Source organism: Streptomyces sp. NPDC001443 (assembly GCF_053597355.1).
In genome coordinates, this window is the sequence record NZ_JBSFIA010000010.1 from 57,672 (window position 1) to 114,559 (window position 56,888).

The window sequence follows — 56,888 nt, forward strand, 5'->3', positions numbered from 1 at the left end:
CCGGCGGGGATCCGTACCGTGTCGAAGGCACCCGAGGCGACCGTGGCGGTCCCCCGGCAGCCGCCCCCGTCGCGGTCGATCTGGAGGGTGAGCTGCCCGCCCGCCGCGATGCTGCGGGGCAGCACGCTGAAACCGAACGGTGTGACGTCGTGGCCGCTGTCGTCGTCGCTCGCGACGACGGCCGGCGCGGAGAGGGCCAGTGCGGCGGTGACGCCCAGCAGGGCGGCCGACGCGACGCGTATCGCGCGCATGGTGGATCCTCCGGTCTCCGAGGAGCAGCCGCGGACCTGTTCCGCCTGAGCCGAAAATGCGCCTCGATGACCGAAACGCTAGGAACGGGCGGGTACCCCCGCGATCGCAGTAGTGCGAACGGGTCAACCGTGTGGGCCGCGCGGGTGAATCCCCGCGCGCGACCGGGAGGGACACCGGCGCCCGTGGGACACCGGCGGCGCGCCGCGGGCGCCGGTGTCCCTCCCCGGAACGGCCCGTCAGCCGCCCGCGTGCGGGAACAGCTGCAGGAACGGCTCCGCGGTCGCGGCGACGCCGCGGCTGTAGGGCGAGTCGAAGTCCCAGATCAGGAAGAGCAGGAAGGCGATGAGCGCCGAGAACATCCCGGCCAGGGCGAGTTCCCGCGCGGTACGCCGGATCTGGAGCGCGAAGACCATGCCGATGGTGATGACGGCCCCGATGAGCAGTCCGAACCACACCACGCCGGGCATGGTGGACCCGGTGGAGTCGGCGCGGGCGTTGCGCGCCTGGTCCGCCGCGGCGACCTGGTCGAGCAGCGGCTGGTAGGACTGGGCCTCGAAGTCGTTCTTCGGCTGGTAGTCCGTGACGTCGGCGCGGACGCGTCCCAGCAGTTCGGTACCCCGGTCCGTGATGTCCCCGTGGTCGGCCATCGCCTTCCACTCGGTGGTCACGACGTGTCCGACATAGGCGTTGACGTCCGCCCGGATCCGGTCCCGTACATCGGGGGGATACGCCCGGACCCGCTCCGAGATCTCGTGCAGCGCCTGGGCCTCCGCCTGTACGTGGTCCTGGGCGACGCTGCGCGCCTCCCAGACACCGGCGATGGCCAGGCCCAGGACGATCGCGTAGACCACGCCGATCCACATCGTCATGTACTCGATGACGTCCGGTGTCTCGTCGGGGTCCTCGTCCTCAGGGGCTCTGCGGGCCCGTACCAGGGTGATCACGACCACCACGGCGCAGGCGGCCACCATCGCGAGCGTGAGAACAAGCCATTCCGGCAAGAGGTGCCTCCAGAGGGTCAGCGGGGGCGCAGCGCGGCGACGGCGACGAGCGCGGGCACGGTGATGAGCAGGACGTAGACGACGGGTGGCGTGGTGTCGCGGGCGGGCCGCGGCGGCGGGGCGGAGTGGTGGCGCGGATAGCTCACGGGCGTCACGGAGGGACGCGGGGTGGGCTTCGGCGGCGGCTCGGGGGTCCTCGCCGGGGCGGGGGCCGGTGGTGGCGGCGGGGGCGGCGGGACGGGCCGTGGCCGGGGCGCGGGCGGTGCCGGTGGCGGAGGGGGCGGTGGCTTCGGCCGGGGCTTCGGCGGCGCCGGGGTCGGGGCGGGCGTGGGCTTCGGTGGTGGAGGAGGGGGCGGCGGAGGCGGTGGTGGCGGAGGCGGTGGTGGTGGCGGAGGCGGCGGGGGTGGCGGGGTCGGCGACGGCACCGGGCACGACGGGGGAGTGGGCCAGGTGCCACCTCCCGCGACCGCCGCCGCGTGGGCGCCGCCTCCCGCGACCGCCACCGCGGCCATGCCGTCCGGGCCGGTCGAGGCCCACGCGCAGGCGTCGGCCGCCGCGATGCCGACCGGTGCGCCCACCAGCGTCCAGACCAGCGTGACAACGGCCAACGCCCTTGTGACGCAGGCGGATCGGGTCGGTTCGGGTCCATGCACGACGGAGATCATTCGCTCTGCCGGGGCCGCACACGCCGGACCGGTCGAGGATTGCCCCGAAGGAGGGACAGGTGCCGCACGGCGGTTTGAGCGGTTCGCCGGGCCGGGGCGGTCGGCACGTACTCGCGTACGAGGTGGGCGGGGTGGGACACAGGTTCCGGAAAGAATTTCGTGCCGTGGCTGAACACAACCCCCATGCCCGTGCGTACCCAGTGTCGTGCGGCGGCTCACAGGGAGTCGCAGCACCCAATGTGGATGATCGGGGAGTTGACGATGAAGACCTCCTGGCGGAGCGCCTCTCTCGTGGCGAGCGCTGTGTCCGTGCTGGCGCTGACGACGGCGTGCGGCCAGGAAAACGGCACGCCGGCCGCCAGCCAGAACGTCGGGGCCACGGCCGCGGCGGGCAGCTACGGCAGCGCGGGCACCGGCCTCGGCGCCGACGCCTCCAACAACGACCCGGTGGCGCAGACCGCCACCGCCGGCGAGCTCACCGTGTCCGACAACGCGCAGCTCGGCAAGGTGCTCACCGACAGCACCGGTCTGACCCTGTACCGCTTCGACCAGGACACCGCCGAGCCGCCCAAGTCGAACTGCGACGGCGACTGTGCCACGACCTGGCCGCCCGTCCCCGCGGACGACGCCACGGCTGGCGAGGGCATCGACAAGTCGCTGCTCGGCGAGGTGACCCGCACCGACGGCACGAAGCAGCTGACCGTCAACGGCTGGCCCGCGTACCGCTACGCCAAGGACACCAAGGCCGGGGACACCGCCGGTCAGGGCGTGGGCAACAAGTGGTTCGCGCTGGCCCCCGACGGCAAGAAGGCGAAGTCGGCCAGCCTGGCCGGGCTGTCCGTCCGCAAGGACCCCACCCTGGGTGACATCGTCGTCGACAAGAACGGCATGACGGTCTACCGCTTCCTGAAGGACAAGGCGTGGCCCAAGTCGGTGTCGAACTGCACCGGGGCCTGCCTGGAGAAGTGGCCGGCGGTCGCGCCCGTCGCCGCGAACGACACCGAGGGTGTCGTGAAGAAGGGCCTGATGAGCTTCACCCGGCCCGACGGGGTCAAGCAGCAGACGGTCAACTGCTGGCCGATCTACACCTTCTCCGGTGACAAGGCGGCCGGGGACATCAACGGTCAGGGCGTCGGCGGTACGTGGTACGCGGTGTCCCCCGACGGAAAGCCGGTCGGCGCGCCGAAGCAGTAGGGATCACCTCCCCAGGGCTGATCGCTGCTGCCCGATGACGCGCGCGACCCAGATCCGCCCCCTCCGGCCGCACGGAGGGGGCGGATCGTCGTGCGTGGTGAATGTGCTTAACCCCGATTTTCCTTGACGGTGGATCAATCTTCATTATTCTCGGGGATCTTCGGAGCTGTCCGAGTCCTTCGGCAGTGTCTCGGGCACCCTTCGTGCGGTGCGGGTCGGACCTCCCTCCGGCACGTGCCGCAGGCAGTGACCGGGAACGGACGGTCAATTTCCGTTTCCGCTCGCTCCTTTGGCGGGCGATCAGTAGCCTCAGCTCGAACACCGGATCGTCCACGCCTTGGAGGGTTGGATGGAGCGTCCCGCTTGGGCCCCACGGAGCATCGACATCTCGGTGCCGAGCGTTTCGCGCATCTACGACTACTACCTGGGCGGTTCGCACAACTTCGAGGTCGACCGGGAAGCGGCCCGCAGGGCCATGGAGTTCATGCCGGGACTTCCCAGGATCATGCAGGCGAACCGGGCGTTCATGCGGCGTGCGGTGCGCTTCGCGGTCGCCGAGGGCGTCACCCAGTTCCTGGACATCGGCTCCGGCATCCCCACCCACGGCAGCGTCCACGAGGTGGCGCAGGCCGCGGCCCCCGGCGCGCGGGTGATGTACGTGGACCACGACCCGGTGGCCGTCGCGCACAGCGAGGCGGTGCTCGCGGGCAACGAGGACGCGGACGTGGTCGCCGCCGACCTGCGCAAGCCCCGGGAGATCCTGTCGAGTCCTCAGGTCGGGCGGCTGATCGACCCGAATCGTCCAGTGGCGCTGCTTCTCGTTGCCATACTGCACTTCGTGGAAGACGCGGACGACCCGTACGGTGCGGTGGCGGAGCTGCGCGAGGCCCTCGCGCCCGGCAGCCTGCTGATCCTCACGCATGCCTCGTACGAGGGAATCCCGCTGCCGCCGGAGCGGGCCGAGGGCGCGGTGGACGTGTACAAGGACATTCGCAACCCGCTGGTCATGCGCTCGCGGAACGAGATCGAGCGGTTCTTCGAAGGGTACGACATGGTGGAACCGGGACTGGTGCCGATGCCGCGGTGGCGTCCGGACACGGCGCCGGACGACGACGACCCCTACGCCTACTCCGGGTTCGCGGGCGTGGGGCGTACGGCGTGACCGCGGAACCGGACGGCCCGGAGGACAGACTGCGGCGGTTCGCCACGATCTGGAGCCGGGCGGTGTACCCGGTCACCTCGACGTCCCTGACCCGGCCGGAGTTCGAGGCACTGCTGCTGCCGCTGGCCAGGCGGCTGAGCAAGGCGCTGCGGGCCCGCAGCTTCGACGCCGCCGAGGGCAAGGCGGTCGGCGCCGCCCTCGTCGCGGCGCACTGCACGGACCCCGACGCGCTGAGCTGCGCGCTCGACTGCGTCGACGCCTACCTCGTGCTCTACTGCGGCGGCGACGGCTCCCGGGAGGACCTGCGCACCCGTTCCTCCCGGCTCCAGCACGCCATGGCCGCCGGGTACGCGCAGGCGCTGCGCGACCGCACGCTCGCCGAACAGGAGGCGATCGCCCGGGCCGCGCTCCAGGCGCAGGGCGTGGTCGCACAGGCGCTGCACGCGAGCGAGGCGCGCTTCCGGGCCGTGTTCGAAGGCGCGGCCATAGGCATCAGCATCGCCGACCTGGACGGCAACGTCCTCGAGGTCAACGGGGCGATGCTGCGCATGTTCGGCGGCTCCGAACAGACGCTGCGCGGCCGCAACGTCCGGGACTGGACGCATGCCGAGGACGCGCCCCAGGTGTGGCGGCTGTACGAGGAACTGGTGCGCGGCGACCGCGAGCACTACCACGTGGAGAAGGCCTACTACCGCCCCGACGGGACGGTGCTGTGGACCAACCTCACGGTCTCCCTGCTGCGCGACGCCGACGGCGCACCGCAGTACCAGCTGGCGCTGATGGAGGACACCACCGAGCGCCGCCTGCTCAACCTCCGGCTGCGTTACGAGGCCACGCACGACGCGCTCACCGGGCTGCCCAACCGCACCCTGTTCTTCGAGCGCCTGGAGAAGGTGCTCGCCGCCGGACCGGGACAGCGCTTCGGCCTGTGCTACCTCGACCTCGACGGCTTCAAGACCATCAACGACAGCCTCGGCCACGCGGCCGGCGACCGGCTGCTCGTCGAGGTCGCCGACCGCCTCCAGTCCTGCGCGACCGCGCCCGGCGAGATGGTCGCGCGGCTGGGCGGCGACGAGTTCGTGGCGCTGACCACCGGGCCCGACACCCAGCGGGAGGTCGACGAGCTCGCCGCCCGCATCATGAACGCGCTCGTCGCCCCGATCAGCGTCGACGGCCGGGAACTGACCGTGCGCGGCAGCATCGGCGTGGTCGAGGGCGCGGCCCAGGAGCGCAGCGCGGCGGAGGTGCTGCGCAGCGCCGACATCACGATGTACCGGGCCAAGTCCGCGGGCGGCAACCGCTTCGAGCTCGCCGACCCGGAGGCCGACGCCCGCGCCATCACCCGGCACGGGCTCACCACGGCACTGCCGGCCGCCCTGGAGCGGGGCGAGTTCTTCATCGAGTACCAGCCGCTGGTCCACCTCGGCGACGGCAGCGTGCACGGCGCCGAGGCGCTGGTGCGCTGGCTGCACCCGCAGCACGGCGTGCTCGGCCCCGACCGGTTCATCCCGCTCGCCGAACACACCGGCCTGATCGTCCCGTTGGGCCGCTGGGTGCTGGAGCAGTCGGTCCGGCAGGCCGGACAGTGGCACGAACGCCACGCCGACAGCGGTCCGTTGCGCATCAACGTCAACCTCTCGCCCTGCCAGCTCACCCACCCCGGCCTGGTGCAGGACACCGTCGAGATCCTGGAGCGCACCGGTGTCGCCCCCGAGGCGCTCTGCCTGGAGGTGACCGAGTCGGCGCTGATCGGCGCGGACGACGACCTGCTCAAACCGCTGCGCCGACTGGCCGAGATGGGCGTCGACATCGCGCTGGACGACTTCGGCACCGGCTACTCCAACCTCGCCAACCTGCGACGGCTGCCGGTGAGCATCCTCAAGCTGGACCGCTCCTTCACCCAGAGCATGCAGCAGTTCCCGGCCGACCCCGTCGATCTGAAGATCGTCGAGGGGATCGTCTCGCTCGCCCACAGCCTGGACCTCGCGGTGACCGTGGAGGGCGTCGAAACCGGCGCCCAGGCCGAGCAGTTGCGGATCCTGGGCTGCGACACGGCCCAGGGCTGGTACTACGCCCGCCCCGGCCCGCCGGAGCGGCTGCACGAGCTGACGCTGGTGGACGCGACGGGGTGAGCGTCGCGGGGCCGGTCCGGCGGAACACGCGACAGACGCGGGGTCCGGCACTCCTCACCGCTCCAGCGGCATCCCGCTGGAGCGGTGAGGAGTGCCTGGGCGAGGCCGGGCCGTTGGTTCAGCCGGCCAGTTGCTCGGTCGCGGGGGCCGGTGACTGGCGCACCGTCAGGTGGGCGGTCTGCGTGGCGGGGGGAGTCGAAGGGGTCGTTCGGCCCAGCCGGGCGAGGAGGAGACCGAGCGTGCAGGCGAGCGCAGGCCAGTAGATGTAGCGGAAGTCCGCCGTCGGGAGGGTGGGCAGGTAACCGAGCACATAGGTCAGCGAGCTGATCCCCAGCGCCCGGACGGGCATCGAGAAGGTGCCCTTGCCCGGCCGGATCGACAGGGCGAGCGCGACGGCCAGCCAGAACCAGCCGGCGAAGAGGAACGGCAGGTCCCTGGCGGCGCCGAGGACGTAGTTCCCCAAGGTCGCTTCGAGCCGGTCGTTCGTCACCTCGAGTCCGAGGTCGTTGGTCTGGATCCCCGGCTGGAACGGGTAGACGCCCTTGAACAGCAACTGCGAGAAGACTTGCAGGCGGTATGCGGCGTATTCGGGCAGACGGCCGGGGATCTCATCGAGCCACATGGACGTCAGCTCGTCCGCGTGCGGGGTCAGGTCGGGCCCGCCGTCGTCCGTCAGGTCCATGGGGTAGCAGCGGATGAAGCCGTCGGACAGCGTCTGACTCCGCGCGCACTGCTCGGCCGCGACGGTCATGCGCAGCTCGAAGTCCGGTGTCGTCGACACCCTCTTCGCCGCCGCCCGCACTTCGTCCACGCTCAGGACGTGCAGCAGGTCGTCCACCATGACCTGTGAGCCCTGGCTCGTCTGCACCGGCCGCGCGAGGAAGGCGATGGCCGTGTTGGGCACCACGACGGCGACGAGGAGGGCCAGCGAGGAGAACAGCCACACGCGGCGTCCCGGCTTGGGCCACAGCATGGGCACGAGCATCAGGAAGACGGGCAGCGCGGCGAGGAGCCCGTTCTTGCGCACCAGTACGGCATAGGCGAGGAAGAGCACGCCGAGGCCCAGCAGGGCCCAGCGCGAGGCGGAGCGACCGGCCGGCAGGCGTTTGCCGACGAGCGCGAGAGCACAGGCGGCGAGGAGCGCGAACGCCATGTGGACGTCTTTCCACACCACTCCGGTGAACGTCACGACATGCGGGGCCAGTCCGATTCCGAGAACCGCGAGCGATCCCGGACGGCTGCCGGTCAGCGCCCAGACGCACCAGGCGATGACCCACAGCGTCACCCACAGCACGACGCACTGGACGACCGCCATCGCCGAGGGGGTGCCGGCCACGGCGATGAGCCCTCTCCACACCAGGGCCAGGACCGGCGGATGCCAGTCCGACAACAGTTCCCGACCCATGGCCTGATCGAGCTGGGTGAGGCTGTCCGGACTCATGTAACCGGGGGAGAACGTGAGGACGGTGATCAGACAGCAGACCGCGGCGACGGCGGCCAGGCCCCAGACCCAGCGCGGCTGTTCACCCCGCAAGAAGCGGAACAGCCTGAAGGACCCGACCAATTGGGTAGATTCCATGCGCCCGGAGCGTAACACCATGTAGCGATTTGAGCACACAGAGTAACATTCGGGTCGGGTGTGCCGCGTGGCTCGCACGCCGGGTGCGCGGACCCGCCGCTCAGCCCGCCGCGAAGACCACGCGCCGGTAGGCGAAGAAGCGGAACAGCGTGGCGGCGACCCAGCCGGCCAGGCGGGCGGCATTGTCGCCGACCGCGCAGTCGCATCCCGCCGACTGTCGCGACAGGGCGACCGCGCCGGCGGTGATCACGAGACCGACGATGTTCACGAAGGCGAACAGGGTCAGTTCGCGGGCCACCTTCTCGCGCCGCCGGTGCCGGTACGTCCAGTGATGATTGCCCGCCCAGCCGACGATCATCGAGACGCCCGTCGCGACGGCGGAGGCCTGGACGGGTGCCGATCGCATCGACCCGCCGGCCGTGCCGGGGAGGCCGAAGACCAGCAGGTTGTAGACACCGGCGTCCACGACGAAGGCGAGGGCGCCGACCACGCCGAACGCGGCGGCCTCACGCCAGATTCCACCGATGGCATCACGCATGCGCAGCGTCAAAGACGCGAGGTCCGACACGGACACGAGCGTATCGACACGGTGCGCCCCCACCGGTCAGGCGCTCCGGCAGACCATTATGTCCAGATATGTACCTGATTAATTCAGCCGAGGAGAGACCGTGAGCCCGACGATCGCCTGCGTCGTGCCGTGTCACAACGAGGAAGCCGCCATCGACAAGGTGGTGCGCGATCTGCGCGCGGCGCTCCCCGAGTCCGACATCTATGTCTACGACAACGCCTCGACCGATCGCACCGTGGAGGTCGCCCTCGCGGCGGGCGCGATCGTCCGGTGCGAACACCGCAAGGGCAAAGGCAACGTCATCCGGCGCGCTTTCGCCGATGTCGAAGCCGACGCCCTGCTCATCATCGACGGCGACGACACCTACGACGCCTCACGGGCCCGGGACATGGTGAACCTGCTGTTCGACGGCCCCTACGACCAGGTCATCGGCACCCGGCGCGAGACGGTCGAGGGCGCGTACCGGACGGGGCACGCGGTGGGCAACAGACTGCTCACGGGTGCGGTGCGCTCGCTCTTCGGCAATGACGTCACCGACATGCTGAGCGGTTACCGGGTCTTCTCCCGGCGCTTCGTCAAGTCCTTCCCGGCGCTGTCGCGGGAGTTCGAGACCGAGACCGAGATGACGGTCCACGCGCTCAAGCTCCGGCTGCCCACGGCGGAGCTCCCGGTCGGCTTCAAGGACCGGCCCGCCGGCGGCGTGAGCAAACTGCGCACCTACCGGGACGGTTGGCGCATCCTGCGGCTGATCCTCAATCTGGCGCGGCGGGAGCGGCCTTCACTCGTCCACACCGTCGTCGCGGGTCTGCTCGCCCTCGTGGCGGTCGTGCTCGGTACGCCGGTCGTCGTCGACTTCCTCAGTACGGGCACCGTGCCGCGCTTCCCCACGGCGATCCTCGCGGCCACGGTCATGACCATCGCGGCACTCGTCCTCCTCGTCGGTTACATCCTCGAGTCGTTCATGTACATGCGCCAGGAGCAGTCCCGGCTCATGCATCTCGCCTATCCGGCGCCGGAGCAGGCGAGAGGCCCCGAGACGGGCTATCTCGCCGTGCCGGCACAGGAAGTGCTCAGCGGCTCCTGACCCTCGCGCTCACGGGCCCGCACCGGACGCCGGGGTCCGGGTCCGCGTCCGCCCCGTTCCGTCACGCCGTCGGCCCGTCGCGTCCACCGGCGCCGGCTCGTGCGGCCGGTCCGGCGGACCGGGTCGCGGGGGAGGCCGTAACCCGGTTGCGCCGGGCCGGGGTCCACGTGTGAGCATCGGCGCGTGACCGATGACTCAGACGCCGTGAACGAGGCGATCGCCGGCGAACTGCGCCTCATGGACCCGACCGTCCGCTCCTCCCGCGCCGAGGCCCTCCGGCTGTTCGACCCGGAGTTCGTCGAGGTGGGCGCCTCCGGGCGGCGCTACACGTACGAGGAGACCGTGGCCGGACTGCCCGACAAGCCGGGCAGCTCGGCCGACGGTCCGCGCTACCGGGCGTCGGCGTTCACCGGAGTGGTCCTGGCGCCCGGCCTGGTGCACCTCACCTTCGAGACCGAGTTCGACGGGGTACGGGCCCGGCGCACCTCCCTGTGGCGCCGACGCGACGCGGAGACGGGCTGGCGCATGTACTACCACCAGGGCACCCCGGTGCCGCCGGAGATCGACTAGGACCTGCCCGGCCTCTCCGGTCCGTGGGCGGGCGGCAACGGCCGCCCCGGCCGGCCGGGGGCGCTCCCGCTCATCGCTCCAGCAGCATCCGCTGGAGCTCCCGGGCCGCCCGCGGCGGGGCCACGTCGCTGCGGTGGGCCAGGGCGATCGTGCGCTGCAGGCCCGGCTGGGCCAGCGGGGTCACCCGCAGCCCGTGCCCGGCGCGCGCGGCCACCATGCGCGGTACGACGGCGACGCCCAGCCCGGCCCGTACGAAGCCCAGCACCGCGTCCATCTCGCCGCCCTCCACCGCGAAGTCCGGCTCGAACCCCTCGACACGGCACGCGGCCACGGTCAGCTCCCTGAGGTCGTAGCCGTGCCGGAACATCACCAGCCGCTCGCCCTCCAGATCGGCCACGCGCACCGTCTGCCGTCCGCCGCCGGGCGGGTCCGCCTCCGGTGACGACACCACCACCAGGTCCTCGCGCAGCAGCTCCACCGTGGTCAGCGCGGGCGACGGGGTCGGCAGCGGCAGCACGACCAGCGCCAGGTCCAGGGCGCCGCGGGCCAGCTCCCGTACGAGGTCGTGCGAGCCGCTCTCCTCGATGATCAGACGGACGCCGGGATAGCGGTCGTGGAAGGCGCGCAGCACGTCCGGCAGCAGACCGGTGCACAGGCTCGGGGTCGCGCCCAGCCGCACCCGGCCGCTGCGCAGCTGCAGCAGCTCCAGCACCTCGTGCCGCGCGGTGTCCGCGTCGGCCAGGATGCGCCGGGCCAGCGGCAGCAGAGCCTCGCCCGCGTCGGTGAGCGTGATGTTGCCCCGGGCACGCAGGAACAGATCCGCCCCCAGCTCCCGCTCCAGCGCCTTGATCTGCTGCGACAACGAGGGCTGCGCCACATGGACGGCCTCCGCGGCCCGGGTGAAGTGCCGGGTCTCGGCGACCGCGACGAAGTACTGAAGCTGCTGGAACTGCATACCTCCACGATAGCCCACCGATAGACACACGCTATGGATTCAAGGTGGACCATGTCTTGGACCGATCGGGACCTTCGGCCCTAACGTCAGGACCCATGGCTCTGGCAACGCGGACGGACCGACGGGCGTCACTGGCACGCACCGTGTGGGACTCCACCATCGGCAAGAAGGCAGTGATGGCCGTCAGCGGCCTGATCATGCTCCTGTACCTGGTCGCCCATGTGATCGGCAACCTGAAGATCTTCTTCGGGGCGGGCGAGTTCAACCACTACGCCCACTGGCTGCGCACCGTCGGCGAGCCCTTCATGCACTACGAGTGGACCCTGTGGCTCGTCCGCGTCGTGCTGGTGCTCGCGGTGGTCGCCCACGCCACCTCCGCCTACCAGCTCAGCCGCCGCGACATCAAGGCGCGCCCCGGCAAGTACGTGCACAAGAAGCCCCGGGCGAGCTACGCGACGCGCACCATGCGCTGGGGCGGCGTCATCCTGGGCCTGTTCATCGTGTGGCACATCCTCGACCTGACCACCGGCACCGTGCACCCCGGCGGCTTCCAGGAGGGCCACCCGTACCAGAACGTCGTCGACACCTTCTCCACCTGGTACGGCGACGTCGTCTACATCGTCGCGATGCTCGCGCTGGGCCTGCACGTCCGGCACGGCTTCTGGAGCGCCGCCCAGACCCTCGGCGCCGGCAGCCGCACCCGCGACCGCGCCCTCAAGACCGTCGCGAACGTCCTCGCACTGCTGCTCACGGCCGGCTTCGTAGCCGTCCCCGTGGGCGTCATGACCGGAGTGGTGAGCTGACCATGACCTACACCGACTACACCACCGGCGAACCCGTCGCCGACACCAAGGCCCCCGCGGGACCCGTCGCCGAACGCTGGGACAAGCGCCGCTTCGAGGCCAAGCTGGTCAACCCGGCCAACCGCCGCAAGCACACGGTCATCGTCGTCGGCACCGGACTCGCGGGCGGCTCGGCCGGTGCCACCCTCGCCGAACAGGGCTACCACGTCGTCCAGTTCTGCTACCAGGACTCCCCGCGCCGGGCCCACTCCATCGCCGCGCAGGGCGGCATCAACGCCGCGAAGAACTACCGCAACGACGGCGACTCGGTCCACCGGCTGTTCTACGACACCGTCAAGGGCGGCGACTTCCGCGCCCGCGAGTCCAACGTCCACCGCCTGGCCCAGATCTCCGTCGAGATCATCGACCAGTGCGTCGCGCAGGGCGTGCCCTTCGCCCGCGAGTACGGCGGCCTGCTCGACACCCGCTCCTTCGGTGGCGTCCAGGTCTCCCGCACCTTCTACGCCCGCGGCCAGACGGGCCAGCAGCTCCTGCTCGGCGCCTACCAGGCGCTGTCCCGGCAGATCGCCGCCGGGAACGTGGAGATGCACCCGCGCACCGAGATGCTCGACCTGATCGTCGTCGACGGACGGGCCCGCGGCATCGTCGCCCGCGATCTGATCACGGGCCGCATCGACACGTACTTCGCGGACGCCGTCGTCCTCGCCTCCGGCGGCTACGGCAACGTCTTCTACCTGTCGACCAACGCCATGAACTCCAACGCCACCGCCGTCTGGCGGGCGCACCGGCGCGGCGCCCTGTTCGCCAACCCCTGCTTCACCCAGATCCACCCCACCTGCATCCCGCGCACCGGCGACCACCAGTCCAAGCTGACCCTGATGAGCGAGTCGCTGCGCAACGACGGCCGCATCTGGGTGCCGAAGGCCAAGGGCGACGACCGGCCGCCGAACCGCATCCCCGAGGACGAGCGCGACTACTACCTGGAGCGCATCTACCCCTCCTTCGGCAACCTGGTCCCGCGCGACATCGCCTCCCGCGCCGCCAAGAACGTCTGCGACGAGGGTCGGGGCGTGGGCCCCGGCGGCCAGGGCGTCTACCTCGACTTCGCCGACGCCGTCGCGCGGATGGGCCGGGAGAAGGTCGAGGAGAAGTACGGCAACCTCTTCGACATGTACGCCCGGATCACCGCCGAGGACCCGTACACCGTGCCCATGCGGATCTACCCCGCCGTGCACTACACGATGGGCGGCCTGTGGGTCGACTACGACCTCCAGACCACCGTCCCCGGCCTGTTCGCGATCGGCGAGGCAAACTTCTCCGACCACGGTGCCAACCGCCTCGGCGCGTCCGCGCTGATGCAGGGACTGGCGGACGGCTACTTCGTCCTGCCGTCCACCATCAACGACTACCTGGCCCGCGTCCCGCACCAGGAACCGGTGACCGCGGAACACCCCGTCGTCCAGGAGGCGCTGGCGGAGACCGAGGACCGGCTGAACCTGCTGCTGTCCGTCGACGGCGACCGCACCCCGGACTCGTTCCACCGTGAACTCGGCGAACTGATGTGGGAGTTCTGCGGCATGGCCCGTACGGACGCCGGTCTGCGCAAGGCCCTGGAGCGCATTCCGCAGATCCGCGAGGAGTTCTGGCGGCGCATCAAGGTTCCCGGCACCGGCGAGGAGTTCAACCAGTCCCTGGAGAAGGCCAACCGGATCGTCGACTACCTGGAACTCGCCGAACTCATGTGCCTCGACGCACTGCACCGCGCCGAGTCCTGCGGCGGCCACTTCCGCGAGGAGTCCCAGACCCCCGACGGCGAAGCGGCCCGCAGGGACGAGGAGTTCGGCTACGCGGCCGCCTGGGAGTTCACCGCGACCGGCGAGCCTCCGACCCTGCACAAGGAAGACCTGGTCTTCGAGTACGTCCACCCCACCCAGCGGAGCTACGCATGAAGCTCACCCTGCGCGTCTGGCGGCAGAAGAACGCCGACGCCGAAGGCGCCATGTCCACCTACGAAGTGGACGGGATCTCCTCCGACATGTCCTTCCTGGAGATGCTCGACACCCTCAACGAGGAGCTCATCCTCAAGGGCGAGGACCCCGTCGCCTTCGACCACGACTGCCGCGAGGGCATCTGCGGCGCGTGCAGCCTGGTGATCAACGGCGACGCGCACGGCCCCGAGCGCACCACCACCTGCCAGCTGCACATGCGGTCCTTCCGGGACGGCGACACCATCGACGTCGAGCCCTGGCGGGCCTCGGCCTTCCCGGTCGTCAAGGACCTGGTCGTGGACCGCTCGGCCTTCGACCGGATCATCCAGGCCGGCGGCTACATCACCGCCCCGACCGGCGCCGCGCCCGAGGCGCACGCCACCCCCGTGCCCAAGCCGGACGCCGACCTCGCCTTCGAGCACGCCGAGTGCATCGGCTGCGGCGCGTGCGTCGCCGCGTGCCCGAACGGCGCGGCGATGCTGTTCACCTCGGCCAAGGTCAACCACCTCAACGTCCTGCCGCAGGGCGCGCCCGAGCGCGAGACCCGGGTCCTGGACATGGTGGCCCAGATGGACGCCGAGGGCTTCGGCGGCTGCACCCTCACCGGGGAGTGCGCCACCGCCTGCCCCAAGGGCATCCCGCTGGTGTCCATCACCGGCATGAACCGGGAGTGGCTGCGGGCGACCCGCAGGGCCGCGGGCCGCTGAGGGCCCGGAGACGTTCGCCGACAAGGTGCGGACGGGCGGGACCGGGAGTGGTGCTCATCCCCGGTCCCGCCAGGCACCCGCCGCTCCGGGCCGCGGCCCTGCGCGCCCACCGCACCGCGTACGGAGCGGACCGCCCCGGTGGACCGACGGTGGCCCTGCCGCTGCGGAAGAAGTGACGCGCCCGCGTTCAGGACGCAAAGAACCGGTCATTCAGCAGCCGCACATCCACGGGCCCCGCACAGGACACGTCGAGGCCAGCCGGGAGCGGAAGAAGTGAGGTGCAGATGTCCTCACGCTTCAGCCCGGCACAGGAGACCGTCATGACCGCCATGCCCGCCTCGCCCCCCGCAGTGGCCGCCCCGGCCGGAGGATCCGGCTATCTGGTCTCGCTCGCCCGCGACCAGGACGACGTCCGTGCCGCTCAGCGGCTGCGGCACCAGGTGTTCGCCGGCGAGCTGGGCGCCCGCCTGGACGGCCCCGAGCCGGGCCTGGACGTGGACGCCTTCGACGCCTACTGCGATCACCTTCTCATACGGGACGGCGCCACCGGCGAGGTGGTCGGCACCTACCGGCTGCTGCCGCCCGAGCGGGCCGCGGTCGCCGGACGCCTCTACTCCGAGGGCGAGTTCGACCTCGGGCCGCTCGCCCCGATCCGGCCCGGGCTGGTCGAGGTCGGCCGCTCCTGTGTGCACCCCGACCACCGGGACGGCGCGGTCATCGGCCTGATCTGGGCCGGGATCGCCCGCTACATGGTCGAGCGCGGCCACGAGTGGCTGGCGGGCTGCTGCTCCGTCCCGCTCGCCGACGGCGGCGCGCTGGCCGCGGCGACCTGGGACCGGGTGCGCGAGAAGTACCTGGCGCCCGAGGAGTTCCGGGTACGGCCGCTGCGGCCCTGGACCGCGCCCGCGGGCCCGACCCCGCCCGCGCGCACCGAACTGCCCGCGCTGCTGCGCGGCTACCTGCGGCTGGGCGCCTGGGTGTGCGCCGAGCCCGCCCACGACCCCGACTTCGGGGTCGCCGACCTGTACGTGCTGCTGTCGATGCGCCGGGTCAACGAGCGCTACCTGCGGCACTTCCTCTCGCTCGTCCCGGCCTGATGAGCGTCTGGCTGCCCAGCGCGCCCTGCACCCCCGGGGCGTGCGTGGAGCCGACGGGCTCCGCCGCCGCCGTACCGCGGGCCGTGCTGCGGATGACGGCGTTGATCGTGCTGCTGCTCGCGGGGATCACGCTGGTGCCGCTCGGCCGGTGGATCCCCGCGGCGGCGATACGCCGGTGGAGCCGGTGGATCGTACGGGCCGCCGGGGTGCGGATCCGGGCCACCGGCCCCGCCGCGCCCGCCGGCGGGCTGCTCCTGGTCGCCAACCACATCTCGTGGCTCGACATCCCGCTGCTCGCCGCCGTGCGGCCCGCCAGGATGCTGGCCAAGGCCGAGATCCGGCAGTGGCCGGTGGCGGGCCCGCTGGCCGCGGGCGGCGGTGTGCTGTTCATCGACCGCGACCGGCTGCGCGCCCTGCCCGACACCGTGGCCCGCATGGCGGACGTGCTGCGCGGCGGCGGGGCGGTCGCGGTCTTCCCCGAGGGCAGCACCTGGTGCGGCCGGGCCCAGGGCGACTTCCGCCGGGCGGCCTTCCAGGCCGCGCTCGACGCGGGGGCGGCGGTCCAGCCCGTACGCATCCGCTACCGGTTCGCCGGGGGAGCGGCCAGCACCGCGCCCGCGTACGTCGGCGACGACTCGCTGCTCGCCTCGGTGTGGCGGGTGGTGTCGGCGCGCGGGCTGATCGCCGAGGTGGAGGTCCGGCCCGCCCTGCCCGCGGGCGCCGTCGCCGACCGCCGCGCCCTCGCCCGCGCGGCACAGCACAGCCTGGGCGCACGGGCCGGCGGGCATCCCTGACGGCGTCGGGAACAGGCGTGGTCCTGTCCCGCCGCCCCGTTCCGGGCCCGGTGCCGTGGCGTTGCCGCCCCGCCCCGCCCCGCCCGGGCCGGGGCGCGCCGCGACCCGCGATGCCGTGCGAGGGCGAGGGACGGGGTTCCCTGACCGGCGCATATGCAAGGATGCCCGAATTGTGGCAATTTGGGGGTCTCGGATGGCTGTCGGCTGCGCAGGGAAGGCCCGCAAGGATGACTACTCCAGGTTTCGGTTTCGGACGCAGTCCCTTCGAGGGGTTCGACGAGCTGATGTCCCGGTTCTTCGGCGGCCAGGGACAGCCCCCGCAGGCGCGCCGGGTCCAGGCGCTCGACATCGGCAGCCTGCTGTCGGAGCGGGCCCGCGAGCTGGTCGCCGAGGCCAGGGACCTGGCCGCCGCCGAGGGCAGCGACGAGCTCGACGCCCGGCATCTGCTGGCCGCGACCACCACGCACCACTCGACCCGCCGGCTGATCGCGGAGGCGGGCGCGGACCCCGACCGGATCAGGGAGCGGCTCGGCCTCGGCGAGGACGCCGCCGAGAGGACCGCGCCCACCACCCTCACCCCGGCGGCCAAGCGGGCCCTGCTGGACGCCTACCAGATCTCCCGGGCCGAGGACTCCTCCTACATCGGCCCCGAACACCTGCTGCGCGCCCTCGCCGCCAACCCCGAGTCGACGGCGGGACGGGCCCTCGCCGACACCGGCTGGGAGCCGACCCGGATGCCCACCGAGACCGTGGGCGAGCGGGCCAAAGGGCCCAGCAGCACGCCGACGATCGACGAGTTCGGCCGCGACCTCACCGAGGACGCGCGGGCCGGGCGCCTCGACCCGGTGATCGGACGCGACGACGAGGTCGAACAGACCATCGAGGTCCTTTCCCGGCGCAGCAAGAACAACCCCGTCCTCATCGGCGACCCCGGCGTCGGCAAGACCGCGATCGTCGAGGGCATCGCCCAGCGCATCGTGGCCGACGACGTGCCGAAGACCCTCGCGGGCAAGCGGCTCGTCTCCCTCGACCTCGCCGGCATGGTCGCCGGCACCAAGTACCGCGGCGAGTTCGAGGAGCGGCTGAAGAAGCTGCTCGACGAGGTGAGCGAGCACGGCGACGACCTGGTGCTGTTCCTCGACGAGATGCACACCGTCGTCGGCGCGGGCGGCGGCGGTGAGGGCGCCATGGACGCGGGCAACATGCTCAAGCCCGCCCTGGCCCGTGGCGAGCTGCACCTGATCGGCGCCACCACGGTCGACGAGTACCGCAAGCACATCGAGAAGGACGCCGCCCTGGAGCGGCGCTTCGCCCCGATCCTGGTGGGCGAGCCGTCCGTCGACGACACCATCGAGATCCTGCGCGGACTGCGCGACCGCTACGAGGCCCACCACCAGGTCCGCATCACCGACGAGGCGGTGGTCGCCGCGGCCGAGCTGTCCGACCGCTACATCACCTCCCGGTTCCTGCCCGACAAGGCCATCGACCTGATGGACCAGGCCGCCGCCCGGGTACGGCTGCGCGCCAAGACCCCGCTCGCCGACACCCGCGAGATCGAGGACGACATCGCCGCGCTGAACCGGGAGAAGGACCAGGCCGTCGCCGACGAGGAGTACGAGCGGGCCAAGGAGCTCCGCGACCGGATCAAGGAGGCGGAGGGCCGGCTCGCCGAGGTGGGCCGGGCCGAGGAGCAGACCCCCAAGGTCACGGCCGAGGACATCGCCGAGGTGGTGTCCCGCACCACCGGCATCCCGGTCGCCCAGCTCACCGAGGAGGAGCGCGAACGGCTGATGAAGCTGGAGGAGCACCTCCACGAGCGGGTCGTCGGCCAGGACGAGGCCATCACGGCCATCGCCCGTGCCGTGCGGCGCGCGCGGGCCGGGATGAGCGACCCCAACCGTCCCGTCGGCAGCTTCCTCTTCCTCGGCCCCACCGGCGTCGGCAAGACCGAGCTCGCCCGCGCCCTGGCCGCCGCGCTCTTCGGCGACGAGCACCGCATGATCCGCCTGGACATGAGCGAGTTCCAGGAGCGGCACACCGTCTCCCGGCTGGTCGGCGCCCCGCCCGGATACGTCGGCCACGACGAGGCCGGGCAGCTCACCGAGGCGGTGCGCAGGCAGCCGTACACCGTGCTGCTGCTGGACGAGGTGGAGAAGGCGCACCCCGACGTCTTCAACACGCTGCTGCAACTGCTCGACGACGGGCGGCTGACCGACTCCCAGGGCCGCACGGTCGACTTCAAGAACACCGTCGTCATCATGACGTCCAACATCGGCGCCGACCGCATCCTGGCCGCCGGCGTGGAGGACTACGCCAAGGTGCGCGAGACGGTCATGCCGGTGCTCCACCAGTACTTCCGGCCGGAGTTCCTCAACCGCATCGACGAGATCATCGTCTTCCGCGGTCTGGTGCGCGGCCAGTTGCGCGAGATCGTCGACCTCCTGCTGGAGCACACCCGGCGCCGGCTGGCCGCCCAGGACGTCGGCCTGGAGGTCACCGACGCGGCCGCCGACCTGCTGGCGACCCTCGGCTACCAGCCCGACTTCGGCGCCCGCCCGCTGCGCCGCACCATCCAGCGCGAGGTCGACGACCGGCTGGCCGACATGCTGCTGTCGGGCGAGCTGAACGCGGGCGACCGGGCCCGGGTGGACGCGCACGACGGCGGGATCGTCATCCGGGCGGACAAGCCGGCCGAGGTCTGACGCGGGCGCTCGCGCTCAGCAGGGCGGCACGACTCAGGACGCCGTCACGACGGCGGCGAGCCGCCGGTAGGAGTCGAGCAGGGCCGCGCGGTCGTAGGTGCTCGTGGTGACGAGCACCTCCTGCGCGCCCGTCTCCTTCAGCAGCGTCTCCAACTCGTGCGCGACCTGCTCCTCGGTGCCGGCGATGTGTCCGACGAGCCCGGCCTCGTACAGGCCGCGCTCCTTCGCGGTCATCGTGCGGGCCTCGACGGCCTCGGCCGGGGGCAGCGGCGGGAAGCTGCCGTGCGTACGGGCGTACGCCATGGACCACGCCTCCGGCACCAGCAGCCGTCGCGCCTCCGGCTCCGTCGCCGCCACCGCGACCGAGCCGGACACGACGACGTACGGCTCCGGCGACCAGCGGGAGGGCCGGAAGCGCGCACGGTAGTGCTCGACGCCGCGCCGCATCCGCTCCCGGTCGCGCAGGTCGCCGATCACCATCGGCAGGCCCGCGCGCGCCGCGATGTCCGCGCCCTCGCCCATGGCCAGCACGAACGGCGGTACGTCGAGGCCCTCCGCGGGGCGCGCGTGCACCCCCGTCGGGGACGTGCCGGAGAACCAGCCGAGGAGTTCGTCCATCAGGCCCGCGAAGTCCTCGGCGTCGCTCCTGTCGTGCCCGAGCGCCCTGCGCACCCCGTCGGTGAACCCCACCGACCGGCCCAGCCCCATGTCGATGCGTCCGGGGAACAGCGACTCCAGCACGCCGAACTGCTCGGCCACGACCAGCGGCCGGTGGTTGGGCAGCATCACGCCGCCGGTGCCGACCCTGATGGTGCTCGTCGCGGCGGCCACCGCCGCGGCCAGCACGGTCGGCGCGGAACCGGCCACCCCGGGCACCCCGTGGTGCTCGGACACCCAGAAGCGGTGGTAGCCGAGCCGCTCGGCCTCCCGGGCCAGCTCCACGGTGTCGCGCAGCGCCTCCGCGGCCGGCCGGCCCCGGCGGATGCGGGAGCGGTCGAGGACGGAGAAGCGGGCCGAGGCGATCACGGAGCTCATGTTCGGTTCAACAACGAGCGGGCACCGGGATTCCCCGCAGCGCGCGACCGGCCGGGGCGGGGGAGCGGGCAGCGTCTAGGGTGGCGGCGTGGCAGACAGCAGCGGACGGCCGCTCGCCGTGTTCGACCTGGACAACACCCTTGCCGACACCGGGCACCGGCAGCGGTTCCTGGAGCGTACGCCGCGCGACTGGGACGCCTTCTTCGGGGCCGCGGCGCAGGACCCGCCGATCGCCGAGGGAGTGGCGCTGGCCGTGGCGAGCGCCGAGGAGTGCGAGGTGGTCTACCTGACCGGACGGCCCGAACGCTGCCGCCGCGACACCCTCGGCTGGCTCGCGGCGCACGGGCTCCCCGACGGGCGCGTCCACATGCGGCGCGACGACGACCGACGGCCCGCCCGGCGCACCAAACTGGAGATCCTGCGGCGCCTGGCCCGCACCCGGGAGGTGAGCGTCCTGGTCGATGACGACGAACTCGTGTGCGACGACGCCGAACGGGCGGGGTTCACCGTCGTCCGGGCGCGCTGGGCGGCCGGGTCGGAAGCGCTCCAGGCCGTCCAGGAGCGGGAGGGGCGGACCTGAGGGGAGCCGGGCGCACCGGTCCGCGGCGGAGGGTTCAGTCCGCGTCGTCGATGCGGAAACCGACCTTCAGACAGGCCTGCCAGTGCTCGATCGCGCCGTTCTCGATCTGGCCGCGGACCTGGGTCACCTCGAACCAGTCCAGGTTGCGCAGGGTCTGCGAGGCGCGGGAGATGCCGTTGCGGACGGCCTGGTCGATGCCCTCCTGCGAGGTACCGACGATCTCCGTGACCCGGTAGGTGTGGTTCGACATGCGGGTGCTCCTCTCCGCCGTGACCGGTATGTCACGTATGTCTCCACGGTGCCCCAGGCGCCGCCGGAGCGCGAGGCGTCGGACTCCTCGTGGGCACGGGCGGTCCGCACCGGCGTCGGGGGTCCGTGCCCGTGCCGGGCGCCCGCACCCGTGCCGGGGGTCCGCCGGGCCCAGGGGCGCCGGCGGACCCGGTCACGTGGCGTCCGCGCTCAGCGCGCGGTGCTGAGCGACAGCGCGAAGCGGCCCTCCGTGTCCGTCCACCAGTGCGCCAACTCCATTCCGGCGGCGTCCAGTTCGGAGCGGACCCCGTCCTTGCGGAACTTCGCCGACACTTCCGTGCGCAGTTCCTCGCCGGCCTCGAAGTCGACGGCGAGATCGAGCACGGGGATCTTCACGGTCTGGTCGGCGCGCGCCCGCAGCCGCATCTCGATCCACTCGTGCTCCGCGTCCCACAGGGCGACGTGGTCGAAGGCGTCGAGGTCGAAGTCGGCGCCCAGTTCACGGTTGACGACGGCCAGCACGTTCTTGTTGAACGCGGCCGTCACCCCGGCCGCGTCGTCGTAGGCCCGGACCAGCACCTTCTCGTCCTTGACCAGGTCCGTGCCGAGCAGCAGGAAGTCCCCGGGCGAGAGCAGGGCCCGTACGGACGCCAGGAAGCCGGCGCGTTCGGCGGGCAGCAGATTGCCGATCGTGCCGCCGAGGAACGCCACCAGCCGGGGCCCCGGGGTGTCCGGCAGCTTCATCGTGTCGGTGAAGTCGGCGATCAGCGCGTGCACGTCGAGCCCCGGCCGCTCGGCGGTCAGTGCCCGACCGGCCTGGGTGAGCGCGCTCTCGCTGACGTCCACCGGCACATAGGCGCGCAGACCGGTGAGGGCGTCGATCAGATAGCGGGTCTTCTCGGAGGAACCGGAGCCGAGTTCGACCAGGGTACGGGCCCCGGTCGCCGTCGCGATCGCGTCGGCCCGGCCGGCCAGGATCTCGCGCTCGGCGCGGGTGGGGTAGTACTCGTCGAGTTCGGTGATCTGCTCGAACAGGTCGCTGCCGTGCGCGTCGTAGAACCACTTCGGCGGCAGGGTCTTGGGGTCCGCGGTGAGGCCGAGCAGGACGTCCGCGCGCAGGGCGGCGTCCGTGGCGTCCTCGGGAAGGGTGCGGGTGATCTGGAACGGGCTCACGAACAGGGCTCCTTCAGGGGTGCGGGTGCCGCCTCGGTGCCGGGTTCCCCGATCGGGGTGAGCAGCACCTCGGCGCGGCTCGCCACGAGCAGCGTGCGGTCGGGGACCTGAAGCCAGTGCGGATCGTCGTCGTAGGGCTCGGAGGCCACGACGGCGCGGCCGGGCTCGGCCAGGTACCAGAGGGTGTCCCCCCAGGCGGTCGCGGCGATGGTCTCGCCGTCGGTCAGCAGCAGGTTGAGGCGCGACTCCGGGGCCGCGCCGGCCACGTCGACGACCGTGTCGGCCAGGGCGCGGCCAGGCTCGCCGCCGCGGCGCAACCGGTGCAGGGTCAGGGCCCAGACGAGCGCCGAGTCGTTGCGCGCCTCCAGCGACAGCAGTTCCTCGGGCGGCAGCGTCCGGGCGGCCGCGGCCATGGTGCGCGGCCAGCCGGCCACGGCGCCGTTGTGGCTGAACAGCCAGGGGCCCGCCGCGAACGGAGCGGCGGCGGCCTCCGCGTCGGCGCCCGCGAGGGTCGCGTCCCGGACCGCGGCGAGCAGGGCGGTGGTGCGCACCACCCGGGCCAGGTCGGCGAAGGACAGGTCGGCCCAGATCGGCCCGGCCCGCCGGTAGCGGGCCGGTGCCGGGTCCCCGGGCGCGTACCAGCCCACGCCGAAACCGTCGGCGTTGACCGTCCCGTAACGCTGCCGCCGGGGTGCCCAGGACTGGCGGTACAGGGCGTGCGCGGGCTCCGTCAGCAGTCGTCCCAGCGGCAGCGCGGGCCCCAGATAGGCCAGATGGCGGCACATCAGACGGACTCCGAGCGGGCGGTGCGGAACCCGGCGAAGATCTGCCGCCGGATCGGGTAGTCCCAGTTGCGGAACGTGCCCCGGCAGGCGACCGGGTCCACGGCGAACGAACCGCCGCGCAGCACCTTGTACTCCGGGCCGAAGAACACCTCCGAGTACTCCTTGTACGGGAACGCCCTGAATCCCGGGTACGGCTGGAAGTCGCTCGCCGTCCACTCCCATACGTCACCGATCAACTGCCTTACGCCGAGCGGCGACTCGCCCGCCGGATAGCTGCCGACGGGGGCCGGCCGCAGATGCCGCTGGCCGAGGTTGGCGTGTTCCGGCGTCGGGTCGGCGTCGCCCCAGGGGTAGCGCGTCGAGCGGTCGCCCGCGGGGTCGTGGCGGGCGGCCTTCTCCCACTCGGCCTCGGTGGGCAGCCGCCGCCCGGCCCAGCGGGCGTAGGCGTCGGCCTCGTACCAGCTCACGTGCAGCACCGGCTCGTCGGGTGGTACCACCTCGGTGACGCCGAACCGGCGCCGCAGCCACTGCCGGCCGTCGCCGTGCCAGAACAGCGGGGCGGTGACGGAGTGCCTGCGGATGTGCGCCCAGCCCTCCGGCGCCCACCAGCGCTCGGTGTCGTAGCCGCCGTCCTCGATGAACGCCTGGTACGCGGCGTTGGACACCGGTGTGGTGTCGATGTGGAACGGGGCCACCTCCCGCCGGTGCGCGGGCCGTTCGTTGTCCAGCGCCCAGGGCTCGGACGAGGTGCCCATGGTGAACGGGCCGCCGGGGACCAGGACTTCGGCCGGGCCCGCGAACAGCGGGGCGGGCTCGGGGTCCGGCGCGGTCAGGACCTGCGGTCCGGTACGCAGCTGATGGGTGATCAACATGGTCTCGTCGTGCTGCTGTTCGTGCTGCGCGATCATTCCGAAGGCGAAGCCCGCCTCCGTCAGCCGCGTCCCGTGGAAGGCGGCGCCCTCCAGCACGTCCAGGGCGCGGCCGCGCACCTCGGCCGCGTAGGCGCGGGCCTCGGCGGGCGGCAGCAGCGGCAGCGAGGGCCGTTCGGAGCGCGGATGCTCGAAGGCGTCGTAGAGGCTGTCGATCTCGGGCCGCATGGCCTCCCGGCCGGCCACCGTGCGCAGCAGCCAGAGCTCCTCCTGGTTGCCGATGTGCGCGAGGTCCCAGACCAGGGGCGACATCAACGGGGAGTGCTGGGCGGTGAGATCCGGCCCGTCGACGCAGTCGGTCAGCAGGGCCGTGCGCTCGCGGGCGGTGATCAGCGACGTCAGCGCGCGCTCGCGGAGGGACTCGGCGTCGAACACGGGCTCGCGCAGGGATCCGGCGTCGGACGCGGGCTCGCGGAGGGTCTCGGTGTCGACAGCGGGCTCGGTCATGTGCGGATGTCCTTCCCGTGCGCGCGACGGTCCGTGCTGCCGCGCAGTCGTTCGAGCAGGTCGTCGGCGGGACAGCGGCCCGGGATGACGTAGCGCTTCAGGAACGCCGCCACGGCGTTCGTGACCTCGGTCGTGGCACCGAGCCGGGGCAGGGCGTCCAGGGCCGCAGCGAAGCAGGCGATGGCCGCCTCGTGCAGTTCGGGATCGCCGAGCCCGTACCGGGCGGCGTCCATCCACAGCGGGTTGTGCGGCGCGGGCATGCCGGCGGCGCGTTCGGCCAGCGGCTTCACACAGCGGTAGGCGGTCTCGGTGGCCTCCGGGTCGTCGAAGAGGGCCGTGGTCACGGCGAGCGGCACGATCCACCCGTCGTCGCCCGGCTGCGCGTCGATCATCCGCAGCTCCAGATGGCCGCGCGGCCTGACCGGCGGGAACAGGGTCGTGACGTGGTAGTCGAGGTCCTCCCGGGTGGGCGGCCTCGGCGTCCCGGACCTGATCCACTGCCGGAAGGTCAGCCCGTCCGGGACATGCCAGGGGCCGCTGTCCTCGCGTACGCACATCACCGGCGCGTCCAGGACGTGCCGGGCCCAGGCGCCGCGCGGCTCGGCCGCCAGCGGCGGAGCGCCCGCCCGGCCCGCGCCGATGTCCGTCCAGATGAGCTGGCGGGTGGACACCCAGCCGGTGGGCCTGCCCGCGATCACCGGGGAGTTCGCGAACGCGGCCACCAGGACCGGGCCCAGGGTGTGCGCCAGCCACCAGCGCCGGCCGAGCCCGAGGGTGCCCGGCTCCTCGTACCCCGCGTCCAGACACACCTGGACGGAGGCGGAGGTGCACATCATGGCGCGGCCGGCCGGACCCGAGCGGTCCAGGCAGGTCTCCATGGCGTCGTAGCGCGGCTCGCGCAGGAAACGGCGGGGTGTGTGCCAGGGATCGGTGCCGATGCCGCGGAGGCCGAGTCCGGCTTCGCGGAGCACCGCGCGGACGGTGTCGAGATCGGCGGAGACGATGCCGATGCACTCCGTCAGGGAGGCGGCGGGCGGCGAGCTCAGTTCCAGCTGGCCGCCGGGCTCGGTGGTGAGCGCCGACCTCAGGGGCACGGTCCGCAGTGCGGCGTAGGCGGCGTGCAGTCGTTCGGGTGCGACCGGGAGCTGCGGCATACGCAGCTCGTGGACGAGCCATTCCACTTCCACCCCGACGGTGCGGGGCGGTCCCGTCTTGAAGCAGATTCCCCGTACCAGGGCCTCCACCTCGGCTTCGGTGAGGGCGGTGCGGGTGTACGTACAGTCGCCCTCCGTACGGGCGCTTATTGAATCGGACATGTCAGGATCCTCCTGAGATTCCACCGTTCAGCCGGTCCCGGGTACCCAGGCCCGGCGCACGCGCTCGTCCTACCCAAGACCGTCGAGTCGAATCGCACAAGGGTGCATAGCGGAACTTATAGGGCACACCCTACGTGTGTCCCGGGATGTTTCTGGGGCCGGGAAACTCTGTTGCACCGCAGGACCAGCATCGCTCACGATGCGTTCATGAGCACGACGGGGGAGTCACCACGGGGGATCGCGCAGGCCGCGAGCACGGCGCGCACGGGGGTCGCGCCATGAGCGCGCGCCTGCGCGGCATCGCCCGGGAGACGGAGCGGATCGTCTCGGAGGGGGAGTACCGCGCGTCCGACGGCCGCCAGGTGTCCATCGCCGCGGCGGTGGCGGCCGCGCGCGCCGGTACGCGCATGTTCGGACCGGAACCGGTGGCGGTGCCGGCCGTCCCGCCGGTGGACACCCTCTTCGAGGTCACCGGCGAGGACAGTCTGACGGCCGCCCGGCGGACGGCCGGCCCGGTCGCGGTGCTGGACTTCGCCTCCGCCCGCAACCCGGGCGGCGGCTACCTCAACGGCGCCAAGGCCCAGGAGGAGGACCTGTGCCGGTCCTCCGCGCTGTACACCTGTCTGCTCCGGGCGCCGGAGTTCTACGCGTACCACCGCAGCCGGGTGGATCCCTTCTACACGAACCGGGTCATCCACGCGCCGGCCGTCCCCGTCTTCCGCGACCACCGCGGACGGCTGCTGGACGAGCCGTTCACGGCCGGATTCCTGGCCGCGGCCGCGCCCAACGCCGGTGTGGTGATGCGCGTGTCGCCGTACCACTCGCCCGAAGTGGTGTACGCCCTGTACATGCGGGCCGAACGGGTCCTGGAGACCGCCGCGGCGCACGGTTACCGCGGGCTGGTGCTGGGCGCCTGGGGGTGCGGAGTGTTCCGCAACGACCCGGCCCGGGTGGCGGCCGCCTTCCGGGCCGCGCTCGGTCCCGGCGGGAGATTCGCCGAGACCTTCGAGCACGTGGTGTTCGCCGTGCTGGACCGCACACCGGGAACGGTGGTCAGGGCCGCCTTCGAACAGGCATTCCCTGCGCCGCGGTTCCCGGCCTAGCGCTCCGGGGCCGGCTCGGCTCCAGCCGAAACGCTCGGGACCGGATCAGCTCCAGCCTCAGTGCTCCGGGCCGGATCAGCTCCAGCCGTAACGTTCCCCCAGCCGGTGCCGGACGAGGTTGAAGCGCATCCGGTCCAGCGCGCACGCCTCCCGGCGCATCCCCTCCTCGTGCAGCCGCAGGACCCGGTCGACGTCCACCCACGAGTCGCGCCCCGTGCGGTCCCACGGTCCGCTGCCGATCGGCACCCACTCGCGGTCGCCGTCGTGCCGCTTGCTGGAGAGCTGCACGGCGAGCACCGTGCCCGCGGCCTCGCGGGCGACGACCAGCACCGGACGGTCCTTGCCCCGGCCGTCGTTCTCCTCGAAGGGCACCCAGGTCCACACGATCTCACCGGGGTCCGGATCGCCGTCGTGCGCGGGCGCGTACTCGGTCCGTACCCGGCCGACCTCGCGGGGGTCGGCCTCGGTGGTCGCGGTGGGGCCGTAGCGGCCCGGGACGTTCTCATCGGTAGACGCAGTCACGATCCGTACCGTACGGGACGGGGGCGCACGGCGGACGACCGCCGTGCGCCCCGACGGTCAGCCCTCCTCCACCGGCACCTTCTGCGACGGCGCACCCGCGATCCCGTTGACCGGCGAAGTCCCGTTCGCGGAAGGCCCGTTCTGGTTCATCGAGGCCAGCAACTGACGCGCGAGGCCCAGCCCGGTGCCGCCCATCGTGAGCGCCTTGGCGAACAACTCGGCCATGCCGTCGGCGCCGTTGAGCAGCACCATGTTGTCGACACTGCCGAAGGCGGACGCCCCGGCCCTGACGATCTCCGGCCAGTTCTCGGCCAGTTGCTGGGCGACGACCGCCTCCTGGTTCTCGGCGAGCGCGGCGGCCCGCGCCTTGATGGCCTCCGCCTCGGCCAGACCCTTGGCCTTGACCGCCTCGGCCTCCGCCAGACCCCTGGCCCGCGCCGAGGCGGCCTCGGCCTCGCCGGTGACCCGGGTGGCGGTGGCGGCCGCGGCACCGCGCGCCTCGGTCGCCTGGGCCTCGGCGCCCGCGGCCGTCTTCACCCGGGTCGCCTCGGCCGCGGCCGCGAGTTCCGTCTCCTTCGCCTTGGCCTGGGCCGCCGAGATCCGCGCGTCGCGTTCGGCCTCGGCCAGCGTGCGCTTCTCGTACGCCCTGGCGTCCGCGGGCTTGCGGATGTCGGCCTGGAGCTGCTGCTCGCGGCGGTCGGCCTCCAGTTCCGCGACCCGGGTCTCCTGGACGACGACCTCCTGCCGGGCGGCGGCGTCGGCGAGCGGACCGGCCTGCCGCGCCTTCGCCCCCGCGTGGTCGCGCTCGGCCTGGTAGCCCGCCTGGAGGATCTCGCTGTCCCGGGTGGCCTCCGCCATCCGCGCGTACGACTGCTGCTCGGCCTCGGTGGCGAGCCGGTTCGCCTCCGCCTGCGCGATGCGCGCGTCCCGCTGCACGGCCGCGGCGTGCGGCATCGCCAGGTTCTGGATGTACCCGGTCGGGTCCTCGATCTCGTGGATCTGCAACGAGTCGACGATGAGTCCGAGCTTCTCCATCTCCGTGCCGCAGGCGGCCCGGGTCTGACCGGTGAGCTTCTCCCGGTCCCGGATCATGTCCTCGACCGTCAACCCGCCCACGATGGAACGGAGATGACCGGCGAAGACGTTGTGCACCCGCTCCGACATCAGCTTCTGCTGGTCGAGGAAGCGGCGCGCCGCGTTGGCGATCGACACGAAGTCGTCGCCCACCTTGAAGATGACCACGCCCCGCACCTTGAGCGGAATGCCCTGGTGGGTCACGCAGTCCACGTGCAACTCGGTCTCGTTCAGGTCGAGCGAGAGCTTGCGCACCGCCTGCACGCCGGGCAGCACCAGCGTGCCGCGCCCCGTGACGATGCGGAACCCCATCCCCGCCTCGAGCCCCTCGGTCCGGTGGGTGGAACCGGAGATGATGAGCGCCTCGTTGGGCTCGGCCACCCGCCACATCAACTTGAAGACACCGACCAGCACGAGGACGGCGGCCACCGCCGCCCCCGCCACGACGCCGACGAACATCGGCATTCGCCCCCTTTGAATGGTGCCCTTTCGGCACCGAACGAAGGGAGTGTGCTCCCGCGTGAGCACGGGGAGAAGACGCTGACGGAACCTTGTCGCAACCTTGACACACAGCGCTCTCACCTGCGCCGGTGCGGGCTCAACTGTCGTACGCGGCAGTGACGTAGACCGTGCGCGGCGGCAGGTGCTCCACCACCATGACCACCGTGCCGCGCTCCAGCCGCTCCGTGCCCGAGACGGAGTAGGCCAGGAAGTGCTCGGCCCCGCCGCGCACCCGGACGATCACCTCGCCGACCAGTCCGGGTCCGACCGTCCCGGTGACCCGCCCCATAAGCCCCACCAACGACGCGTCGTCCATGCTCAAAGCCTAAGAGCTCCGGACGAAATCGGTGCCCGGCGGGCGGCACCCGGCACGCAGGCTCTCCGGCCGTAACACCCTTACGCAGCCGGGGAGTCCAGGGCCGCGAGCTCCGGCCATCGCTCGTGCCAGCGCAGGTCGGCCTCCAACTGCGCGGCCAGCGACACCAGCAGCGGCTCGCTGTGGGCCGGACCGAGCAACTGCGCCCCCACCGGCAGGCCGTCGTCGACGAACCCGGCCGGGACGTTGACCCCGGGCCAGCCCAGCACGTTCCAGGGCCAGGCGTAGGGGCAGGCGGCGATGACGGCGCGGTCGGTGGCCAGTCCGCCCAGATCGCGCAGGGCGCCGACCCGCAGCGGCGGAGTGGCGGTCGTCGGCGCCAGCACCACGTCGTACGTCTCGAAGAACGCGCCGATACGACGGTGCAGGACCGTTTCCGCACGTCGGGCCGCCCGCAGCGGTGCCCCGCCGAGCAGCCGGCCGAGCCGTGCGGAGCCGTGGGTGCGAGGGTCGAGCAGTTCGGGGAAGGGCACGGTGGCGACCCGTTCGGCGATCCCGGCGGTCGCGCGCGGCAGGAAGGCCAGTCCGATCCGGCCGTACGGCGGGTCGGCCTCCTCGACCGTGTGCCCGAACGCGGCCAGCCGCTCGGCGAGTTCGACCACCCGGGCGCGTACCTGGGGCTGGAGACGGGCGGACACCGCGGTGAACGGCGGCTCCAGGGACAGGGCGATGCGCAGCCGCCCGGGATCGCGGCCCACCGCCGCCGAGATGTCCAGGCCGGGCGGCCGGTGCGGGTCGAGCGGGTGGTTGCCGGCGGCCGCGTCCAGCAGCAGGGCGGCGTCCCCGACGGTACGGGCCAGGGTGCCGTTGACCGTGATGCCCTGGAAGGACTCGCCGAGCGGCCAGGTCGAGATGCGTCCGCGCTGCGGCTTGATGCCGACCAGGTGGGTCCAGGAGGCCGGGATCCGCACCGAACCGGCGCCGTCCGAGCCGAGCGCCGCGGGCACCAGGCCGGCGGCGACCGCGGCGGCGGAGCCCCCGGACGAACCGCCCGGTGTGTGCCGCGGGTTCCACGGGTTGCGGGTCGCGCCGAAGGCGGGGCCCTCGGTGAAGGGCCACTGTCCCAGTTCGCAGGTGTTGGTCTTGCCGACGATGACGGCTCCGGCCGCGCGCAGCCGTCGTACCGCCTCTCCGTCCTCGGCGACCGGCGGGAACTCGCCCGGGCAGCCGAACGCGGTCGGCTCGCCCGCAACGTCCATGTCGTCCTTGACGGCCACCGGCACCCCGAGCAGCGGGCGGCGCGCGCCCGCGGCCAGTTCCTCGTCCGCCGCCGCGGCCTCGGCGAGCGCGGCTCGGGTACGCACGATCCGGAAGGCGTTGAGGGTGGTCCGGGTGGCCTCGATGCGGGCGAGCGCGTCCTCTACGAGAGCCCGGGAGGTCACCTCCCCGTCGGCCAGCGCACGTGCGGTCGCCGCCAGGCCGGCGGAACGGTCGAGCGTCATTCGGGACTCCTCCGGGACGGCGTGGGGAGTGTGCGCAGGCATCCGGATGGCTGTCGGCGACGGCTGCGTGACTCCTCGGGTCTTCCTTCGGGACTGCGATGTCTACCGCACGGTAACGTCTGGCGGCCCGCCGGTGGAACGTCCCACGCGGGAGCGGACGGGGACCGGTCGGCGACCGCGCGGGCCCGGCCCCCGTACGGCTCGACGGCGGGCGGCCGGCGCCGTCGGGGGTCCGCCGACTCGGGGTCGAGGGGCGATCGGTGCCCCCGAGGACACGAAGAGGGCGCCTTCCCGGTGCGTGACGCGCCGGGAAGGCGCCCTCTTCGTCATGGGCCGGGGCCGTCAGTCGGGCGGCCCGCACGGGCCCTTGTCCGGCAGATGCGCCTCGGCCCACCGGCGCAGTTCCTCCAGGGCGGGCTCCAGCGCCGCCCCGGCCGGGGTGAGCCGATAGGAGACCCGCAGCGGCGGGCCCTCGTCGACCTCGCGCACGACGAGCCCGGCGATGCCGAGCTCCGTCAGCCGGTCCGACAGCATGCGCTCGCTGATGCCCGGGACGGCCCGGCGCAGGTCGGCGAAGTACGTCGGGCCGTTCAGCAGGACGGACACGATCGGCCCCGTCCACCTCTTGCCCAGCAGGTCGAAGACGCGCGTGATGCCGTCGTCCACGCGCGAGCAGGCCGCCGGACTGTGGACCTGGCCGTGGGCCGCCGCGTGCCGTACCCCGTCGATCGCCATGGCCTCAGGATACCCGCCCCCTCGTGCGGGGATGAAAAATAGTAAGCGACTATGTTATTCATAGGTGAGTACGAAAATTCAGCCCGCCTTCCGGGGTGGGCACCACTCCTTTGGAGACGCTCATGGCCACGTTGCTGCACATCGACTCGTCCGTGTTCCCGGGCGGGGCGTCCGCCTCCCGGTCCGTCACGGCCGCCTTCCGCAGGACCTGGGAGGAGCAGCACCCGGAGGGCGAGGTGATCTACCGCGACCTCGCCGCGCACCCCGTCCCGCACATCACCGCCGACGCCCACACGGCCGCCTTCGCCGACCCCGCCACGCACACGCCCGCCCAGGCCGCCGCCTTCGCCGAACGCGTCCGGCTGGTGGAGGAGCTGGAGCAGGCCGACGCGGTGGTGATCGGCGCCCCGATGTACAACCTCGCGATCCCCTCGACCCTCAAGGCGTGGCTGGACAGCGTGATCATGGTCGGCCGCACCGCGATGAACGGGGAGTCGAAGATCAAGGGCACCCCCGTGACCGTGGTCGCCAGCCGCGGCGGCGCCTACGGCCCCGGCACCCCGCGCGAGGGCTTCGACCACGTGCAGAACTATCTGGAGGCCCTGCTGCGCGACATGCTCGCCGTGGACGTCGACTTCATCGTCCCCGAGCTCACCATGGCCCCGCACAACCCGGCGATGGCCGAGCTGGTCCCGCTGTTCGAGGCCTCCCGCGAGCGCGCCCACCAGGACGCGGCCGTGAAGGCCAAGGGGGTGGTGGAGCGCCTCGCGGCCTGACCCGGCCGGGGTGTTACGTTCAGCCGCATGGCTCTGCGCAACGCGGTGATGGCCGCGCTCCTGGAGGGCGAGGCGTCCGGGTACGACCTCGCGAAGGGCTTCGAGGCCTCGGTCGCCAACTTCTGGATGGCCACCCCGCAGCAGATCTACCGGGAGCTGGAACGCATGGCGGGCGACGGGCTCGTCGCCGCGCGGGTCGTGGAGCAGGAGCGCCGGCCCAACAAGCGGCTCTTCTCGCTCACCGACGCCGGGCACGGCGCCGTGCGCGCCTTCCTCGCGGAGGGTTCCGCCAAGCCGCTGGCGATCCGGGACGAACTGCTGGTCAAGGTGCAGTGCGTCGATCTCGGCGACCCGGGCGACGTCGACGCCGTCCGCGCCGAGATCGTACGGCGCACCGAGCGGTCCGCCGCCAAACTCGCCCGTTACGAGCGGGCCCGGGAACGGCTGCTGGCCGGACGGACCGAGGAGGAGTACTGCGGCACGGGTGAGCGCATCGGCCCCTACCTCACCCTTCAGGCGGGCCTGGCGCTGGAGCGCGCCAACCTCCAGTGGGGCGAGCTGGCCCTGCGGCTGCTCGCCCGGCGCACCGCGCGGACCGGCGCGCCGGTGGGCGGCTGACCCCGGCGGGCCCGCCTGCCGGACCGCCCGCCCGGGGCACGCGCCGGACCGTCCGCCGGGGCGCGTGCCCCGGCGGACGGTCGTGCCGCTCGGTCAGCTCTTGCGGGGGGCGGCGTCCGCGCGCATCATCACGCAGTCGAACTCGATCACCCGGCCGGTGTCGGCCTCGCGGGTCACCGGGTACATTCCGGTGATCCCGAAGCCGGCGGCCTCGTAGACGCCGATCGCCTCGGTCATCGGCGGGCTGCCCTCGTACAGCCGCAGCAGCGCGACCTCCGACTGCAGGCCCGCGAACTCCGCCACGCGGTCGCCGCCGCCGGCGAACACCTCCAGGTCGTATCCCTGGGTGTCCATCTTCAGGAACGGGCGGGGCGTGTCGATGCCGTCGAGCGCCTTCGCCATCATCGAGTCCAGGCGCCGGATCTGGATCTCCTCGGTGTCGCTCCTGGCGAACCGGCCGTAGCGGCCCTTGCCGTAGTCGCTGGGCGGGAGCAGCGAGTTCATGGTGTTCCAGCCCGTGTGGATGGTGCTCGTCGTGTCCTCACGGCCGAGGCCGTACGGGTACACCCACCAGTCCGGGTCGTCCGCGGCGGCCTTCTCCAGCGTGGCGAAGTGCTCGGCGGTGGGCTCGAAGGAGACGATGCGGCCGGTGTAGCCGAAGCGGCGCAGCCGCCGGGCGTACTGGCCCCGGTTGGCCCCCACGTCGAACACGCAGTTCACCCCGTACAGCTCCAGCATCCCGGCCACGTGCTGGTGGCAGAGGTACTCGGCCGCCGCGAGCTGCAGCTTGCGTTCGTCGTTCCCGGCCGCCGGGTCCAGCAGCAGGCTCGCTCCGCTGTCGCCGAGGCGGACGGTGGTCGACTGCCCGACGCTCTCCTCCTGCCGGTCGCCCGACCTGCGGCGCCGGACGACCCAGGTGTCCGCGCCCGCACCGGCCACCGTATAGCGGCCGTTGTCTCTGGCCAGCACGTCCGCACCCGGTCCCAGGGGGAGCCGGATCCGCCCTCCGTGCCGGGAGACCACAGCGGTGCCCGGGCCGAGATCGGTCACCTGAAGGCCCAGTCGGGGCATCAGTTTCAGCAGTCTTCGGTAAGCGGTCTGCATCGCCTCACCCTTGCAGACGAGGCGGTCGGCCATCACCCCTATGAATAAGATTTGTCTCTCCGATGAACGGCACCTGGCCGGCTCCGCCCGGTGCCGCCGCCGCACCCGGTGTCGCTTGCCTTCGAGCGTGCTCCAGCGCCTAGCGTCGTCAGGGTCGGCGGAGAACAGGGTGAGCGGAGACGGACATGCATGCGGGTGTGCACATCAACCGGTTCGACCACTCCGGGGGCGGACCCGCGCTGGGTGCCGAGCTCGCCGCGACGGGTGCCGCGGCCGAGGCGGCGGGGGTCGGCTGGCTGTCGGTGATGGACCACTACTTCCAGATGGAGTTCAACGGCGGCGCCGAGGACCCGATGCTGGAGGCCTACACGACGCTCGGCTACCTCGCCGGGCACACCTCCACCGTGCGGCTGAGCGCGCTGGTGACCGGCGTGACCTACCGGCACCCCGGACTGCTCGCCAAGATCGTCACCACGCTCGACGTGCTCTCCGGCGGCCGGGCCACCCTGGGTATCGGCGCGGCCTGGTACGACCGGGAGCACGAGGGGCTCGGGGTGCCGTTCCCGCCGGTCGCGGAGCGGTTCGAGCGGCTGGAGGAGACCCTGCGGATCTGCCTGCGGATGTGGGATCCGCGGGACGACGGCCCGTTCGAGGGCAGGCACTACCGGCTCGCCGAGACCCTGTGCGTGCCGGCGCCGGTCAGTGCGCCGCACCCGGAGATCATGGTCGGCGGCGGTGGCGAGCGGAAGACGTTGCGGCTGGTCGCCCGGTACGCGGACGCCTGCAACCTGATCGCGGAGTCGCCCGAGCAGGTCCGGCACAAGCTCGACGTGCTGCGCGAGCACTGCGAGGCCGAGGGGCGCGACCCGGCGACGATCCGCAGGACGATCGCGTACACCGGGGAACCGGCCACCACGGGCGACCTCGACGCCTTCCTGCGCGACATTCGCGGCTACGCGGGGCTCGGCATCGACACCGTGATCCTCGCGCCGCGGCTGGGCGAGCCCGCCGCCTGGATCGAGAGCTTCGTGGCCCCGGCCGTACGCCGGCTGGCCGAACTCGACTGACGCACGAGAGGGGCCGGGCCCGAAGGCTCCGGCCCCCTCGCGGGAGTGCCGACCGAGGTCAGGCGGCGACGGTCTCGCCGGCGTGGCCGTGCAGACGGGCGATGACGTCGGTCAGCTGGGCGGCGACCTCGGCGTCGTCGGCCGGGTGGGTCTCGGCGAAGCGGACGACGGAGCCCGGGATGGACAGCTTGACGTCCTCGAGCACCTTGGCGCCCGCGATGCTCGCGGCCTTGCGGGTCTCGTCCTGCGCCCACACGCCGCCGAACTGGCCGAAGGCGGTGCCGACCACGGCGACGGGCTTGCCGGTGAGGGCGCCGGTGCCGTACGGACGGGACAGCCAGTCGATGGCGTTCTTCAGGACGGCCGGGATGGTGCCGTTGTACTCGGGCGAGAACAGCAGGAGCGCGTCGGCCTCCTGGGCGGCGGCACGCAGCTTGGCGGCGGCGGCCGGGACGTTGCCCTCGACGTCGATGTCCTCGTTGTAGAACGGGATCTCGGCCAGGCCTTCGTACAGCTCGACCGCGGCGCCCTCGGGAGCCAGCTTGACGGCCGCCTCGGCGAGCTGACGGTTGTGCGAACCGGCGCGGAGGCTACCGACGAGCGCGAGAATACGGACAGACATGCGAACTCCCAGGATGTTGAAACACTGACGAAAAAATCCGGACCGAGGTCCGCTTATGGGTACCACTGTAACCGGACCGGGGTCCACTTCATTCCGGATGCTTTACGCTGAGTTCATGTCCGGATCTCTGCCTCCCCTTCCGAAACCGGAATTTCCGGTCGGAGAGCCTGAGTTGCTCCAGCTCGGCACCGAGCGGGACGAGCCGTGCCTGCGTGCCGACGCCGCGCGCAACCGGGCCCGGCTGCTGGACGCGGCCGCGCGCCTGATCGCGGAGCACGGGGCCGCGGGCGTCACGATGGAGGCGGTGGCCGCGGAGGCCTCCGTCGGCAAGGGGACCGTCTTCCGCCGCTTCGGCGACCGCACCGGTCTGCTCACGGCGCTGCTCGACCACTCCGAGAAGAAGCTTCAGGCCGCGTTCCTCTGTGGACCGCCGCCGCTGGGCCCCGGAGCGCCGCCGGCGGAGCGGCTGCGGGCGTTCGGCTGCGCGCTGCTGCGCCGCTCGGCGGACGAACTGGATCTGCAGCTGGCGGCCGAGCCGACCCCCGAGCGCCGGTTCTCCGTACCGGCCCGCCAGGTGCAGCACGCCCATGTCGCCATGCTGCTGCGGCTGGCCGTGCCGGACGCGGACGCGGAGATGCTCGCCCACGCCCTGATGGCCCAGCTCAGTCCGGCGCTGATCCATCATCTGACCCGGCAGTGCGGGATGTCCCTGGAACGTATCGAGGCGAACTGGGCGGATCTGGTGACACGCGTCACGGAGTGAAACCGTCCGGACACCCGCACGTTGTTGCACAGTGAACGGCCGTCCCCCGCTCGGGCCCCGCGCCCACGCCTCTGCCAAGATGCGGTACGTCATGGTGCAGATACCGAAATCGACCACGCCCGCGCTGCCCGCACCGCGTTCGGTGCCCACGAGTGCCGACGTGGCCAGACTGGCCGGCGTCTCGCGCGCGACCGTCTCCTACGTCCTGAACAACACCAGTGCCGTGCGGATCAGCGAGCCCACCCGCCGCCGCGTCCACCAGGCCGCGAAGGAACTGGGGTACGTCCCGCACGCGGCCGCCCGCAGTCTGCGCGCCGGGCACAGCCGGATGGTGCTCATGCCCGCACCGGCCGTCCAGGCCGGCCCGCTCTACAGCCAGTTCCTCAACGATCTCCAGTGGGCGCTCGGCCGGCTCGACTACACGGTCGTGCAGTACGGCAGTGTCGGGTTGCACGGCGACGAGGCCGCCCGCGCCTGGGCCGAGCTCCGGCCGGTCGCGGTCCTGGTGCCCGGCGTCGAACTCGGCCCGGCCGGCGTGGCGGTGCTCAAGCGCTCCGGCGCCCGGGCCGTGGTCACCCTCGGTTCCGAACCCGTCGAGGGCGCCCACGCCCTGCTCATGGACCACGAGGGGGTCGGCCGGGCCGCCGGTGCGCACCTCTACGCCCGCGGCCGCCGTCGGGTCGGCGTCGTCGTCCCCGAGGAGCCCGGCCTGGAACCGCTCTCCCGGCTCCGCCTCGCCGGGGTGCGCGACGCGCTGGCGGGCACCGGCGCCGTCGTCACCGAACTGCCCCTCGCCTACGAGGAGGAGGCCGCCGCCCGGCTCGCCGCCCGCTGGCGGGAGCTGGGCCTCGACGCCGTGTTCACGTACAACGACGAGTACGGGATGCTGCTGATGCGCGCCCTCCAGGACGACGGTGTGCGCATCCCGGCGGAGACGGCCGTCATCGGCGCCGACGACCTGATGCTCGGCCGGCTGCTGCGGCCCCGGCTGAGCACGGTCCACATCGAGCTGCCGTCCGGCCGTGACCTCGCCGAACTGGTCGACCGCGCCGTGCGCGACCCCGGCGCGGACCCCGGGACGCACCAGGTCCTGGGATCCTCGGTGGTGCACCGCGAGTCGAGCTGAGACGAAGGCGCTCCCCGCGTGGCGGTGCGCGGGGTCGGGCCAACTGGTTGACGCTTGTTCGGGGTTGTGCCCGGCCCGGGCGGCGGGCCGTTCGTCTTCCGCGGCGTTTTCCCCACGGCGTTCTCCCCGCGGCGCGACTAAGATGTTGCGTGCTCAACAAGATGGGTATGCGTTCGACCACCGGACGCGGCTCGCCGGGCTGCGCCGGATCACCGCGCCCCGCCGCACGGCCGCCGCACCGGCCGTGTCCCGCCACGCGGCCGCCGGTACCGGCCGCGTACCGCACGGGACTCCCGCCCCGAGTCCCGCCGGTCATGAACGGAGAGCCGCCATGCCGTTGCTCGACCCCAGCACCTGGCAGACCCGGACCCTGACGGGACCCGAGTACGCCGTCACCGAGCCCTCCACCGGCGACCCGCTCGGCACGGTCGCCCTGGCCACCGCCGAGGACGTCCGCACCGCCGCGGCCGACGCCCGCGCCGCCCAACGGGAGTGGGCGCGCGTGCCGCACTTCGTGCGCGCCGGGGTGCTGCGCAAGGCGGGCGACCTGTTCACGGCGCACGCGGACGAGCTGCGGGAGTGGCTCGTCCGTGAGTCGGGGTCGATCCCCGGCAAGGCCGACTTCGAGCTGCACGTCGCGGCGCAGGAGTGCTACGAGGCCGCCGCGCTGGCCTCCCGTCCGGCCGGACAGGTGCTGCCCAGCGAGGCGCCCCGGCTGTCGTACACGCGGCGCGTCCCGGTCGGCGTGGTGGGCGTGATCGCCCCGTTCAACGCCCCGCTGATCCTCTCCATCCGCTCGGTCGCCCCGGCCCTGGCGCTCGGCAACGCGGTCGTCCTGAAGCCCGACCCGCGCACCGCGGTCTGCGGCGGCCTCGCCCTTGCCGCGGTCCTCGCGGCGGCGGGCCTGCCCGAGGACCTGCTGGCGGTGCTGCCCGGCGGGCCCGAGGCCGGGCAGGCGCTGGTCGCCGATCCGCAGGTGCCGGTCATCTCCTTCACCGGCTCCACCGCGGCCGGCCGCGCCGTCGGCGAGGCGGCCGGCCGGCATCTGAAGCGGGCCCACCTGGAACTCGGCGGCAACTCCGCCCTGGTCGTGCTGGAGGACGCCGACCTGGACGCGGTGATCTCCACCGCGGCCTGGGGCTCGTTCTTCCACCAGGGCCAGATCTGCATGACGACCGGCCGCCACCTCGTCCACCACTCCCTGTACGCGCAGTACGTCGAGCGGCTCGCCGCCAAGGCCGACGCCCTCGCGGTCGGCGACCCGCACCGCGCCCAGGTCCACCTCGGCCCGCTCATCGACGGCACCCAACTCGCCAAGGTGCACGCACTGGTGGAGTCGAGCACCGCCGGGGGCGCCAAGCTCGCCGCGGGCGGAACGTACGAGGACCTCTTCTACCGGCCGACCGTCCTCGCGGACGTCGACGACCACACCCCCGCCTACGCGCAGGAGGTCTTCGGCCCGGTCGCGCCCGTACGGTCCTTCGCCACCGCGGACGAGGCGGCCGCGCTGGCCGCCGCGAGCCCGTACGGCCTCTCCCTTGGCATCGTCACCCGCGACGCCGCCCGCGGCCTCGACCTCGCCGAGCGCGTCCCGACCGGCATCGTCCACATCAACGACCAGACGGTGAACGACGAGGCCGTGGCGCCCTTCGGCGGCATCGCCGCGTCCGGCACCGGCGCCCGCTTCGGCGGCGAGGCCAACCTGGAGGCCTTCACCGACGTGCGCTGGACGACGGTCCGCGGCGACGTGGCGCCGTACCCGTTCTAGGGGCACTTCCGGCCGCCTCCGGCCCCGGGATCGTCGGCCCCGGGGCCGTCACGGCGCGCGGCGCGGCCGGGGGATCAGTGTCCGGACCCGGACTACTCGCCCTCGGTGTCGGCCCCCGCCTGCTGCTCGGCGATGCTCTTGCGCACCTCGTCCATGTCCAGCTTCCGGGCCTGCCCGATGAGGTCCGCGAGCGCGGGCTCCGGCAGCGCGCCCGGCTGGGCGAAGACGGCGACCTGGTCGCGGACGATCATCAGCGTCGGAATGGACTGGATGCCGAAGGCCGCGGCCAGCTCGGGCTGCGCCTCCGTGTCGATCTTGCCGAAGACCAGGTCCGGGTTGGCCTCGGCCGCCTTCTCGTACACCGGTGCGAACTGACGGCACGGCCCGCACCAGGCAGCCCAGAAGTCGATGAGAACGAACTCGTTCTCCGTGACCGTCCGGTCGAAGTTCTCCTTGGTGAGCTCCACGGTGCTGCTCATGCTCGTATCCCTCTCTCCGGTGTGGGGCCAGGCCGTCCGCACAACACGGCCGCACGGGAGGGTATTCCACCGCCGCCCGGCACACCCGTCCATGTGGCCGCCACGCACCCCACCCAGCAGACTGTGTGCCATGACGGAAACGGAATCCATCGCGTACGACGTCGTGGTGCTCGGGGCCGGGCCCGTGGGGGAGAACGTCGCCGACCGCACCCGCGCGGCCGGCCTGTCCACCGCGGTCGTGGAGAGCGAACTGGTCGGCGGCGAGTGCTCCTATTGGGCCTGCATGCCCAGCAAGGCCCTGCTGCGCCCGGTCATCGCCCGCGCCGACGCCCGCCGCGTGCCCGGTCTGCGCCAGGCGGTGCAGGGCCCCCTCGACGCGGCCGCGGTCCTCGCCCACCGCGACTACTTCACCTCCGACTGGAAGGACGACGGCCAGGTCGGGTGGCTGGAGGGGACCGGCGCCGTCCTGTACCGCGGACACGGCCGCCTGGCCGGACCCCGTACGGTCACCGTGACCGGCCCGGACGGCGAGCGGCACGTGCTCACCGCCCGGCACGCCGTCGCCGTGTGCACCGGCACCCGCGCCCTGCTGCCCGGCCTGCCGGACCTCGCCGAGGTCCGGCCCTGGACCAGCCGCGAGGCCACCAGCGCGCACGCGGTCCCGGGACGGCTCGTGGTGGTGGGCGGCGGCGTCGTCGCCACCGAGATGGCCACCGCCTGGCAGGCCCTCGGCTCCCAGGTGACCCTCCTCGTCCGCGGCGCGGGCCTGCTCGCCCGTATGGAGCCGTTCGCGGGCGAGCTGGTCGCCGCCGCGCTCACCGAGGCGGGCGCCGACGTCCGCACCGGCACCGCCGTCAAGTCGGTGACCCGCGAGAACGGCACGGTCGTGGTCGTCACCGACAGCGGCGACCGCATCGAGGCCGACGAGATCCTCTTCGCCACCGGCCGCGCCCCGCGCACCGACGACATCGGCCTCGACACCATCGGCCTGGAGCCGGGCTCCTGGCTGCCGGTCGACGACACCCTCCGGGTCACCGGGAACGACTGGCTGTACGCCGTCGGTGACGCCAACCACCGCGCCCTGCTCACCCACCAGGGCAAGTACCAGGCCCGCATCGCGGGTGCCGCGATCGCCGCCCGCGCCGCCGGCACCCCCCTGGACACGAGCGCCTGGGGCGCACACTCCGCCACGGCCGACCACGGCGCCGTCCCCCAGGTCGTCTTCACCGACCCGGAGGCCGCGGCGGTCGGCCTGTCCCTGGCGGAGGCCGAGGCAACCGGCCGACGTGTGCGCGCGGTCGACGTGGACATCTCCTCGGCGGCGGGCGCGGGCCTGTACGGCGACGGCTACCGGGGCCGCGCCCGCATGGTCGTCGACCTCGACCGCGAGACCCTCCTCGGCGTCACCCTCGTCGGCCCCGGCGTCGGCGAGCTGATCCACTCGGCGACGATCGCCGTCGCCGCGGAGGTGCCGGTCGCCAGGCTCTGGCACGCGGTCCCGTCGTACCCGACGATCAGCGAGGTGTGGCTGCGCCTGCTGGAGGCCTACCGCGGCTGACCCGGCGCGTTCCGGGGCCCGCCCGGGCCCCGGAACCCGCACCCGGCAGTCCTCCGTCCCTGCTCAGCCCGGCAGTTCGAACCCCAGGGCCTTCGCCGCCGCCTCGGGTGTGGCACCCGTCCAGCGCTCCAGCACCGTCTGGTTCGACGACAGCGAGCGAGGCTCCGCCCGGTCGAGGTAGAGCATCCCGTCGAGATGGTCCGTCTCGTGCTGCACGATCCGGGCGGGCCAGCCCGTGAACACCTCGTCCAGCGCCCGGCCGTGCTCGTCCTCACCGGTCAGCCGCACCTCGGCGGCCCGCGCCACCACCGCCTGCCAGCCTGGCACGCTCAGGCAGCCCTCGAAGAACCCGGCACGGGCCGTGCCGACGGGCGTGTACGACGGATTGACCAGCACCCGGAACGGCAGCGGCACCCGGCCCCGGGCCAGCCGGACCTCCTCGGACACCGGCGCCGGGTCCTCGATCACCGCGATCCGCAGCGGCACCCCCACCTGCGGTGCCGCCAGCCCCACCCCCGGCGCCGCCCGCATGGTGACACGCAGCGCCTCGACGAAACGCGCCAGCAGCGCGGGTCCCAGCTCGCCCTCGTAGCGCCCGGTGCCGGCCCGCAGCACCGGGTCGCCGGCCGCGACGATGGGCAACGGTCCTTCGGCGGCGAGGAGTTCCTCCACCAGCTCGACAAGGGGAGTGCGATCGCTCGGAGATGCCATCGAGCCAGCATGCCACGGCCCCGCGCGAGCGACGGCACTCGCCTGTGACACGCGCCACTCGATGCCCCGGGAACTCGGCCGGACCCGCCACCGACTACTGGACCGCCACGCTCACCGCCCTGGCAGCCCACGTCCCCGACCGCCGGAGAAGCCGCCCATGCCCACCGCTCCCTCGACCACCACGGACGAGGCCCCGCGACCCGTTCCACCCGCGCCGTCCCCCCGCGGGTGGACCACACTGCGCCCACTGGTCCTGCGACTGCACTTCTACGCGGGCGTGGTCGTCGCGCCGTTCCTGCTCGTCGCCGCGGTCACCGGCCTGCTGTACGCCGGCTCGTACCAAGCCGAGAAGCTCCTGTACGCCCACGAGACGACCGTGCCCGTCGGCGACGCCGAACTGCCGATCTCCGCACAGGTGGCCGCGGCCCGCAAGGCGCACCCCGAGGGCACCGTCACCGCGGTACGGCCCTCGCCGGCGCCCGACGCGACCACCCGGGTGCTGCTCTCCGGCGTCGAGGGCGTCGGCGCCGACCACACGCTCGCCGTGTTCGTGGACCCGTACACCGGCGAGGTGCGCGGCGCCCTCGAACAGTACGGCTCGTCCGGCGCGCTGCCGCTGCGCACCTGGATCAGCGAACTCCACCGCAACCTCCACCTGGGCGAGACCGGCCGCCTCTACAGCGAGCTCGCCGCGAGCTGGCTGTGGGTGGTCGCGCTGGGCGGCCTGGCGCTGTGGTTCTCGCGCCGCCGCGCGCTGCGCAAGGTGCGCGGCACCAGCGGGCGCCGCCGCACCCTGGGCCTGCACGGCACCGTGGGCGCCTGGGCCGCGGCCGGGTTCCTGTTCCTCTCGGCGACCGGTCTGACCTGGTCCACGTACGCCGGTGCGAACATCGACGAACTGCGCACCTCGCTCGGCCAGTCCACCCCGTCCGTCGCGACGGCGGCCGGCGGCGGGGAACACGCCGGGCACGACGCGGCCGCCGCCGGCGGGGACGCCGGACCCGGCGTCGGCCTCGACAAGGTGCTGGCCGCCGCGCGCGCCGAGGGGCTCGGCGACCCGGTGGAGATCGTCCCGCCCGCGGACGCCTCCTCCGCGTACGTCGTCAAGCAGATCCAGCGGAGCTGGCCCACGAAGCAGGACGCGGTCGCGATCGACCCGGCGACCGGCGAGGTCACCGACGTGCTGCGGTTCGCGGACCACCCGGTGCTCGCCAAGCTCACCCGCTGGGGCATCGACCTGCACAGCGGGGCCCTGTTCGGGCTGGTCAACCAGCTCGCCCTGATGCTGCTCGCGCTCGCGCTGATCCTGCTGATCGTGTGGGGCTACCGCATGTGGTGGCAGCGCGGCCGCGGCTCGGCGTTCGGCCGCCCGGTACCACGCGGCGCCTGGCAACACGTACCGCCGTACGTCCTCGTCCCCGGCCTCGCGGCGGTCGCCGTCCTCGGCTGGTTCGTGCCGCTGCTCGGTATCCCGCTGGTCTGCTTCGTCGCCGTCGACGTCGTACTCGGCGAGATCGCGCACCGGCGGGGGAGGCGGACCTCCGGCGGCGGAGCGGCGACCGGGTGACGCCGTAGCGGAACGACGGCGGGGTACGCGGCAGCGCTGCCGCGTACCCCGCCGCGTGTCCCGGTCCCGTCCGGGCCGGACCGTCACCCTCCCCGGTCCGGCCGCTCAGACCTGTCAGACCTGTCAGACCTGGTCGAAGTCGCCCGCCAGTGCCGAGGCGATCCGCAGGTGCGAGGCCGCCTCCTCGTGCCGGCCCTGGCGCTGGAGCGTGCGGCCCAGCATCAGCCGGGCGTAGTGCTCGACCGGGTCGCGGTCCACGATGATGCGCAACTCGCTCTCGGCGCGGCGCAGTTGGGCCGAGTGGTAGTAGGCGCGCGCCAGCAGCAGCCGGGCCGCCGTCTGCTCGGGCACCTCCTCGACCAGTCCGCCCAGGACCCGGGCCGCCGCCGTGTACTCCTCGGCGTCGAAGAACATCCGCCCGCGCTCCCAGCGCTCCGCAGTCGTTCCGTGGTCGTAGTACGTCGTGTCCACTCGTGACCTCCTTCGGGGGCGAGAACGGCCCAGGGTTGTTGAATATTCCACTATGCCGGGACTTGCGGGTGCGGACGGCCGCCCTCGGCCCGGCGCGCACCGGTGGGCCGCCGCGGCGGCCCACGCACCGGGAACCGCATCCGGAAGCGAACCTCTACCTGACCGGGCGACAGCGCGGGCGACGGACTGACGGGGCGGGTCCGGCGGGGCTAGGTTGGCGCCATGAGCAATCTTGACCGCGAGCCGGTTCCCGCCGTCTGCGGTGGCCGTGGGTTCGTCGTGGCGGAGCCGGTGCGTGAACTCCTCAGCCCTCGCCGCGTCCGGCTCGGCGGGTCCACCGAGGTCCGCCGGCTGCTGCCCAACCTGGGTCGGCGCATGGTGGGCGCCTGGTGCTTCGTGGACCACTACGGCCCCGACGACATCGCCGACGAGCCCGGCATGCAGGTGCCCCCGCACCCGCACATGGGCCTGCAGACGGTGAGCTGGCTGCACGAGGGGGAGGTGCTGCACCGCGACTCCACCGGAAGTCTCCAGACGATCCGCCCCCGCGAACTGGGCCTGATGACCTCGGGCCGGGCCATCAGCCATTCCGAGGAGAGTCCCCGGTCGCACGCCCGCTTCCTGCACGGCGCACAGCTCTGGGTCGCGCTGCCCGACGGCCGCCGCCATGTCGACCCGCACTTCGAACACCACGCCGAACTGCCGGTGGTCACCGGCCCGGGCCTGAAGGCCACGCTGATCCTGGGCGGCCTCGACGGCGCGACCTCGCCCGGGACGGCGTACACCCCGATCACCGGCGCCGACCTGGCCCTGGCCGCCGGCGCGGACGTACGCCTGCCGCTGGAGCCGGACTTCGAGTACGCGGTGCTGTCCATGTCCGGCGAGGCGTGGGTGGACGGCGTGCCGGTGCTGCCCGGCTCGATGCTCTATCTCGGCTGCGGCCGCGCCGAACTGCCGCTGCGCGCCGAGTCGGACGCGGCACTGATGCTCCTGGGCGGCGAGCCGTTCGAGGAGGAACTGGTCATGTTCTGGAACTGGATCGGCCGGTCGCAGGAGGAGATCGTACAGGCCCGCCAGGACTGGATGGAAGGGAGTCGCTTCGGCGAGGTGAAGGGCTACGACGGCGCGCCGCTGCCCGCCCCCGAACTCCCGCCCCTGCCGCTGAAGCCGCGGGGGAGGGTGCGCTGAGCTGCGCAGACGTGTCACGGTGAGCACTGCGGGCGGAGGCTTCAAGGCCTCCGCCCGCAGCGTGCGTCACCGGTCTTCGCACTTCCCGATCGGCTCGGCTTTCGATGAGTAGGGCTGGTGTCGCCATTCCAAAGTTTGGACGTCTGTGGCCGGGTCTGGCAGAACCTTTGCTGACCTATGCTGACTTTTCTGACGGAAGGTCAGATGGTGGCCTGTCCTCCTTCGCCAGGTGCAAGTCTGGCTGTTCACGCGTCGTGAGCCGAGCTGCTGGGCGACGCCTGCAGGTCTGGCGAGAGCCGCGTCGTCGAGCGGGAAGGCCTTCGGGGCGGGGGCTCCGTTGTTGTAGGAAGAAGACGACGGCGTCAGGCGCTCGAGAGCCGAGCGGCGCGAGAGATGGCGAGCCTGCGGGCCGCCCGAGGACGGAAGGACGCCCGTTTGGGGGCCAGCAGGTTCTTGGTCTGCTGGTGGTACAGCAGTTGCACCCAAGCTGACCAGGGGAAACAGCAGTTGGTGCGGCTCGCTGGAGGGGTCTGGTCCGGAAATGGTCCGGATCTTGGTCCGTCTCGGCTTGCGCAAGGTGTTGCTGCTGGGCGGGACCTCCTCGGACCGGCGCTGTGATCGGCAGTGCGACGAGCTGGGTTCCGCCGGGGGCCTCCCCCGTTTGCCGAGTACGGGTCGGCGGGTTCAGATGTCCAGGCGGCGGCGCCGGGTAGGCCGTTGAGGAAGTCGGTCGCCTTTCGGCCTTCGGCGGTCAATGAGTCGCAGCGGAGCCGGTCAGACGCCACGGCGGCGGCAACCAGGAGCAGGGCGGCGCTCACCCCGGCGGACGACGCAGCACGCCGCCCTGCAGCGGATCTCCTGCCCCGTCGTGCTCGCTGCTGACGCTGGTAGCGCCTGGTGACCACGTGATTCCGATGAATCTTCGATCAACACCTGAGTTCAGGCGCTAATGTGCCGACATCACCATAGAAGCAGGGGAACTTACGTGAATCTTGACCCGTCACAGCTCTTTGACGACTCGGTCACCTGGCTCCTCCAGGCCCTCAAGGCCGGCACGGGCGAGGGCATCAAGGCTGCTGTAGCGCGGTGGTTCTCCCGGGGGGACGATGATGCCGAGCAAACCGTCCTCAGCCGCCTGGACCGCACGGCTGACGTGCTTGGCGCTGCTCCCGAAGGTTCGGAAGGCGAGGGCGTACTCAATAGTCAGCATGAGCGTTGGGTCGGCCGGTTCGAGGATGCCTACAGTGACTGGGACGGCGACCAACAAGCATTTGCTCTAGAGGAGTTGAGGTCTCTCCTTGAGGAGCATGCACGGGCCGTTGGCGCGCAGTCGGGCGACGGTGGAGTCTCAGTGGCCGGAAACATGAGTATCAAGGCCGAAGGCGGTTCCATCGCTGCAGCCATCATCAACGGCGGAGCAAGCATCGGCTCCCCTTCCTAGCCGACTTCGGCACAGAGCTGAACGAAGCCACGGCCACCTCCAGCCAGGCGCCAGTATTTCCGGACCTGGCTCAGCTCCCCTCTGATGCGCGTTTGATCTTTGCGCAGGATCGTTCGATGGCGGCCGAGAAGGTCGTCATCTACAACTTCCCTCCCTCCCACACGTCGGCGCCTCCGCTGCCAGCTGTCAGCAAGTCCTTCGCGTCCTGGGAAGTGGGTGAACTCAGTGTCAAACCATCCGTCGGGGAGGGGCTACCCCCGTATGTCGAGCGGGCCCACGACCTCGAGTTGCGTCAGTGCCTGAGAAAGATCAGGAACGGCTCCTCCTCAGTCGTCGTGATCGAGGGAAACTCCTGTGCCGGGAAAACACGCGCAGCCTACGAAGGCGCCGGTACAGAGCTGCACGACTGGGCGCTGCTCTATCCTCACTCAGCTGACGGCCTCACGCAGGCGGCAGCAAAGGGGCTGGTCAGACCACGAACCATCATTTGGCTCGACGACGCCCACAGCACTGTCCTTGCCGATCGGGACGGCGAGGAGGCCGCCGCTCTGCTCCTGACGCTCAAAGATGCCGTGAGCCACCTGGCGATCGTCGTCACCATCTGGCCCGGCCACTACGAAATGCTCACCGGCGCCGCCCCTGCCTCCCAGGGGCAGGACCGCCTTGCTCGGCGCCGGACGCTTCTTCAAGCCAGCCACTGCGTCACCGTCCCCGACACCTTCACCGACCGCGAGCTCGATGACTTCCAACGCCGGGTCACCGACCCGCAGTGGGTGCAGGCGGTAGACAGCGCCCGTGGTACCCAGGAGTTGACCCAGACGCTGGCCGCCGCCGTAGAACTCATGCACCGCTACCGCCGCAGCGACCCCCCCGGCAAAGCCCTGGTGACCGCAGCAGCTGACCTCCGCCGACTCGGAGTGCGCGAACCCATTCCAGTGCGCACCCTCACCGCAGCAGCACCCGGCTACCTGACCTCGCACGCACGCATGAAACTCGTCGGTGACTGGGCAGCAACCGCACTCGCCTGGGCACGAGAACCCTGCCATGGCGTGTGCCCTGCGCTGCCGCCCGTCCTGCACCCCGACGGCATCGGACCGGACCCGGACCGATGCGACCTCAATGACTATCTGGAGCAGCACATTGCCGAGGAGCGTGCCTTCACCGCCCCTCCTTCCCCCTTCTGGCAGGCCGCGCTGACGGCGGATCTCGGCGGTCTCTCCTATGCGAAGTTGGGCACCGCAGCCTTCTCCAGCGCCCGGTTCAAGATCGCTCGTGATCTTTACATCAAGGCACTTGAGCGTCACCACACACCGGCGTTCAGTGACCTCTGCGTCCTCTATAGCGAGACGGGAATGATCCACACGCGGCGCGGAATCGACGAGCTCCTTGCGCTGTGCGAACCGATTGAGGACGGCGGCGAAAGCGCCTTTCATCTGGGCACCGACATCGGTTATGTCGCGACGGGGCAGGTGGACGCCGAGTATCGAGAGAGGAGTGTCGAACTCGCTACGGCGCTGCTCGAGCGCGCTGCTGAGGCAGGCCACGCGCTTGCTAGGACCGCCCTCGTCATGATGTACGAGGATCTCGGCCAGCTGGATGAGGCGGCCGCGGTGGCGCGGGTAGCGGATGCTCCAGAAGCCCAGCAGGGGCATCCAGCGGCACTCTTGCATCAGGCGGCGGAGGGCGACGCGGACGCGCTGCACGAACTGAAGAGGCTCGCGCACACCGGCGGGCCCCGCTGGCATGCCCTCGTGGCCAGGGCCTTCGACGTGCCCTCCCGTCTGTGCGCGTGGCCTTCCAGGCTGAGCAAGCAAGGGGAGCGGGACCTGGCCCGGCAACTCCTGGATGTCGGCGTCGCCGCGAAGTCCGCTGCGGCTCTGGGCATGTTGCTCGACTTCCTGGACCGCCCGGAGGATCAGCAGGAGGCAGCGGCCCTCAAACGTTCGGCAGCAGAAACCGATTCACACTTCTTGTTCCAGCTGTTCATGGAACTGTGGCCCGAGCGCCGACGCGAGGCACTCGCACTGCTCAGCAGAGCACGCCGTCAGCGCCGGCACGGGGCCGTGCGGACCGTCGTCCGGCATCTACACAAGATCCCCAGTGCACGCCACACCGCTGAAGACATCGCCCACATTCTGGCCATGAGAGACCGGCAACCCTGGGCACAGTACGAACTGGCCTTGTGGATGTACGAGCGACTCGAAACACCTGAGGAGGGACTGCCCCCGCTGGAGAGTATTCCCGACGAGGTGTTCGCGCTCATGGAAGCTGCAGCGGTTCATCACCAAGACGCACGCCGCTTGTGGGGACAGCTCCTGAGCCGCATGGGGAGGGAGTACGAAGCCCGCGAGGCCCTGTTCGCCGCTGTTGACAGCGGCGACTACACCATCGTCACCCACGGCGAACTCGGTGAGCACCTGTTCCCGGACCAGCCGACCAAGGCCGAGCAGTTGAAGATGTACGGCCTCACCGCTGAGGGAGAGCCACACGACGTCTGGTAGTCCAACGATCAGGAGCTACGGCCATCCACTCCTCGGCCAGTTGCCCGCGATCGAGTCCGCTCATCCATCTCAGAGCCCGACTAAAGGGTGTTGAGCAAGGCCGTGTTCGGGCAGGTCAGGGCTCGTGAACACGGTCTTCTGGTCATGATGCGAGGACGAGGTTGTGCATCTGGGCGACGGCCTGGACGGCGTGGTGGAGGCCGTCGCCGTGCTGCCGGCAGTCACGGAGGATCTTGGAGTTCTTCATCCGGCCGATCATGTGCTCCACCCGGGCACGGACGGTGCGGTGCGCGGCGTTGTCGGCCTCCTCGCCCGGCAGCAGGGCCCGTCGGGGGCGCTTGCGGTGTGGGGTGACCATCCCGCAGTTCAGGTAGGCGCCGTTGCCGAGCAGGGTGATGCCTTCGCAGTGCTCGGCCATGCCGGACGCGCGCCAGGCGTGCGCGTCCGCGGTGGTGCCCGGCACGGGCCGGGCGGCGGCGATCACGAGGCGGGTGTCGGCATCCACGATGACCTGCACGTTCGCCGAGAACCGGTAGTTGCGTGCCGACGTGCCGACGTGCCGACGTGCCGACGTGCCGGTCGCGGACCGGCAGGAGCGTGCCGTCCACGATCTACAGCCGGTCTGCTGCGTCGTTCGACCGGGAATCGGGCTCCAATGCCAGCAGCGGTCCCAGCCGTTGGATCACCCGGCACACGGTCGAGGAGGAGATCCCGAACAGTGGCGCCAGCTGCCGTATGGTCAGGCTCGTGCGGTAGTACACGGCCACGATCAGCACTCGTTCGGCCAGCGGCGGCTCCACGGCCAGCCCCGCAGGGTGCCGTTGCCGCCCCGGTCCCGGACCGCCTTGAGCAGCCGGCCGAACTGTTCCACCCGCAGCCCCGTGAACGTCTCCACCCACACCCGTTCAGACCTCAACACCCCAGCTATACAACGGAGATGCTCAGATCACGGCCTTGTGTAACACCCTTTAGGTCCGCTTGCGCGGCCGCTTCTGCTCGACGATCACAGTCTGGGGTGATGCGGGCACCTCGTCCTCGGAAGCCGGGACGAAGAGACCTGGAGTTCTGCTGCGCATGACTTCGACGTAGGTCGGAAGCTCGAAGGTCCGCTGCTCACGCTCGATCGGAATCTCCCCGAGGTGCAACGAGGCGTCTCGGGCGCCACGGACGCCCCCGCGCCGGGTCAACACTTCGAGAGTGCCGTGCACGCGGTCCACCCAGTCGCCCCGGTCTAGCCTTCGCGGCCATCGCTCCTCTACATCCTTGGTATAGGGCGGGAAGCCAAGGGCGTACGACCAAGGGACGGCTGCAGAGAGGTATTTCTGAATGCGGAATCTCTCCGCGACGGACTTACCCATGTCGCCGTCGCTGAGCCTCTTCACCTCCGCAGCTGAGATGATGGCGCAGCCGTAGTGACGCGGTTCTACGTGCCCGCATTCCTTGTACGACTTCCGGTTCGGGCAGGCATTCCACTCGGCGGGCGGCGCCCAGTGGGTGCCCTCTTCGAAGGTGCCTTCGGGCCAGCCGTTGTAGAAGACATGAAACCCGTAGCGGGCCTGGTCAGGGTCACAGCCATTGATCAACATGTCGTACTGGAAGGTGCCTTCCTCTGCACCGTGGTGGGAGAGCATCTGGTAGCGGTAGTCCTCGTATACGCGCTTGGCCTGGATGCGCAGACAGATCCAGCCCACCTCATCACTGCCGAGCCACCACTCCCAGTCGGCACCAGATCGGGTCTCCTGTTGCTGCGTGTACTGGTAGGTCAGCAGTCCGGATACCTCGGTCTGCAATGTGAGGAGCAGTTCCTGCGTGGAGGTCGTCTCGTCGTACTTCAGCCCCATGCGACGTGCATGCTCGATCTTCTTCCAGTTGCTCATCGCGGCAGTGTCCATTGCCAGGCACAAATCCCGGAACCGTTCTATCGCCATGACGGAACTCTTCCACGGACGAGCCTGCGGTGAGGGGCATTGTTCGAGCTGGGCGCCGCAGGCCGGGGAGGGTAAATCGGTGAGGGCGATGCAAGACGGCGGGGCTCTCCCGGGTACCGCGCCTTGACGAACAGCAGCTGTCGAGGGCGCGACCGGGCACGAGCGAGACTCTGGGCGGGCACCACGTTGAGCAAGGATGGCCAGCACAATTACGCCCAGTCCGGCAGCCGGCGCCAGCACGTCAGCCCAGAGCCGAAGCCGAGCTCCTGCGGGAGTTCCCACTAGATGTCGGTGTGCAGGACGTACAGGATCCGGCACAGCACCTGGCGGTCCGGGACCGGAAGACGGCCGGGGTAATGAAAGCGGCGTTCCTTCTTCGACAGCAGCGACTCGACCCGGTCCCAGAGGTCGCCCAGTACGCTCCACGGTGAAGTCTGGCTTCTTTGGCGTCCCGAAGACGGCGACGTGGGCCGGGCAGGACCCGCGGTCGCTCAAGGTGCTCCTCCTCGGGGGGCAGAGGCTGGCGACGCCTCCGCCTGGGCCGTCCTCGTTCAGCACATGGCGCCGGCGCTGACCCACGCTCCGCAGCCGTTCATCACCGCCGGCCAGGGCAGCGAGGCAGGCGACGGCCGTAAGGGCGTGCGGCGCACCCCCAAGAGTGCCCTCGCCGCCTTGGCCTTGGCGTACACAGCAACCAGCGGCCCGGGCGTCAGCCGGGCCCTTCTCCTCGCGTTCGCGAAGGCCGTGCTGGAGCACCCGGACGCAACTCAGCCTCCGGAGGTGGAAGACGGTAAGTCTCTAATCTGCTACGGCGAGCAGCACTGGGTTGAGGGCCGGACGCCGATCACCGCGGGGATGGCGATCGCGAGCGCTGTCTTGAATCCGCGTCGATCGTTTCGGACACGATGCGTCGGTGGATGCGTTGCCGGAATCAGGGAGACATGAGTAACGTGTGCAGGCTTGTGCCGTCTTGGTCTGTGGTGATGTGAGGGAACCCTTGCCCGATTCCGTCGCTTTGAGGTCTGCCGGGAGTGGGCATGCCTGACACCGATCTTCTGCGTGCCAGCCGTGACGGCGATCAGTTCCACTATCACTGGGCGGCTCGGCAGGCGCTGAAGCTGTTGCTCCCTGGTGCAGATTTGACTGCGATCGCCATCGAGGGCGTGTCGCAGGATGACACGACGGGGCGCGACGGTGAAGACGTCATTGACATCGCCGAGTACTACGGCGCGACCGGACTTCGCGAAGCGAACCGCGTGGTGTATCGCCAGCTGAAGCATTCGACTGCGCGGGCCACCGAGGAGTGGACCGTGTCGGGACTTGGCGGCACCGTCAGCGGGTTTGCAGAGAAGTACCGACGAATCAAGCTGGAGTCGCCGGGACTTGAGCGGAAGGTCATCTTCGAGTTCCTATCCAACCGCCCGGTCCGCGACTCCGTTCTGCGTGCGATCAGGGTTCTGGCAGTGGGCGGTGAGCTCGGCGACTACGCTCACGAGGTCAAATTTCTCAAACAATATGCGGGGTTCTCGGACGACGCAGACGGCGAAGCCGGTTTCTTCAATCAGCTGCAAGTGGATCCCACAGCGCCAGGCTTGCTGCGACTCGAAGGACTGTTCCGGCTGGATCTAGCCGGATTTCTGCCCGGCGCTCCCGATGTGCAGCCCCTTCTGCTGAAAGAGATGATCGCGCGACGCGCGACCTCGCTGGAGACGAATCACGTCGTCGACCGCTCCACTGTGCTTACTGCTCTCGGGATCCCACCAGAGCGCCTTCTGCCTGCCCCCAACCTCATCCACCTGCCCGGACGCGTCATTGTGACTCCGCAGACTCGTGCGATCGTCGATGACATCGTGCGGCTCGGCCCGCGGCCTGTCATTGTCCACGCGGCCGGCGGTGTCGGGAAATCTGTGCTTACCACGCAGATTGAACGGAACTTGCCGGCGGGCTCCATCACTCTCGTCTACGACTGCTTCGGGAACGGGAGTTACCGGCGCTCCAGCTCGCCCCGCCACCAGCATCAACAAGGCTTGGTCCAGCTGGCTAATGAGCTTGCTGCGCATGCCCTTTGCGACCCGTTGATTCCGGCTGGTACGGCCCAGCCGACCGATTACGCGAAGGCATTCGTGGTGAGAGTCCGGGGCGCGGCAGAAGCCATCGCGGCCTCCACCCCGGGAGCGCTCTTGGTTCTCGTAGTGGACGCGGCCGACAACGCGGCTCTCATCGCGAGAGATGGTGGTGAGCGCGCCTTCGTCGCAGACCTGTTGCGGGAGGCACTACCGGACAACGTGCGACTCGTCATGCTGTGCCGCACCGAACGCGTCGATCTGCTGGAACCGCCGCCTGGTGTCCACAGAATCGAGCTCGCGGGATTCGGCGTCGCCGAATCCAGGCAGCATTTGGCGTCGGTGTTCGGAGCGGTCACGGAGGCACAGGCGGCCGAGTTCCACCGTCGTACCGGCGGCAACCCCCGGGTCCAGGCGTTCGTTCTCAGCACGACGTCGAACATCGAGTCCTGTCTCGCCTCTCTCGGGGAGGCGAGACATCCCGACGTCTCCTTGCTCGACGAACTCCTGCAGGGCTTGGTGGACCAGTGTAAGGACGCCAACCATCATCTGAGTGCGGAGATCGACCGACTGTGCGAGGCCATGGCCGCACTCCGGCCGAGGATCCCCGTAGGCGTTCTGGCCGAGCTGTGCGGCGTGCCGGCCTCGGTCATCCACAGCTTCGCAGCGGATCTCCGCCGCCCTCTGCTCGTCGATGGTGACGCCCTGCAGTTCCGTGACGAACCGACCGAGACTTGGTTTCGAACGAGGTATCGTCCGACCGGCCAGTCCCTAATTGACTTCATCGACCGCCTGACGCCGCTCGCCGCAGGCGAACCGTATGTGGCAGCTTCTTTGCCGCAACTGCTGTGGGAGGCCGGTCAGGTCGACACCCTGGTTGAGCTGGCGATGACCGACGGCGCCCTCCCCGAGGGGGACGATCTGGAACAACGGGAGATCGCTCAGCAGCGGGCTCAGTTCGCCCTCAAGGCCACGCTACGCGTGGGCAAGGAATGGGAGGCTGCCAGGCTTGCAATCAAGGCTGGCAGCCTGGCCGCCGGCCACTCTCGTCGGCTTCATCTGCTGAGGAGCAATACCGATCTGGCGGGCGCGTTCCTGGACGCCAGCACGGTCGAAGACATAGTGGCGAACCGCAGCCTTGCCGCGGACTGGCCAGGTTCCAACCTTCACTTCGAAGGCGCCTTGCTCTCGTTCGCCGTAGGCCAGACCGACTTCGCCCGCAGTCGACTGCGCAGCGCGGCGGAATGGCTCAAGGCATGGGTGCGGCGGCCTGACGACGACGAACCACACCGACACCACGTCACCGCGGCGGACATTGCTGAAGTCGCCTTCGGGCTACTCAACACCGACGGTGTGGAGGCGTGCGCCGAGTACTTGGCCCGATGGCGCCCCAATCGAGTTGGCTTCGAAGCTGGAGTGATCATCACCACCCGGCTAGCCGACTCGGGCCGTACCGAGGAACTGGAGGCCCTCGGCCACGCGGCCACGCGCTTGAAGTACCTCCAGTTCGCCGTCGCCTATGCCGCCTGGCAGGCCAACCTCGTGTGCCAGGCACCGCTTGCGCGGCGCCTGGTGAGAATGCTGAAGCGCCAACGCAGACCCGTCTCCTTTCGCCGACATCCGGGTGTCCCGGAGGAGAACAAGGCACTTCCGGCGGTCGGTTGGATCATCGCCATGGGGCTGCGCCACAGCGTGCTGTCGGACGCGGAGGCCGAACGGATCCTGCGTCTCAATCTCCCTGACGACCTGGGCCGGGGTGCCGGAAGCCGCTACGGCCTGAACACCGACACACTTGCCCTCCTGTGCGGCTTCGCGCTGCTTTCTAAGATCCGGAGGCAGCCCTTCGATGCAGACATGGTTGCGGGCGACGACGTCCTGGAAGCGCGGCAGCATCCTCATACGTACTCGCGCACACTGAACGACCACGAGCAGAGCGTCGTGCCCCTCGGTGCCTGGGCGAGCCTCTGGATCGACTGCCTAGTCGGAGCCTCCGGCGACACAGAAGTCCCGTTCCGGGATCTCGTGGCCTCCATGCCGGGACAGCATGGTGGACATGAGGTGCCGTACTTCCTGTATCGAGGGGTCGCGCGACTCGGTGTCCGGATTCTCGCCTTCGGCTCGTCCGAGGTGACGCGTCAGCTCCTGCTCGACTGGTACCGGGCCACGCAGAGGAACATTGCAGACGAAGTCCTGATTGACGCCGTCCGCGCAGCGGCCCCCGTCGATGAATTGCAGCACATCGCTGTCGAACTCGCGGAGTCCGTCGCTGCGTCGCTCGACACCACTCAGGACAGTGCTGAGTACAAGGCGGAGCGGATGGTGAAACTCGCTCGCGCAGTCCAGCGATTTGACGCACGCGAGGCTCACGCCTACTTCACCAGGGCGATCGATCTGACCGACCGCGTGGGCGACGACGTACATGTGCTGTGGGGGAGCGTCCTCGCCGTCGCTCGCCGAGCCTCCGAGGGCAATCACGACGACGATCGCCGCGCATATCGCGTTGCACAGCTTGCCGAGAGCATTCAGCCCTATCTCGGGGACGGAATGGATCATGCCGCGGTCCTGAGCGTCATGGGCCGCTTGAACCCGACGACCGCGACAGTCGTCGCCTCCCGTTGGCGTGACCGTCGGTTGTGTTCTGAGGGTCCGTTCATTCAGGCACTTCTCGACGAGGAAGCGGGCCCGCTTGCTCCCTCCGCGGTCACTGCTCTGGCGACGGTGCCGTTCGACGAGTACCGTGTCGGCGCCCTCCAGCTCGTTGAACGAGCCCTTCGCGAGGCTCCCGACGACGGCGAACGCATCGCCGGGATTCTGGGAGAGTTCCTGCGGGCACGTCGTTTCAGCAGCGAGTCCTTCGAACGCCTTGACCACGCCACCAGCGAATTGGGCATCGACCTCTCCGGCACGTTGTTCGCCGTCCGGTCCCGCAACATCGCGTTCCCAGCGTCGTCCGGCTACAGCTCTCCCCGGTGGACGCGGGGTGAGGAGGACGAAGGGCGGATGGCGCGTACGCGACAGTTGGAGGCTGCCCTAGCAGCGTGTGATCTCTCCACCCAGGAGGGCTGGGAGAAGGCTCGCCAACTGGTTCGCGGATCGGACCACTTGCTGCGTATGGAGCAGGTCATCGACCACGCGGTCAGGGTCCCCCTGCGCAAACTCGACGACATGCTCATCGCATTCCAGTCCAACCCCCACCTCAGCACCTTCGACTACACACATCTGGTCCAGAGGCTGGAAGAGCTGCCCTTGCTGCCCCTGGCCGCCCGCCAGCAACTACGTCACCTCGCTGACACGGTCACCACGCGGTTCAGCCGGGAACTGACCACAAAGGGCTACGAGCCGATCAAACTACAAGGGCTCGCCGGTCTGGCCGGCACACCTGATGCGGATCTGCTCGGAACGGCACTCCGGGAACTCGGTTCGCAGCCTGCTGTGTTCCTCCCCGAGGAGTGCTACTACCTGGCGGCCCGACTCGCTCCACGGCTCACCGGCGTACAGGCGCAGGTCGTCCTGGACGACTACGGGACCATGCTGGCCGGCCTCGCCCCCGAGGATTCGGCCGACGGGATGTTCGCCGATCTTCCCGCCAAACCAGCAGCGGCTGCAGAATGCTTTGC

General features: G+C 71.3%; 48 protein-coding genes and 2 pseudogenes (2 of these 50 cut by a window edge). 25 read left to right on the top strand and 25 right to left on the bottom strand.

All coding sequences use genetic code 11. The features are described from left to right. The 3 genes from ACWC24_RS13695 to ACWC24_RS13705 form a co-directional block, all read right to left on the bottom strand. A protein-coding gene (locus ACWC24_RS13695) for a hypothetical protein (RefSeq protein WP_450662990.1) crosses the window boundary here: on the bottom strand, window positions 1–251 show its 5' end (the start). The gene continues 304 nt to the left of window position 1, outside the view; only the first 251 of its 555 coding nucleotides appear in the window; the start codon lies at window positions 249–251; its stop codon lies beyond the left edge, outside the window. 237 nt (window positions 252–488) lie between these two features. Next, the gene (locus ACWC24_RS13700; RefSeq protein ID WP_450662991.1) at window positions 489–1,253 is read right to left on the bottom strand and encodes a bestrophin-like domain; all 765 of its coding nucleotides are present in this window, start codon (window positions 1,251–1,253) and stop codon (window positions 489–491) included. A 17-nt stretch (window positions 1,254–1,270) separates the two neighbouring features. Then, window positions 1,271–1,399: a hypothetical protein gene (locus ACWC24_RS13705; RefSeq protein WP_375976498.1), complete on the bottom strand. Its 129-nt coding sequence runs from the start codon at window positions 1,397–1,399 to the stop codon at window positions 1,271–1,273. Window positions 1,400–2,179: 780 nt separating this feature from the next. Between ACWC24_RS13705 and ACWC24_RS13710 the strand changes: the two genes are divergently transcribed. The 3 genes from ACWC24_RS13710 to ACWC24_RS13720 all read left to right on the top strand — a co-directional run bounded on the left by ACWC24_RS13710 (window position 2,180) and on the right by ACWC24_RS13720 (window position 6,406). Next, on the top strand, window positions 2,180–3,112 hold the full coding sequence (locus tag ACWC24_RS13710; protein ID WP_450663111.1) for an SCO0930 family lipoprotein: 933 nt from the start codon (window positions 2,180–2,182) through the stop codon (window positions 3,110–3,112). A 349-nt stretch (window positions 3,113–3,461) separates the two neighbouring features. Further along, window positions 3,462–4,274, top strand: coding sequence for an SAM-dependent methyltransferase (locus ACWC24_RS13715; RefSeq protein ID WP_450662992.1), 813 nt, complete (start codon window positions 3,462–3,464; stop codon window positions 4,272–4,274). Continuing rightward, window positions 4,271–6,406, top strand: a complete 2,136-nt coding sequence (locus tag ACWC24_RS13720; RefSeq protein WP_450662993.1) for a putative bifunctional diguanylate cyclase/phosphodiesterase — start codon at window positions 4,271–4,273, stop codon at window positions 6,404–6,406. Before ACWC24_RS13715 ends, ACWC24_RS13720 begins: the two co-directional genes overlap by 4 nt. A gap of 118 nt (window positions 6,407–6,524) precedes the next feature. On the opposite strand, the gene ACWC24_RS13725 is transcribed toward ACWC24_RS13720, so the two are convergent. Together ACWC24_RS13725 and ACWC24_RS13730 are read right to left on the bottom strand one after the other, a co-directional pair. Beyond that, entirely contained in the window at window positions 6,525–7,985 is a 1,461-nt protein-coding gene (locus ACWC24_RS13725; protein WP_450662994.1) for a hypothetical protein, read from the bottom strand. 100 nt (window positions 7,986–8,085) lie between these two features. Further along, a complete protein-coding gene (locus ACWC24_RS13730; RefSeq protein ID WP_450662995.1) occupies window positions 8,086–8,553 on the bottom strand; it encodes a GtrA family protein in 468 nt (155 codons plus the stop codon). 100 nt (window positions 8,554–8,653) lie between these two features. Here ACWC24_RS13730 and ACWC24_RS13735 point away from each other — a divergent pair, with 100 nt between their 5' ends. After that, on the top strand, window positions 8,654–9,637 hold the full coding sequence (locus ACWC24_RS13735) for a glycosyltransferase family 2 protein (RefSeq protein WP_450662996.1): 984 nt from the start codon (window positions 8,654–8,656) through the stop codon (window positions 9,635–9,637). Window positions 9,638–9,874: 237 nt separating this feature from the next. After that, complete coding sequence (locus ACWC24_RS13740; protein ID WP_450663112.1) at window positions 9,875–10,207, top strand: nuclear transport factor 2 family protein; 333 nt, start codon at window positions 9,875–9,877, stop codon at window positions 10,205–10,207. 70 nt (window positions 10,208–10,277) lie between these two features. Here the strand turns inward: ACWC24_RS13740 and ACWC24_RS13745 are convergent, their stop codons facing one another. After that, window positions 10,278–11,162 (bottom strand): LysR family transcriptional regulator, encoded by an 885-nt coding sequence (locus tag ACWC24_RS13745; RefSeq protein ID WP_450662997.1) that lies wholly within the window; start codon window positions 11,160–11,162, stop codon window positions 10,278–10,280. Between the two features lie 131 nt (window positions 11,163–11,293). Between ACWC24_RS13745 and ACWC24_RS13750 the strand changes: the two genes are divergently transcribed. The 6 genes from ACWC24_RS13750 (at window position 11,294) to ACWC24_RS13775 (ending at window position 19,253) form a co-directional block, all read left to right on the top strand. After that, entirely contained in the window at window positions 11,294–11,965 is a 672-nt protein-coding gene (locus ACWC24_RS13750; RefSeq protein ID WP_450663113.1) for a succinate dehydrogenase, read from the top strand. Between the two features lie 2 nt (window positions 11,966–11,967). Continuing rightward, window positions 11,968–13,914, top strand: a complete 1,947-nt coding sequence (locus ACWC24_RS13755) for a fumarate reductase/succinate dehydrogenase flavoprotein subunit (RefSeq protein ID WP_450662998.1) — start codon at window positions 11,968–11,970, stop codon at window positions 13,912–13,914. Next, complete coding sequence (locus tag ACWC24_RS13760) at window positions 13,911–14,660, top strand: succinate dehydrogenase/fumarate reductase iron-sulfur subunit (protein ID WP_450662999.1); 750 nt, start codon at window positions 13,911–13,913, stop codon at window positions 14,658–14,660. The genes ACWC24_RS13755 and ACWC24_RS13760 overlap by 4 nt, the downstream gene beginning before the upstream one ends. A gap of 329 nt (window positions 14,661–14,989) precedes the next feature. Then, window positions 14,990–15,757: a GNAT family N-acetyltransferase gene (locus tag ACWC24_RS13765; protein ID WP_450663114.1), complete on the top strand. Its 768-nt coding sequence runs from the start codon at window positions 14,990–14,992 to the stop codon at window positions 15,755–15,757. After that, complete coding sequence (locus ACWC24_RS13770; protein ID WP_450663000.1) at window positions 15,757–16,551, top strand: lysophospholipid acyltransferase family protein; 795 nt, start codon at window positions 15,757–15,759, stop codon at window positions 16,549–16,551. The genes ACWC24_RS13765 and ACWC24_RS13770 overlap by 1 nt, the downstream gene beginning before the upstream one ends. Before the next feature lie 227 nt (window positions 16,552–16,778). Then, window positions 16,779–19,253: an ATP-dependent Clp protease ATP-binding subunit gene (locus ACWC24_RS13775; RefSeq protein ID WP_450663001.1), complete on the top strand. Its 2,475-nt coding sequence runs from the start codon at window positions 16,779–16,781 to the stop codon at window positions 19,251–19,253. A gap of 33 nt (window positions 19,254–19,286) precedes the next feature. On the opposite strand, the gene ACWC24_RS13780 is transcribed toward ACWC24_RS13775, so the two are convergent. Next, on the bottom strand, window positions 19,287–20,288 hold the full coding sequence (locus tag ACWC24_RS13780) for an LLM class flavin-dependent oxidoreductase (RefSeq protein ID WP_450663002.1): 1,002 nt from the start codon (window positions 20,286–20,288) through the stop codon (window positions 19,287–19,289). 88 nt (window positions 20,289–20,376) lie between these two features. Here ACWC24_RS13780 and ACWC24_RS13785 point away from each other — a divergent pair, with 88 nt between their 5' ends. Then, complete coding sequence (locus tag ACWC24_RS13785; protein ID WP_450663003.1) at window positions 20,377–20,868, top strand: phosphatase domain-containing protein; 492 nt, start codon at window positions 20,377–20,379, stop codon at window positions 20,866–20,868. A 34-nt stretch (window positions 20,869–20,902) separates the two neighbouring features. On the opposite strand, the gene ACWC24_RS13790 is transcribed toward ACWC24_RS13785, so the two are convergent. From ACWC24_RS13790 to egtA, 5 genes are all read right to left on the bottom strand, one after another. Next, window positions 20,903–21,118, bottom strand: coding sequence for a dodecin (locus ACWC24_RS13790; protein WP_450663004.1), 216 nt, complete (start codon window positions 21,116–21,118; stop codon window positions 20,903–20,905). A gap of 209 nt (window positions 21,119–21,327) precedes the next feature. Beyond that, entirely contained in the window at window positions 21,328–22,290 is a 963-nt protein-coding gene (gene egtD, locus ACWC24_RS13795) for an L-histidine N(alpha)-methyltransferase (protein WP_450663005.1), read from the bottom strand. Further along, on the bottom strand, window positions 22,287–23,075 hold the full coding sequence (gene egtC, locus ACWC24_RS13800) for an ergothioneine biosynthesis protein EgtC (RefSeq protein WP_450663006.1): 789 nt from the start codon (window positions 23,073–23,075) through the stop codon (window positions 22,287–22,289). Before egtC ends, egtD begins: the two co-directional genes overlap by 4 nt. Further along, a complete protein-coding gene (gene egtB / locus ACWC24_RS13805; protein ID WP_450663007.1) occupies window positions 23,075–24,451 on the bottom strand; it encodes an ergothioneine biosynthesis protein EgtB in 1,377 nt (458 codons plus the stop codon). The genes egtC and egtB overlap by 1 nt, the downstream gene beginning before the upstream one ends. Continuing rightward, window positions 24,448–25,767, bottom strand: coding sequence for an ergothioneine biosynthesis glutamate--cysteine ligase EgtA (gene egtA, locus ACWC24_RS13810; protein WP_450663008.1), 1,320 nt, complete (start codon window positions 25,765–25,767; stop codon window positions 24,448–24,450). Before egtA ends, egtB begins: the two co-directional genes overlap by 4 nt. 278 nt (window positions 25,768–26,045) lie before the next feature. Between egtA and ACWC24_RS13815 the strand changes: the two genes are divergently transcribed. Further along, complete coding sequence (locus ACWC24_RS13815) at window positions 26,046–26,870, top strand: TIGR02452 family protein (protein ID WP_450663009.1); 825 nt, start codon at window positions 26,046–26,048, stop codon at window positions 26,868–26,870. Window positions 26,871–26,945: 75 nt separating this feature from the next. On the opposite strand, the gene ACWC24_RS13820 is transcribed toward ACWC24_RS13815, so the two are convergent. From ACWC24_RS13820 to ACWC24_RS13840, 5 genes are all read right to left on the bottom strand, one after another. Then, window positions 26,946–27,392: a type II toxin-antitoxin system PemK/MazF family toxin gene (locus tag ACWC24_RS13820; RefSeq protein WP_162469087.1), complete on the bottom strand. Its 447-nt coding sequence runs from the start codon at window positions 27,390–27,392 to the stop codon at window positions 26,946–26,948. A 57-nt stretch (window positions 27,393–27,449) separates the two neighbouring features. Beyond that, window positions 27,450–28,931, bottom strand: coding sequence for an SPFH domain-containing protein (locus ACWC24_RS13825; protein WP_450663010.1), 1,482 nt, complete (start codon window positions 28,929–28,931; stop codon window positions 27,450–27,452). Window positions 28,932–29,064: 133 nt separating this feature from the next. Beyond that, on the bottom strand, window positions 29,065–29,283 hold the full coding sequence (locus tag ACWC24_RS13830; protein ID WP_450663011.1) for a hypothetical protein: 219 nt from the start codon (window positions 29,281–29,283) through the stop codon (window positions 29,065–29,067). Between the two features lie 80 nt (window positions 29,284–29,363). Next, window positions 29,364–30,785 (bottom strand): amidase, encoded by a 1,422-nt coding sequence (locus ACWC24_RS13835; RefSeq protein WP_450663012.1) that lies wholly within the window; start codon window positions 30,783–30,785, stop codon window positions 29,364–29,366. Between the two features lie 342 nt (window positions 30,786–31,127). Beyond that, window positions 31,128–31,520 carry a winged helix-turn-helix transcriptional regulator gene (locus tag ACWC24_RS13840; RefSeq protein ID WP_450663013.1) on the bottom strand — a complete coding sequence of 131 codons (393 nt, stop codon included), beginning with the start codon at window positions 31,518–31,520 and terminating at the stop codon, window positions 31,128–31,130. Window positions 31,521–31,642: 122 nt separating this feature from the next. Here ACWC24_RS13840 and ACWC24_RS13845 point away from each other — a divergent pair, with 122 nt between their 5' ends. Then, the gene (locus tag ACWC24_RS13845; RefSeq protein WP_450663014.1) at window positions 31,643–32,296 is read left to right on the top strand and encodes an FMN-dependent NADH-azoreductase; all 654 of its coding nucleotides are present in this window, start codon (window positions 31,643–31,645) and stop codon (window positions 32,294–32,296) included. Window positions 32,297–32,323: 27 nt separating this feature from the next. Further along, window positions 32,324–32,914, top strand: a complete 591-nt coding sequence (locus ACWC24_RS13850; RefSeq protein WP_450663015.1) for a PadR family transcriptional regulator — start codon at window positions 32,324–32,326, stop codon at window positions 32,912–32,914. 93 nt (window positions 32,915–33,007) lie between these two features. Here ACWC24_RS13850 and ACWC24_RS13855 read toward each other — a convergent pair whose 3' ends face one another. After that, complete coding sequence (locus ACWC24_RS13855; RefSeq protein ID WP_450663016.1) at window positions 33,008–34,051, bottom strand: FkbM family methyltransferase; 1,044 nt, start codon at window positions 34,049–34,051, stop codon at window positions 33,008–33,010. Window positions 34,052–34,203: 152 nt separating this feature from the next. Between ACWC24_RS13855 and ACWC24_RS13860 the strand changes: the two genes are divergently transcribed. Further along, on the top strand, window positions 34,204–35,085 hold the full coding sequence (locus ACWC24_RS13860; protein WP_450663017.1) for an LLM class F420-dependent oxidoreductase: 882 nt from the start codon (window positions 34,204–34,206) through the stop codon (window positions 35,083–35,085). A gap of 58 nt (window positions 35,086–35,143) precedes the next feature. On the opposite strand, the gene ACWC24_RS13865 is transcribed toward ACWC24_RS13860, so the two are convergent. Beyond that, window positions 35,144–35,707, bottom strand: coding sequence for an NAD(P)H-dependent oxidoreductase (locus ACWC24_RS13865; protein ID WP_450663018.1), 564 nt, complete (start codon window positions 35,705–35,707; stop codon window positions 35,144–35,146). Between the two features lie 115 nt (window positions 35,708–35,822). Here ACWC24_RS13865 and ACWC24_RS13870 point away from each other — a divergent pair, with 115 nt between their 5' ends. From ACWC24_RS13870 to ACWC24_RS13880, 3 genes are all read left to right on the top strand, one after another. Beyond that, entirely contained in the window at window positions 35,823–36,470 is a 648-nt protein-coding gene (locus ACWC24_RS13870) for a TetR/AcrR family transcriptional regulator (protein ID WP_450663019.1), read from the top strand. 91 nt (window positions 36,471–36,561) lie between these two features. Further along, on the top strand, window positions 36,562–37,596 hold the full coding sequence (locus ACWC24_RS13875) for a LacI family DNA-binding transcriptional regulator (RefSeq protein ID WP_450663020.1): 1,035 nt from the start codon (window positions 36,562–36,564) through the stop codon (window positions 37,594–37,596). 331 nt (window positions 37,597–37,927) lie between these two features. Continuing rightward, entirely contained in the window at window positions 37,928–39,364 is a 1,437-nt protein-coding gene (locus ACWC24_RS13880) for an aldehyde dehydrogenase family protein (RefSeq protein ID WP_450663021.1), read from the top strand. A gap of 92 nt (window positions 39,365–39,456) precedes the next feature. On the opposite strand, the gene trxA is transcribed toward ACWC24_RS13880, so the two are convergent. Then, complete coding sequence (gene trxA / locus ACWC24_RS13885; RefSeq protein ID WP_450663022.1) at window positions 39,457–39,843, bottom strand: thioredoxin; 387 nt, start codon at window positions 39,841–39,843, stop codon at window positions 39,457–39,459. A gap of 130 nt (window positions 39,844–39,973) precedes the next feature. Here trxA and ACWC24_RS13890 point away from each other — a divergent pair, with 130 nt between their 5' ends. Next, window positions 39,974–41,401 (top strand): dihydrolipoyl dehydrogenase family protein, encoded by a 1,428-nt coding sequence (locus ACWC24_RS13890; protein WP_450663023.1) that lies wholly within the window; start codon window positions 39,974–39,976, stop codon window positions 41,399–41,401. 63 nt (window positions 41,402–41,464) lie between these two features. Here the strand turns inward: ACWC24_RS13890 and ACWC24_RS13895 are convergent, their stop codons facing one another. After that, the gene (locus tag ACWC24_RS13895) at window positions 41,465–42,112 is read right to left on the bottom strand and encodes a peptide deformylase (RefSeq protein WP_450663024.1); all 648 of its coding nucleotides are present in this window, start codon (window positions 42,110–42,112) and stop codon (window positions 41,465–41,467) included. A 157-nt stretch (window positions 42,113–42,269) separates the two neighbouring features. Here ACWC24_RS13895 and ACWC24_RS13900 point away from each other — a divergent pair, with 157 nt between their 5' ends. Next, window positions 42,270–43,679, top strand: coding sequence for a PepSY-associated TM helix domain-containing protein (locus tag ACWC24_RS13900; RefSeq protein ID WP_450663025.1), 1,410 nt, complete (start codon window positions 42,270–42,272; stop codon window positions 43,677–43,679). A 123-nt stretch (window positions 43,680–43,802) separates the two neighbouring features. On the opposite strand, the gene ACWC24_RS13905 is transcribed toward ACWC24_RS13900, so the two are convergent. After that, window positions 43,803–44,150, bottom strand: coding sequence for a tetratricopeptide repeat protein (locus ACWC24_RS13905; protein ID WP_450663026.1), 348 nt, complete (start codon window positions 44,148–44,150; stop codon window positions 43,803–43,805). 222 nt (window positions 44,151–44,372) lie between these two features. On the opposite strand from ACWC24_RS13905, the gene ACWC24_RS13910 reads away from it, so the two are divergent. The 3 genes from ACWC24_RS13910 to ACWC24_RS13920 all read left to right on the top strand — a co-directional run bounded on the left by ACWC24_RS13910 (window position 44,373) and on the right by ACWC24_RS13920 (window position 49,280). Further along, window positions 44,373–45,338: a pirin family protein gene (locus ACWC24_RS13910; protein ID WP_450663027.1), complete on the top strand. Its 966-nt coding sequence runs from the start codon at window positions 44,373–44,375 to the stop codon at window positions 45,336–45,338. 985 nt (window positions 45,339–46,323) lie between these two features. Next, window positions 46,324–46,779, top strand: a complete 456-nt coding sequence (locus ACWC24_RS13915; protein WP_450663028.1) for a hypothetical protein — start codon at window positions 46,324–46,326, stop codon at window positions 46,777–46,779. A gap of 116 nt (window positions 46,780–46,895) precedes the next feature. Next, window positions 46,896–49,280, top strand: coding sequence for a hypothetical protein (locus ACWC24_RS13920; RefSeq protein WP_450663029.1), 2,385 nt, complete (start codon window positions 46,896–46,898; stop codon window positions 49,278–49,280). 142 nt (window positions 49,281–49,422) lie between these two features. Here ACWC24_RS13920 and ACWC24_RS13925 read toward each other — a convergent pair. The 3 genes and pseudogenes from ACWC24_RS13925 to ACWC24_RS13935 form a co-directional block, all read right to left on the bottom strand. Continuing rightward, window positions 49,423–50,208, bottom strand: a pseudogene (locus ACWC24_RS13925) (transposase family protein). A gap of 40 nt (window positions 50,209–50,248) precedes the next feature. Continuing rightward, window positions 50,249–51,157, bottom strand: a complete 909-nt coding sequence (locus ACWC24_RS13930) for a DUF6615 family protein (protein ID WP_450663030.1) — start codon at window positions 51,155–51,157, stop codon at window positions 50,249–50,251. Window positions 51,158–51,423: 266 nt separating this feature from the next. Then, window positions 51,424–51,624, bottom strand: a pseudogene (locus tag ACWC24_RS13935) (transposase); the annotation flags it as partial. A 621-nt stretch (window positions 51,625–52,245) separates the two neighbouring features. On the opposite strand from ACWC24_RS13935, the gene ACWC24_RS13940 reads away from it, so the two are divergent. Next, window positions 52,246–56,888: the 5' portion of a hypothetical protein gene (locus ACWC24_RS13940; protein ID WP_450663031.1), read on the top strand. Its footprint extends 1,645 nt past the window's final position; only the first 4,643 of its 6,288 coding nucleotides appear in the window; its start codon is at window positions 52,246–52,248; the stop codon falls past the right edge of the window.

Excerpts from the sequence above, each read along its gene's own strand:
- ACWC24_RS13710 (WP_450663111.1), top strand. The coding sequence starts at position 2,180 with ATGAAGACCTCCTGGCGGAGCGCCTCTCTCGTGGCGAGCGCTGTGTCC.
- ACWC24_RS13715 (WP_450662992.1), top strand. The coding sequence starts at position 3,462 with ATGGAGCGTCCCGCTTGGGCCCCACGGAGCATCGACATCTCGGTGCCG.
- ACWC24_RS13725 (WP_450662994.1), bottom strand. The coding sequence starts at position 7,985 with ATGGAATCTACCCAATTGGTCGGGTCCTTCAGGCTGTTCCGCTTCTTG.
- ACWC24_RS13740 (WP_450663112.1), top strand. The coding sequence starts at position 9,875 with ATGGACCCGACCGTCCGCTCCTCCCGCGCCGAGGCCCTCCGGCTGTTC.
- ACWC24_RS13745 (WP_450662997.1), bottom strand. The coding sequence starts at position 11,162 with ATGCAGTTCCAGCAGCTTCAGTACTTCGTCGCGGTCGCCGAGACCCGG.
- ACWC24_RS13755 (WP_450662998.1), top strand. The coding sequence starts at position 11,968 with ATGACCTACACCGACTACACCACCGGCGAACCCGTCGCCGACACCAAG.
- ACWC24_RS13760 (WP_450662999.1), top strand. The coding sequence starts at position 13,911 with ATGAAGCTCACCCTGCGCGTCTGGCGGCAGAAGAACGCCGACGCCGAA.
- ACWC24_RS13765 (WP_450663114.1), top strand. The coding sequence starts at position 14,990 with ATGCCCGCCTCGCCCCCCGCAGTGGCCGCCCCGGCCGGAGGATCCGGC.
- ACWC24_RS13770 (WP_450663000.1), top strand. The coding sequence starts at position 15,757 with ATGAGCGTCTGGCTGCCCAGCGCGCCCTGCACCCCCGGGGCGTGCGTG.
- ACWC24_RS13775 (WP_450663001.1), top strand. The coding sequence starts at position 16,779 with ATGACTACTCCAGGTTTCGGTTTCGGACGCAGTCCCTTCGAGGGGTTC.
- ACWC24_RS13780 (WP_450663002.1), bottom strand. The coding sequence starts at position 20,288 with ATGAGCTCCGTGATCGCCTCGGCCCGCTTCTCCGTCCTCGACCGCTCC.
- ACWC24_RS13790 (WP_450663004.1), bottom strand. The coding sequence starts at position 21,118 with ATGTCGAACCACACCTACCGGGTCACGGAGATCGTCGGTACCTCGCAG.
- egtC (WP_450663006.1), bottom strand. The coding sequence starts at position 23,075 with ATGTGCCGCCATCTGGCCTATCTGGGGCCCGCGCTGCCGCTGGGACGA.
- egtB (WP_450663007.1), bottom strand. The coding sequence starts at position 24,451 with ATGACCGAGCCCGCTGTCGACACCGAGACCCTCCGCGAGCCCGCGTCC.
- egtA (WP_450663008.1), bottom strand. The coding sequence starts at position 25,767 with ATGTCCGATTCAATAAGCGCCCGTACGGAGGGCGACTGTACGTACACC.
- ACWC24_RS13815 (WP_450663009.1), top strand. The coding sequence starts at position 26,046 with ATGAGCGCGCGCCTGCGCGGCATCGCCCGGGAGACGGAGCGGATCGTC.
- ACWC24_RS13825 (WP_450663010.1), bottom strand. The coding sequence starts at position 28,931 with ATGCCGATGTTCGTCGGCGTCGTGGCGGGGGCGGCGGTGGCCGCCGTC.
- ACWC24_RS13830 (WP_450663011.1), bottom strand. The coding sequence starts at position 29,283 with ATGGACGACGCGTCGTTGGTGGGGCTTATGGGGCGGGTCACCGGGACG.
- ACWC24_RS13835 (WP_450663012.1), bottom strand. The coding sequence starts at position 30,785 with ATGACGCTCGACCGTTCCGCCGGCCTGGCGGCGACCGCACGTGCGCTG.
- ACWC24_RS13840 (WP_450663013.1), bottom strand. The coding sequence starts at position 31,520 with ATGGCGATCGACGGGGTACGGCACGCGGCGGCCCACGGCCAGGTCCAC.
- ACWC24_RS13845 (WP_450663014.1), top strand. The coding sequence starts at position 31,643 with ATGGCCACGTTGCTGCACATCGACTCGTCCGTGTTCCCGGGCGGGGCG.
- ACWC24_RS13850 (WP_450663015.1), top strand. The coding sequence starts at position 32,324 with ATGGCTCTGCGCAACGCGGTGATGGCCGCGCTCCTGGAGGGCGAGGCG.
- ACWC24_RS13855 (WP_450663016.1), bottom strand. The coding sequence starts at position 34,051 with ATGGCCGACCGCCTCGTCTGCAAGGGTGAGGCGATGCAGACCGCTTAC.
- ACWC24_RS13860 (WP_450663017.1), top strand. The coding sequence starts at position 34,204 with ATGCATGCGGGTGTGCACATCAACCGGTTCGACCACTCCGGGGGCGGA.
- ACWC24_RS13865 (WP_450663018.1), bottom strand. The coding sequence starts at position 35,707 with ATGTCTGTCCGTATTCTCGCGCTCGTCGGTAGCCTCCGCGCCGGTTCG.
- ACWC24_RS13870 (WP_450663019.1), top strand. The coding sequence starts at position 35,823 with ATGTCCGGATCTCTGCCTCCCCTTCCGAAACCGGAATTTCCGGTCGGA.
- ACWC24_RS13875 (WP_450663020.1), top strand. The coding sequence starts at position 36,562 with ATGGTGCAGATACCGAAATCGACCACGCCCGCGCTGCCCGCACCGCGT.
- ACWC24_RS13880 (WP_450663021.1), top strand. The coding sequence starts at position 37,928 with ATGCCGTTGCTCGACCCCAGCACCTGGCAGACCCGGACCCTGACGGGA.
- trxA (WP_450663022.1), bottom strand. The coding sequence starts at position 39,843 with ATGAGCAGCACCGTGGAGCTCACCAAGGAGAACTTCGACCGGACGGTC.
- ACWC24_RS13890 (WP_450663023.1), top strand. The coding sequence starts at position 39,974 with ATGACGGAAACGGAATCCATCGCGTACGACGTCGTGGTGCTCGGGGCC.
- ACWC24_RS13895 (WP_450663024.1), bottom strand. The coding sequence starts at position 42,112 with ATGGCATCTCCGAGCGATCGCACTCCCCTTGTCGAGCTGGTGGAGGAA.
- ACWC24_RS13900 (WP_450663025.1), top strand. The coding sequence starts at position 42,270 with ATGCCCACCGCTCCCTCGACCACCACGGACGAGGCCCCGCGACCCGTT.
- ACWC24_RS13910 (WP_450663027.1), top strand. The coding sequence starts at position 44,373 with ATGAGCAATCTTGACCGCGAGCCGGTTCCCGCCGTCTGCGGTGGCCGT.
- ACWC24_RS13920 (WP_450663029.1), top strand. The coding sequence starts at position 46,896 with ATGGCGGCCGAGAAGGTCGTCATCTACAACTTCCCTCCCTCCCACACG.
- ACWC24_RS13930 (WP_450663030.1), bottom strand. The coding sequence starts at position 51,157 with ATGAGCAACTGGAAGAAGATCGAGCATGCACGTCGCATGGGGCTGAAG.